The sequence below is a fragment of the Mycoplasma sp. 10961 genome (genome assembly GCF_055523525.1).
This window is the reverse complement of sequence record NZ_JBVFVD010000001.1, coordinates 519,044-576,714: the sequence shown is the minus strand read 5'-3', so window position 1 is coordinate 576,714 and position 57,671 is coordinate 519,044. Positions and strand designations below refer to the sequence as shown.

Genomic DNA, 57,671 nt, shown 5'->3' with positions numbered 1-57,671 from the left:
TACAGGTCCTGTCTTAGGTAAATTATCAATACCTTTAACATTTACATCAATATTATAAAGTTTCAAGGCTTTCTTTGCCAATCTGGCTAATTTATTATATCTATCATAACCAGGTACAAAATCTGGTGTTTTAATATACTTTTTAGCTAACCTTCTAATTGAAAGAAATCTAAAAAATCATGGTATAGCAAATAAAACCATTTTTAACTTTGGAATTATAGTCATAAAACTCCTTTTAATTTTTAATTTTAACAACAAATGCTATTAATCAATCACCCTCATGGCTAATTGAAATGGCAAAATCTTGAAATGTTCAACGATTATTATTTTTTAACAGTTCTATTTTAGAAAATTCAAAATATTGATTATCAGCTTTAAAGATAGCTTCTTTAATAGTCCAGGATCTTGCTAAAAATAAAGCTCGCTGGGATGGGTCTTTTAAGTTTTGAAATTTTTCAAATTCTATCTTTGATAAAATACGTTTTGCAAATTGAATTGATTTATTATTGAACCGTGAGATGCGTGTCAAGTCTACGCCATTTAATAGCAACATAGTATATTAAATTTTAACATATTTAAAGATGTATAAATCAAAATTACTTAATTAATCTCAAAAGGATTTAAATCATTAATAATTCCGAAAAAAATTCTGGTTCAATACATGATTTGGATAAATTCTCCATATGCTTCCTCATTTTGTTTTGCAAACTCAATGTCAATACTAGTGGTGGTGTTATTATATGAAAGTAAATAATTATTAAACACTTGATGACTTATATTTTTTAAATGATTTAATGTATGATCTTGTTCATAATTTAATAAAGCATCATACTGAACATCAGTAGTGCCTTGAAAATCTAAATTATTTTGATTTAGTTTTAAATAGATAATTACCTTTGACAATTTACTAGTTAACATAGCTTGGCCAATTTTTGAAATATCTGATGGGAAAGTTAAATAATCACAGAATACTTTACAAGGTTCTAAAATTGGTTTAAAAAAGTTCATTATTGATTTAGCACTTTGATCAAGATTTTTATCATATGATATGAATAAATTTAGTTTAACAAATTCTTTATGACTTAAATTAAAATTAGTTAAAAACCATGCCAATTTTAAAGCTAAATTAATGGTTAAATCATATTCATAAATAATATGTTGATTCTTAGAGTACCCTGCAACTAATTTTTTAATGTTAATGCCTTGGGTTGCTAGTAAAGTTAAGGTAAGGTCATTAAAAAAGTAAAAAGAATGATTTAAATCAGATGATATTGCACGAATATTTTTATTAGGGATTTTATGATTTTTTAAATAACTTAGTCATTCTTTTTTGCCTAAGAAGTAAATTAATTTATCAATTAGAAAATGACTTGATCTTTCGCTAAATTTGGACATGAGGATATTTACGATATCTTTATTTTTTTGCTCTGATAAATCATAAAAACCATCCGCAAAGCAAATTGCTATATTGTTATTTTCGTCTTGATCAAAATATTTATCTAATTTTTGTTTAATTACATACAGTTGATCTTGACCATTGATAAAATGCAGCATAATTCGTTTTTGGTTTGTGTAGTTATTTTTACCTAAGATAAAACTTATTGTGCTTTTAATTAAGTTTCGCGTCATATGTGAAGCAAAAACTATTAAGTGCTTAACACCATTATTATAAATATTGTTACAAAATTTAATAATGGAGTTGATTCCATTAATTGAATAATTAACAGCTATATCATCAAAATTTAAATATTCTGAACCTTTAAAATTTAGAGACTTAATTTTTTGTATTATTTTTTTGTTTTGTTCAAAATATGCTTGAGTATCTATATCATATCCTTTAATATTTATTTTGCCCATTATTTATGTTCTCTTTTGCTTTTTATATTTATTAATGACTAATTGATTGTAGTTTGACAATGCCTTAAACCCACCGGGAGTTTTTTGCAATTTGGAATTTATTTTAGCTTTTGATTCGTTGGGGTGGTTACGTTTAAAACTACCATAACAAATTTTGTTCTTTTTTTTGTCTATTGTACAGTTTAAGTGCACGAAATTAATAGTATCTCCTACTGAAAAAAATGTAAATAAATTTTTGTTTGGATAATCAGAAACTTCATTATAGTTTATTTTGTAAGTGGTACCTTGTTTGGTTTGCAAGGTTATATTTTTATAAGTTATTTTTTTTATTTTCGCTATAACAATATCTCCATTTTCGTATTTTGTAATCATAATTACATTATACCTGAAAATTATTAGAATATAGTATTAATTGGAAATGTCACATGCAAGTTTTTTGCATGTGACATTGTTTTTGTCTGCCTTGTAATAAAATAGTTGTATTAATAATTTTTCAAAAAATAAAGGAGAACTTAAAATTATATGAAAAATTTAGAAAAATATATTTGTGTTTTTGACAAATATCGAAAAGAAAATAAATATCAACATTTTAAAATCGAAGAGAATCATAATACTATCTTGAAAATGCAAGGAGCTCTTGAGTCGCATCGAAAATTACGATCAGATCAAATTGATCTAGAGCAACTTTATAATATTTTACAAGAACTTTCTGAAGGCTTCTCAATCCAAGAAGTAGCCAAGATTTTTGATAGAGACATTCGAAGTATAAAAAGTAAAATCCGAATTATTACAAATCGCAAACCACTTAGTTTAGATAAACAAAATCGCTATGTTTGTCCTAAGTGTTCAAAAAGAGTAATGTGGGTTAAAACCCTTAATTTTACTAAACTATACGAACATTTATTAGGTTATTCATTTTCGCGACTCTTTTTTGTAAGTGATGCAATTAAAGAGAAATGAAAGACCTACAGAAAATATTGGTATAGTGAACTTAATACATACAATAAAAATAGAAATAAAAAGAATTTGCAGCAAAAAGAAGTTAAGAAATCAGTTACCTATCTTGTGAATTCTTTTAAAAAATTATCCCCTGATGAATTTGCTCCCTCACCTAGTACAATTTATAAAATAATTAAAAAATACCCTTATTTTAGACAGGGAAAAAATATTCGGACAAAATCCGAATATTTTTAATATAAAGAAAAAGAGGTAGTTATGAGACATTTAAAGACTAAAGAATGAATCAAAATTTTTGACTTATACGATAAATATTTGAACCTGGGAATAACCAAGTCAGAATTTGAAAATTTATGTTTTGATATCAGAAAAGTATACTGAAATAAAGAATCAATGAGAAATATGTTAAAGAAAAGAAAACTGTATAATTTAAATATGAACATAGAATCACAAAGCGGTAAATCACCTAAGAAAGATAAAGGTGTTGGGAGAAAGAAAAAGAAAGTTCTCGATTATACATGAATTGATACTCTTAAAGATGATGAAAAAGATGCAGTTATAAAATACTACTATCGAATTTTTAATGAAAATAATATTGATGCAGATATCTCAAAGATAAAGAAAATCAAGAATCTTTCACATACTAAAAAATCTAAAATGATATGTGTTTCAAGATCTACATATTACGAGAAATTGAAAGATAACAACAAGACTAAAGAACTAAAGGTTAAACACAAAGAAATAATTTTTCAAAGTTTTGTCGAAAATAAAGAAAGGTATGGACGAAGGAGACTTGCTAAATATATTTTCCAAGAATATAATATTCAAATAAATCCTAGAACCCTAGGAAATTATATGAAAAAGCTTAATTTGAAAACATTTGTTAGACAAAAACGTAAAACCAAGGAATCTAAAAATACTAGTATTAAAATACCTGATTTAGTAAAAAGAGATTATAATTCAAGCAACAATAATATATATGCAACAGACGTGACCTATATACCAGCACCAAAAGATATTGAACAGAATCATATTTATTTATCTGCAATTATTGATCATAAAACTAAGTTTGTGACCTATGAATTATCACTTAGAAATGATACTGAACTAATTTTGAATAATATCACCAATACAAAATTCAAAAATAATTTTATTTTACATTCTGACCATGGATCTGCTTATTCTTCGCTTGAATATACTAAGAAAATAAAATCACTAAAAGGTAAAATATCAATGTCAAGAATTGGTAATAGTCTTGACAATCGTGAAATTGAGTATTTCTTCTCAATTCTTAAAAGTGAAATTTTCCCAAATTTTGATCAAACCTGTAAAAGACTTACTTTTATTGAATTATCACAAAAAATCAAAGAATTTATAAACTGATATAATTATAAAAGAATAAGATAAAAAAACCTTCCCCAAAGCATTCCGTTTGGCTTAGCCAAATGGTATGGTTGGGGAAGGTAAAACCGTCCGAAAAAAATTTCCCAGTTTATTTCCTTGAATTTGACCACATTGTTAGAAAATCTGAAGGCAAATATGGCATAAGGAAGAAGAAGCAAACCAAACCTAAAACATTAAAATATGCTACAGAAATTTCAAAACGTCCAGCTTATATTAATGATCGCTTGGAACACGGCCATTTTGAATTAGACACCGTTATTGGTAAAATCAATGATACATATTGTATTGTAACCATAATTGAACGGCAAACCAGAATGTCTTATGCTATGCTCTCAAAACGCAACTCCAAAGCTATCAAACAAACTCTTATCAAACTAATCAAGAAACATAACTTAGACATTAAAACTTTAACAGTTGATAATGGTAGTGAAAATGTCTTATTGCACCAGGTAATTCCAACTGAAAGATTATTTAAATGCCAACCATATAGTTCATGACAAAAAGGTTCAATAGAAAATATGCACCGCTTAATTAGGTATTACATTCCCAAAGGAAAAAGCTTAGATAAATACTCTCAGCAAGAAATTGATTATATGATGGAAAAAATAAATAACTATCGGCAAGTTGTACGCCAATATAAGATAACCTAAAATTTTTTTTAATCCCCCGCCTTTGATTGCAATCAAAGGGGCCTTACTTTTGACAAAAGTAAGCAAAACCGACGAGAAAACACTGCCGTGTTTTCTGTTTTCGCATACATTTTTTATCTAAAAATTATGTTAAAATTAAAAGACAATTATTTTGTTAATATCTCGCAAGTGACTTTTCCAAAAAACAATTTTTATTATTCTCTTTTTTATTAAAAAATATTAAAATTAATATGCATCAATTTTTATTTCATCATTGATGCTTCTGTGTAATGTTCGAAGTATCTCTAAATACTCAGCCATAATCTTATTGGCTTCAAGGTTATTTCCTTGTGCATTCACAGAGACACTATTAAACTTTGAGATGTATAATTCAAGAGTTTTAAAAAATGAGTTTGTTTTCTTATGGATAAATGCTAGTTTTCCAACGGCAGGGATAGAATAATCTAAACCTTTCTCAAGAGCTCACATTTCTGTAAAGCTTAGATATTTTCCATTAGGTTCTTTGGCAAAGTATTTTTTTCCATTATATTTAAAATACAAATTATCATCAGAACAATGTACTAACACAACATCAGAATTATAAGGAAATATAATCCTTTTGTCATGCATATCGAAAGCTGCAAGGTTTTTACCTTGGTATCTAACAACACCATTTAAAACTTTTCTATTAATCTCTAAATCAACGGCTCAATTGCCGTTTTTCTTTCCTTCTTTTTGAAAGACATTATGTTTAGAAATTATTTTTTTATTCCTCGTGTTGTAATAATTTTGAAATACTTCGTTATTTTGCTTTAAATCATTAATATCTTTATATCCGTTTTCATGAATTAATAATGGGTATTGATCTAATGATGTTCTAAAAGATCTCTCAACGTGAGGTTTATGTTTGGGATTAGATGAACTGAGTACTTCTATTCCTTTTTTATTTAAATCTTTTTCAAAAATTGTTTGTGTGTTTTCGTTTCCCCAAAAAGTTCTTCTTTTATCAGTATAAATTTTCTTTGGAAATCCATATTTCTTAAATACTATTTCTAACAGTCTTTGATATCCTAATGTTGTTTCTTGTTCTTCAAATCATGCTGCTAATAATGTTCCAGTGGCAACATCAATTGCATGATAAAGATAGAATGGTTTATTATTTTTTAAATATGGTTCAAGCTGAGCATCGATTTCAACAATTTCACCAAATTCTAAATTTTTCTTTAGACCCAAAATTTGTCTTTGTTTTTCATTTTGTTTAATTTGTTTATAATATTTTTTTAATAGCAATGTTGTCTCTTGTGAAGTTTTCTTCTTTGATAATTTTGCTATTTTTCTTCCTCTTTTGGTTGTATGTATATTAAATAATCCTAATTGGTTGAATCTTCTTACTAAAGTTTTGTAAGAAATTTTTTGCCTTATAAAATAACCATATTCTGAATAATAATAACTTTTAAACGAAAGTTGGTTATTTGTTAGAACACTGTTTAAAATAATTTCACATGTTTTTAAATAATCTTTAAACACTAATTCAATTTCTGAATCGGTAACTTTGCAACTTCTTTGTTGATTTTTATTTTTATGACTGATGTCAATTTCTTGATTACTTTTTATTATTTTTTTATATCTTTTTACAGTTGATACACTAAGGTTTGTAATTAAACTAAGTTGAGATAAAGATTTTTCAATATTAGCAGCAATTAATATGAGAGATTGCTGTTTTTTTAGTTCGTAGTTTGTTAAGTTTTTGTACTTATCTATGTTATGTTTGATTCTCATAAATAATTTATACCATATTTTAATTAAATTAGTTCATTTTCCAAGGGATTTATATATGGACCTAAATAGTTGTCATTGGACATCTTATAGACAGGGAAAAAATATTCGGACAAAATCCGAATATTTTTAATATAAAGAAAGAGAGGTAGTTATGAGGCATTTAAAGACTAAAGAATGAATCAAAATTTTTGACTTATACGATAAATATTTGAACCTGGGAATAACGAAGGCAGAATTTGATAATTTCTGTTTTGATATCAGAAAAGTATACTGAAATAAAGAATCAATGAGAAATATGTTAAAGAAAAGAAAACTGTATAATTTAAATATGAACATAGAATCACAAAGCGGTAAATCACCTAAGAAAGATAAAGGTGTTGGGAGAAAGAAAAAGAAAGTTCTCGATTATACATGAATTGATACTCTTAAAGATGATGAAAAAGATGCAGTTATAAAATACTACTATCGAATTTTTAATGAAAATAATATTGATGCAGATATCTCAAAGATAAAGAAAATCAAGAATCTTTCACATACTAAAAAATCTAAAATGATATGTGTTTCAAGATCTACATATTACGAGAAATTGAAAGATAACAACAAGACTAAAGAACTAAAGGTTAAACACAAAGAAATAATTTTTCAAAGTTTTGTCGAAAATAAAGAAAGGTATGGACGAAGGAGACTTGCTAAATATATTTTCCAAGAATATAATATTCAAATAAATCCTAGAACCCTAGGAAATTATATGAAAAAGCTTAATTTGAAAACATTTGTTAGACAAAAACGTAAAACCAAGGAATCTAAAAATACTAGTATTAAAATACCTGATTTAGTAAAAAGAGATTATAATTCACGTAACAATAATATATATGCAACAGACGTGACCTATATACCAGCACCAAAAGATATTGAACAGAATCATATTTATTTATCTGCAATTATTGATCATAAAACTAAGTTTGTGACCTATGAATTATCACTTAGAAATGATACTGAACTAATTTTGAATAATATCACCAATACAAAATTCAAAAATAATTTTATTTTACATTCTGACCATGGATCTGCTTATTCTTCGCTTGAATATACTAAGAAAATAAAATCACTAAAAGGTAAAATATCAATGTCAAGAATTGGTAATAGTCTTGACAATCGTGAAATTGAGTATTTCTTTTCAATTCTTAAAAGTGAAATTTTCCCAAATTTTGATCAAACCTGTAAAAGACTTACTTTTATTGAATTATCACAAAAAATCAAAGAATTTATAAACTGATATAATTATAAAAGAATAAGATAAAAAAACCTTCCCAAAGCATTCCGTTTGGCTTAGCCAAATGGTATGGTTGGGGAAGGTAAAACCGTCCGAAAAAAATTTCCCAGTTTACTTATGCTATGCTCTCAAAACGCAACTTCAAAGCTATAAAACAAACTCTTCTAAAACTAATCAAGAAACACAACTTAGAGATTAAAACTTTAACTGTTGATAATGGTAGTGAAAATGTCTTATTGCACCAGGTTATTCCAACCGAAAGATTATTTAAATGCCAACCATATAGTTCATGACAAAAAGGTTCAATAGAAAATATGCACCGCTTAATTAGGTATTACATTCCCAAAGGAAAAAGTCTAGATAAATACTCTCAGCAAGAAATTGATTATATGATGGATAAAATAAATAACTATCGGCAAGTTGTAAGGCAATATAAGATAACCTAAAAACTTTTTTAATCCCCCGCCTTTGATTGCAATCAAAGGAGCCTTACTTTTGACAAAAGTAAGCAAAACCGACGAGAAAACACTGCAGTGTTTTCTGTTTTCGCATACATTTTTTTATCTAAAAATTATGTTAAAATTAAAAGACAATTATTTTGTTAATATCTCGCAAGTGACTTTTCCAAAAAACATATTAGAATATAGTAAGTTTTACATTTCTAAAAAATAGCTTATTTGGTATAATTTTAATATTATTTTATATATTTACATATTTGGAGGTTATCTAGAAGTTATGAACAAAAATTATAATCATTTAGAAGTTGAAAAAGATATTGAAAAAAAATGAAGAGATAAAAAATATTTTATTACTCATAATAAAAAAATAAAACCATTTACAATTTTGTTACCACCACCTAATGTAACCGGTAAATTACATTTAGGTCATGCACTAGATGTATATATTCCAGATACAATTATAAGGTATAAAAAATTAAAAGGTTACGATGTAATGTGGATTCCCGGTATGGATCATGCTGGGATTGCAACACAATCTAAAGTGGAAGATGTGATTTATAAACAAACGGGGCAAACTCGCCACGATTTAGGTCGAGAAAAGTTTTTAGAACAAGTTTGAGCATGGAAAGACGAATATGCCAATTTATTTAGAAAACAATGAGCCAGGGTTGGCCTTGCATTAGATTATGAAAATGAACGTTTTACTTTAGATAAAGATGCTAGTAATGCTGTGCAAAGTGTATTTATTAAACTATATGAAAAAGGTTATATTTACCGGGGAGTTAAAGCTGTGCACTGGGATATTCAGTTACAAACTGCAATATCAAATATTGAAGTAATTAATGAGCCAACCACTCAGATTATGTACTATATTAAGTATAAGGTTTTTGAAACTAATGAGGATTTAATAGTTGCAACAGTGCGTCCTGAAACTTTACTTAGTGATATTGCAATTGTTTATAACCCAATGGATCAAAAATACAAAAAATATAAAAACCTTCATGTTGTTCATCCATTAACGCAGAAAGTTTTACCAATCATAGAAGATGAATATGTTGATCCAGATTTTGGAACAGGGTTAATGAAACTTTCTGCACATGCTGATGCGGATATCGAAATTATTCAAAAATTAGGATTAGAAATTATTGAATCAATTGATAAAAATGGATTTATTAATTATCCAAATACTAAATTTCATGGGTTAGAGAGATTTCAAGCCCGAATAGAAATTGCTAAATATTTAGAAGAGCATAACTTTATTTTTAAAAAAGAAGAAGTAACTTCAAATGTCTCAATTTCTGATCGTAGTAAAAGTGTTACTGAAATTTTAGTTTTACCTCAATGATTTGTTAAAATGGATGATTTAAAAGATTTAATTATTAAAAATATGAAATCAAAGGACCAAGTCAAGTTTTATCCAAAACGCTTAAAACACACAATGCAACAATGAATGGATAAAATCCATGATTGAAACATTTCACGCCAAATTTGATGAGGTCATCGTATTCCTGCCTGGTATAAAGAAAATCAAATTAAAGTTCAAGTTGATAGTCCAGGTGAAGGTTGAAAACAAGATGAAGATGTTTTAGATACTTGGTTTTCTTCAGGCATTGCACCATTTACATTTATGGGTTGGCCAAATAATACCAAAATGCTTGAAAGATATTATCCGACTAGTTTATTAGTGACAGGTTATGACATTATTTTCTTTTGAGTTGCTCGAATGTACTTTATGGGTCTTGAGTTTATGAAACAAAAACCATTTAAGGAATTATTATTCCATGGTTTAATTCGGGATGAAAAAGGGCAAAAAATGTCTAAATCATTAAATAATGGTGTGGATCCTATGGATTTAATTGATCAATATGGATCAGATTCATTGCGTTGGTTTTTATTAACAAATACCTCTCCAGGAATGGATATTAGATTTTCAACTCAAAAAGTTGAAAGTGCTTGGAGACTTAATAATAAACTTTGAAATATTGCTAATTATATTCAAAGTTTACCAGATAATCCATCTAAAGAAAAAACACCATATGATTATTGAATCTTAGATAAATTAGCCAATTTATCTAAGAAAATTACAAAATTAATTAAACAATATGAATTTGCAATCATTGGTTCAGAAATTTACAAATTTGTTTTTAACTACTTAAGCAGCTGATATATTGAGTTTTTAAAATCAACTCAAAATAAACAAGTAGCCCTTAACATCTTGAGTAAAACCTTAATTGTTTTACATCCGTTTTTACCATTTATAACTGACCGTTTATATTCAGAAATATATCAAGCTGAATTATTGGAACAAAAAATGCCAATGCTTCGCTCTTATGATTTTGTTAGTAGCATAGATGAAGTTATTGAACTAGTTACTGCATTAAGAAAATACCGCGATGATATGCAAATTTCTAAAAAAGATCTTTTAGAATATTGATATTCTGGAAAAATTGAGCCTAAGTGAATTGAGATTATTAACCGTATGGCTAATGCAAAATTAACCCAGAACGACGATTATTTAATTTCTATTAATAAAGAAAGTTTATTTATTAAGCAATCAAGTGAATTAAAAAACAAAAATAAACTAGAATTAATTGAAAAAATTAAATATCTTGAATCTGAGGTAAAAAGATCGCAAAACATTTTAGCAAATCAAAGATTTGTACAAGCAGCTCCGCCAGAGAAAGTCGAAGCAGAACGTTTAAAATTAGATAAATACACTAGTGAACTAAATAAATATATGGAGGAATTAAAATGCAAATATTAAGTGGTAAAGAATTAGCAAAGCTAGAAACTGAAAAAATTAAACAAGAACTAGAATCTTTAAATTTCCCCCGCCGCCCAATTTTATCGATAGTTCAAGTTGGTGATAATGAAGCCTCTAATAAATATATTAATGCTAAATTAAAAAAATGTGAAGAAGTCGGAGTTGAAGGAAGATTGCATAAGTTTGATGAAAAAATTACACAAAATTCTCTTTTGAAAAAACTCGATTTAATTAATTTAGAATCAGATGGTGTAATTGTACAATTGCCCTTGCCTAAACATATCCCAACCCAAGTTATTTTGGATTCAATTCCATTTGAAAAAGATGTTGATGGTTTATCAACTCGTAATGAATTTAAACTATACAACCGTAAAGAAGAGAAATGCTTTGTTCCAGCAACGGCGCGTGCTGTTATGGAAATAATGGATCATTACAACATTAATTACAAAAAAGATGTTAAGGTTTGTGTTGTCGGGCGCTCGCACCTAGTAGGAAAACCAATTGCCCATTTAATTAAGAAATATGGTGTAGATGTGGCTACATTTAATGAAAAAACTGGCATTAAAGGTGTTGAATCTGGCGATGTTGTCATAGTGGCCATTGGTGTTGCTAAGTATATCAAAGCCGAAAATATTAAAGAAGGTGCCGTGGTTATTGACATTGGCATTAATTTAGATAATAAATTAACAAAAGAGTTACATGGTGATGTAGATTTTGAATCGGTTAAAGATAAAGTATCAGCCATAACACCAGTACCTGGTGGGGTTGGTCCTATGACAGTAGTTTGTTTACTTAAAAACTTAATTGATGCAATTAAATAATTAAAAGGAGAAATATGAAAAAAATTGCTATTTTAACTTCTGGTGGTGATGCCCCAGGAATGAATAATGCCGTTAGAGCAATTGCGAAGCATGCTAAAGCAAATAATTTAGATGCATACTTAGTGTATGAAGGGTATAAAGGTTTATATAACAATAATATAGTGCCTGCAGATACAGTAGATCTTGATGCTTATATTAACCAAGGGGGAACTTGCATTTACTCAGCTCGTTTTCCTGAATTTAAAGATCCACAAGTAAGAGAAGTTGCTATTAATAATCTAAAAAGCTTAGGAATTGAGGCCTTAGTTGTTATTGGTGGTGATGGAAGTTACCGAGGTGCTCAATTACTTCACGAAGCGGGAGTAAAAACAATTGGCTTACCTGGAACTATTGATAATGATATTGCGGCTACTGATTATACAATTGGTTATGATACAGCTTTAAATACAATTGTTGATGCAATCGATAAAATTAGGGATACTGCTAAAAGTCACCAAAGAATTATGATTGTTGAAGTAATGGGTAATGGTTGCGGTGATTTAGCTCTTTACTCTGGTTTAGCTACTGGTGCTGAAATTATTGCCTCAAACCAATATAAATTAACTCCAGAGCAAATTGCAGCAAGTGCTCTTGAATTAACAAAGCAACCTAACAGACGTAGTATCATAATTGTTGTTTCAGAAAAATGTTATGATATTAAAGCATTAGAAAAATTAGTGCAAGAAACAACTGGATGAGATACTCGCAGCAATCCTCTAAACCATATTCAAAGAGGTGGAACTCCTAGTGCTCAAGAAAGAATCTTAGCTTCATTGCTTGGTCAAAAAGCAGTTGATTTTCTTTTAGAAGGTCGTTCAGGTATTTCGGTTGGTATTATTAATAATGATATTGTTGGTATTCCAATTCTAGAAGCTTTATCTATGGAAAATGCTTCTAAAAATAAATTTGTACAAAAAGCAATAAAATTTAATAAATTAAACCAATCTAAATAGTGAATAAAACACTTATGCGCTGCATAAGTGTTTTTTAGTAAACATAAAAATAAACTATACAAATGATTTAGGATTAAATTTAGAAATTAGAAAGGTATTATTATAATGAGAAAATTTATAAAAGGTTATTGATTAATAAATAAAGGAAAAATAAAAATGAATTTGAGTAAAGTAATATAAAGTTATAAGAAGTAATTATTTTTATTGATATATATATATATATATATATATATATCAATAAAAAAGGAAATATTATTATTTGTCTTTCTAAATATCTAAAATTTAATTATATTTTTAAAATAAATGGCGGAACAGAGAGGATTTGAACCTCCGCGGGAGTTGCCTCCCCTACAGTCTTAGCAGGACCGCCTCTTCAGCCTCTTGAGTACTGTTCCAAATATGCATATATTATACACTATTTTTTAAATATGTAAACATTTCTTTAAAAAATATTGATATTATTGTCCAATGACAACTATTTAGGTCCATATATAAATCCCTTGGAAAATGAACTAATTTAATTAAAATATGGTATAAATTATTTATGAGAATCAAACATAACATAGATAAGTACAAAAACTTAACAAACTACGAACTAAAAAAACAGCAATCTCTCATATTAATTGCTGCTAATATTGAAAAATCTTTATCTCAACTTAGTTTAATTACAAACCTTAGTGTATCAACTGTAAAAAGATATAAAAAAATAATAAAAAGTAATCAAGAAATTGACATCAGTCATAAAAATAAAAATCAACAAAGAAGTTGCAAAGTTACCGATTCAGAAATTGAATTAGTGTTTAAAGATTATTTAAAAACATGTGAAATTATTTTAAACAGTGTTCTAACAAATAACCAACTTTCGTTTAAAAGTTATTATTATTCAGAATATGGTTATTTTATAAGGCAAAAAATTTCTTACAAAACTTTAGTAAGAAGATTCAACCAATTAGGATTATTTAATATACATACAACCAAAAGAGGAAGAAAAATAGCAAAATTATCAAAGAAGAAAACTTCACAAGAGACAACATTGCTATTAAAAAAATATTATAAACAAATTAAACAAAATGAAAAACAAAGACAAATTTTGGGTCTAAAGAAAAATTTAGAATTTGGTGAAATTGTTGAAATCGATGCTCAGCTTGAACCATATTTAAAAAATAATAAACCATTCTATCTTTATCATGCAATTGATGTTGCCACTGGAACATTATTAGCAGCATGATTTGAAGAACAAGAAACAACATTAGGATATCAAAGACTGTTAGAAATAGTATTTAAGAAATATGGATTTCCAAAGAAAATTTATACTGATAAAAGAAGAACTTTTTGGGGAAACGAAAACACACAAACAATTTTTGAAAAAGATTTAAATAAAAAAGGAATAGAAGTACTCAGTTCATCTAATCCCAAACATAAACCTCACGTTGAGAGATCTTTTAGAACATCATTAGATCAATACCCATTATTAATTCATGAAAACGGATATAAAGATATTAATGATTTAAAGCAAAATAACGAAGTATTTCAAAATTATTACAACACGAGGAATAAAAAAATAATTTCTAAACATAATGTCTTTCAAAAAGAAGGAAAGAAAAACGGCAATTGAGCCGTTGATTTAGAGATTAATAGAAAAGTTTTAAATGGTGTTGTTAGATACCAAGGTAAAAACCTTGCAGCTTTCGATATGCATGACAAAAGGATTATATTTCCTTATAATTCTGATGTTGTGTTAGTACATTGTTCTGATGATAATTTGTATTTTAAATATAATGGAAAAAAATACTTTGCCAAAGAACCTAATGGAAAATATCTAAGCTTTACAGAAATGTGAGCTCTTGAGAAAGGTTTAGATTATTCTATCCCTGCCGTTGGAAAACTAGCATTTATCCATAAGAAAACAAACTCATTTTTTAAAACTCTTGAATTATACATCTCAAAGTTTAATAGTGTCTCTGTGAATGCACAAGGAAATAACCTTGAAGCCAATAAGATTATGGCTGAGTATTTAGAGATACTTCGAACATTACACAGAAGCATCAATGATGAAATAAAAATTGATGCATATTAATTTTAATATTTTTTAATAAAAAAGAGAATAATAAAAATAGAAAACACGGGCACGTGTTTTCTGGAAGTTTTGCTTACTTTTTCAAAAGTAAGGCTCCCTTGATTGCAATCAAGGGCGGGGGGTTTAAAAATCTTTTTGTTTCATTTTGAAATTTTATAGTTAATTTAATAATATACATAATTATATCTTAATTTTTTAGACAGTAAAAACATCAAAAAATATATAAATTTTCCAATTTAGTTGCCAAAGAAGAAAAAAATTTTTTTCTTTGTTTTTTCGTTATCTTTTTTTGCAACAAAGGAATCCATAATATAAATCAAAAAATAAAAAAATGATTAACCCCAACAGAATGGGCAAAAAATTAAAAAAAGTAGTGCAAAAAAGTAGTTATTCTACAAAATATGTAAACATTTCTTTAAAAAATATTGATATTATGGTTTTTAGAAGTATAAGAAAATTTTAGGCATTTTATATTTGGAATTAATAGGCTTTAAATTAGTAATTTATAATATAAGTATGTTATTCAAAAAGTTAGTATCAAGTTGCTTAGTCAAATTTTTTAGTACTTTAATATTCACTCTTTAATTTAATTAAAATTATACAAATCTTCAAGGGTTGTGGAAAAAATACAAAAAAACAGAAATAATAATAATAATAATAATAATATATAATATGTACAGATTTAAAACTTAATTATTATTTTTGTTTTAATAATATTTGTTTTTAAATCAATTTATTACTAAAACAAAAGGAAAAGGAATAATATGCAAAAATTTGATTGAGACAATGTCTCAAAAGAAGTTACCGAAGCATTAGGCGGTAAAGAGAATATTAAAGAATATTTCAACTGTGCCACAAGGCTTAGAGTGTATGTGCATGACGATTCTAAAATCGACATGAAAACACTTTCAAAAGTCGCACTTGCAAAAGGAGCTTCTCGTGACGGTGATCAATTGCAAGTTATTTATGGTCCTGGAACTGTAAATAAAGTAATTGATAACTTAAGAAACTATTTATCAGATACAAAAACCCAAACAACAACGCAAGCTAGAAAACAAGTTCTTTGAAACAAAGAATTATCATTTAAAAGCAATGCCTTTTTATTAATCAGGTGACTTGTTAGATCGTTTTCTGAAATCTTCGTACCTTTAATTCCTGTCTTTATTGCAGGCGGTATTTCATTAGCATTATCTTCATTTATTTCAACAGTTGCTTCTGGTACTTCTGCAACATCGGCTAAAAACTTTTTTGATTTAATTGGGGGTGCTATTCTTGGTGGTTTACCTGCTTTTGTAGGATATACTGCAATGAAAAAATTTGGAGGAAATCCATTCTTAGGGTTAGCAATTGGTCTAACAATGATTTCACCAGCCCTTGTTAATGGATGAAGTTCATCAAATAAAGAAGCTGTTGAGGGGGCTTTTGCCTTGTTCCCTAAGTTACCTGAATTTTTCCAATGAAAATTCATAGGTTACCAAGCCCAAATTTTCCCAGTGTTATTAATCATTGCTTTAGCATTCTACATTGAAAAATTACTCAAACAATACACACCAGAAGCTTTAGCAATCGTAGTAGTTCCGTTATTTACCGTAGGCATTAGCGTTTTCTTTGGATTCTGATTTGTTGGACCAATTGGAAGATATATTGGAATTGGTATTGGATATGCAGCAAATGCAATCTTTACATATACTAACTTCCCAGGCTTTGGTTTAGGTGGGTTATTAATTGGAATGGCTTACCCATTCATTGTTGTAACTGGATTGCACCAAGGATTTACTGCTATCGAAGCTCAATTAATTGCTTCACAAGGATTTACTTGAATTACTTCAATTGCAACAGTATCTAATATTGCACAAGGAGTTGCAGCTCTTACAATGTTTGGTCTTTTATACAAAAAATCACAAAAATTAGCTTCTTCATCACTTTCATCTGGTATTGCAGCTAATTTAGGTATTACTGAACCTGCTATGTTTGGAACAAACATTCCATTATTCTTCCCAATGATTGCAGCTTCTATTGGAGCAGGTATTGGTGGATATTGAGTAGGTATATCACAAGCTGTAGCTAGTTCACTTGGTTCAGCTTCATGATTAGGATTTATCCAATTCTCACCTGTAAAAAGTGATAAATTATTAGCTTACTATACAGAATATGAAAAAGTGGTTCCATGAGGAAATAAAATGTTCTTCCATAGAGCATTATCACCGTTAGGTAATATTGCAATTGCTTCTGTAATTTCTTCAATTGTATCTAGTTCATTAACATTTGTATTTGCAAAAACATTTGGTAAAGAAGCACTCGAAAACTTTATTAAAGAACATGAAAAAGCTTAAACCTGTTAATTACAAAGATAAGCAAAGAAAATTAGATCAAATCAAGCAACAAAATACAGGTAAAACCTATGTATATACCGATGCATTGTTGCCGGAATTAACTAATAAATTAAAACAAGCCAAAGGCGATGTTTATTTTAATAAACTTCACCTTTCTTCATTTTCAGGCTTGATTAATGATCCAAATAATTTTGTTTATCATAATGAGAAATATTATATTTTTTACCAATGAAATCCGTTTACTCCAATCCACGCTAATAAGCACCAAGGATATTTTACGACAAAAAATTTTTTAGAATATAAAAGTCATGGTTTAGGAATTAGACCATCAAATGAATATGATGCAAATGGGGTTTACTCAGGTTCAGCATTATCAGAAGATAATAACCTTTATTTATATTACACTGGTAACGTAAAAAAAGGAAATATTTATAATGCTCCTGAAGATACATCTCATACATTAGTTGCTAAATATAGCAATGATTGAAAAGAAACTGAAGCAAGCAAAAAATTATTATTTAGTGTTGATAAAACTAAATATACAAGGCATTTTAGAGATCCGTATATTGTCCAAGTTGAAGACACTTATTATTTATTACATGGAGCACAAACTTTAGATAAAAAAGGTAAAATTGTTGTTTATAGTTCTGATAAACCTAATGCTGATTTTACTTGAAAGGGTGAAATCGAATTTATTAATGGGCCAAAGCAACTTAATGAAGCATTTATGTTTGAGTGTCCTAGTTTCACTAAGATACATAATAAAGATGTATTATTTATTTCAACTCAGGGGGCTTATTTTTATGATCAAGATAACCAAAATAGGGATGTTTCAATTTACCTCCTAGGTAAAATGAATTGAAAAACATTAACATTTACAGTTACACATTGGGATTTACTTGATTTAGGTTTTGACTACTATGCGCCTCAAATTATGAATGGTCCCGATTATTATTATAATCTTTCAATTGCATGAGCAGGAACACCAGATACAGATGCTGTTGCAACTTTTGAACAAGGATACGCTCATTCATTAACCTTACCAAGAACTATGTGAATCGAAAAAGGAAAACTATACCAAAAATATTCAGATAATTTTAATTTTATTTACCAACCGTATTATCGAATTACAGATAGTATTGTAGATTTATGAAATCGCCAGAATTTTCTCCACTTAAAACCTAGCGGTAAAAAATGGGTTTTTGAGTTTAAAAATGAGGAAGGTCATTACATTATGTTTTCCTACTTTAATGGTGTTTTAACAATTGATCGAACTAATATGTCACATAGTTTTGCACCAAATTACCCTAACAAAATAACTAGAAATATTAAGAATATTAAAGATATTGAAATTATCCAAGATTCATCATTATTAGAACTTTATATAAATCAAGGAGAGTACGTGATTACTACAAAATACTTTTTAGATGGTGAATTATTATTTCAATATGATGGTAATATTACTGCAACTATTGGTGAACTTGATGAAGTTGATATTGATTGGGGTGATCGTCCACAACTTTTAGTGCCAGGTGAAGCTCTTTATGATGAATATCATTTAGGTAATGGAAAAATTAAAGTCAATGTTGGAGGAGCTTCTTTAAATGTAGCAGCGGCAATTCAAAAAACCAAACGTACTGCTATTTTTGTTGGTGCTGTTGGTTTTGCTGATAGTACTAATTTACTTCTTTCTGTATCTATGGATAAGTTAGATCCAGATAATTTTATAAAAATAAAAGATAAAAATACTACAAAAGCAATAGTTTCCTTAGATGAAAATGGTGAAAGAAGTTTTGAATTTGTTAGAGGCGCTGATGCTGATTTAAAATATGAATATGTTGAAAATATTTATTTTGATGCCTTAGTTTTAACTTCTGCAACAGCTTTTTTAGGTGGTGAATTATTTGAAACTTACAAGAACTTAGCTCTAAAAGCTAAAATGGAAAACAAGAAAATATTCTTTGATCCTAATTATCGAAAGGCCCTTTATCAAAATAATCTTGATGATTTTATTGCAAAAGCAAAAGAATTTATTAATTTAGCTGATTTTATTAAATTTTCTGAAGATGAACTATATTTAATAACAAATACCAATACATTAAAAGATGGTATAAAAGCTCTTGAAAATTTTAAAAATAAATTATTTTTAATTACTTTAGGTGAGAAAGGCACATTAGTTTATAAAGATTCAAAACATTTTTTAGTTGAATCTAAAAAAGTAAAGCAAATTGATTCTACCGGAGCTGGTGATGCTTTCTTTGGTACGTTTATCGGTAAATGGTTTGATACTAAACAAGCAAATTCAAAAGAAGTTGTTATCGATGAAGATTTAATTAATATTGTTTTTCATGCAAATTTAGTTGCTGGTTATGTTGTAACCAAAGTAGGGGCAAGTTTTTCACTTTTAGAAATAGAAAATCATGATTTTAAAGCTAAAAGATTACGTAAGAATTTACTAAAAAGATTTAAAGAAGAATTTTAAATGTTTAAAAAGATAATTAAAATTACTATTCCAATTATCTTTTTACTAGGTGTAATAATTGGAATAATCCTTTGTGTAAAAATTGAAGGTTTAAATAATAATTGATTAAATTTTGTGGTAATTCCTCTTGGAACTGGTGCAATCTTATCTTTTTTAGTACTTGGCTTTTGATTTATATTTCGAAGCCAAAAATAAGATTCATAATTTAAATATTATAAAATAATAAAGATTTATTTTTATACCACTGCCTATATTAGAGAAAATAAAAACGAGTGAAAGTAAATTTTTATTTACAACTAAGATTATTTATTGATAAAAGTACATAACAACTTGCTATATATTATAAATATATTTATCCTGGTTTACTGTTTTGTTTATTTAAAAATATTTAAAATTTCAATATCCTGCTACAAACTATATCAAAATAAACCCAAAATATTATATTTTGGGTTTATTTTATAGTTATTGTTTTTTGTAAAAGTCACATGCGAGATATTAACAAAATAATTGTCTTTTAATTTTAACATAATTTTTAGATAAAAAAATGTATGAGAAAACAGAAAACACGGCAGTGTTTTCTGGTTGGTTTTGCTTACTTTTGTCAAAAGTAAGGCCCCTTTGATTGCAATCAAAGGCGGGGGATTAAAAAAATTTTAGGTTATCTTATATTGCCGGACAACTTGTCGATAGTTATTTATTTTATCCATCATATAATCAATTTCTTGCTGAGAGTATTTATCTAAGCTTTTTCCTTTGGGAATGTAATACCTAATTAAGCGGTGCATATTTTCTATTGAACCTTTTTGTCATGAACTATATGGGTGGCATTTAAATAATCTTTCAGTTGGAATTACCTGGTGCAATAAGACATTTTCACTACCATTATCTACTGTTAAAGTTTTAATGTCTAAGTTATGTTTCTTGATTAGTTTGATAAGAGTTTGTTTGATAGCTTTGGAGTTGCGTTTTGAAAGCATAGCATAAGACATTCTGGTTTGCCGTTCAATTATGGTCACAATACAATATGTATCATTGATTTTACCAACAACGGTGTCTAATTCAAAATGGCCATGTTCAGAGCGATCATTAATATAAGCTGGACGTTTTGAAATTTCTGTTGCATATTTTAATGTTTTAGGTTTGGTTTGCTTATTCTTCCTTATGCCATATTTTCCTTCAGATTTTTTAACAATGTGGTCAAATTCAAGGAAATAAGGGTATTTTTTGATTATTTTATAAATTGTACTAGGTGAAGGAGCAAATTCATCAGGGGAGAATTTTTTAAAAGAATTAACAAGATAGTAGACAGGGAAAAAATATTCGGACAAAATCCGAATATTTTTAATATAAAGAAAGAGAGGTAGTTATGAGGCATTTAAAGACTAAAGAATGAATCAAAATTTTTGACTTATACGATAAATATTTGAACCTGGGAATAACGAAGGCAGAATTTGATAATTTCTGTTTTGATATCAGAAAAGTATACTGAAATAAAGAATCAATGAGAAATATGTTAAAGAAAAGAAAACTGTATAATTTAAATATGAACATAGAATCACAAAGCGGTAAATCACCTAAGAAAGATAAAGGTGTTGGGAGAAAGAAAAAGAAAGTTCTCGATTATACATGAATTGATACTCTTAAAGATGATGAAAAAGATGCAGTTATAAAATACTACTATCGAATTTTTAATGAAAATAATATTGATGCAGATATCTCAAAGATAAAGAAAATCAAGAATCTTTCACATACTAAAAAATCTAAAATGATATGTGTTTCAAGATCTACATATTACGAGAAATTGAAAGATAACAACAAGACTAAAGAACTAAAGGTTAAACACAAAGAAATAATTTTTCAAAGTTTTGTCGAAAATAAAGAAAGGTATGGACGAAGGAGACTTGCTAAATATATTTTCCAAGAATATAATATTCAAATAAATCCTAGAACCCTAGGAAATTATATGAAAAAGCTTAATTTGAAAACATTTGTTAGACAAAAACGTAAAACCAAGGAATCTAAAAATACTAGTATTAAAATACCTGATTTAGTAAAAAGAGATTATAATTCACGTAACAATAATATATATGCAACAGACGTGACCTACATACCAGCACCAAAAGATATTGAACAAAATCATATTTATTTATCTGCAATTATTGATCATAAAACTAAGTTTGTGACCTATGAATTATCACTTAGAAATGATACTGAACTAATTTTGAATAATATCAGTAATACAAAATTCAAAAATAATTTTATTTTACATTCTGACCATGGAACTGCTTATTCGTCGGTCGAATATACTAAAAAAATAAAATCACTAAAAGGTAAAATATCAATGTCAAGAATTGGTAATAGTCTTGACAATCGTGAAATTGAGTATTTCTTTTCAATTCTTAAAAGTGAAATTTTCCCAAATTTTGATCAAACCTGTAAAAAACTTACTTTTATTGAATTATCACAAAAAATCAAAGAATTTATAAACTGATATAATTATAAAAGAATAAGATAAAAAAACCTTCCCAAAGCATTCCGTTTGGCTTAGCCAAATGGTATGGTTGGGGAAGGTTAAACCGTCCGAAAAAAATTTCCCAGTTTATAGGTAACTGATTTCTTAACTTCTTTTTGCTGCAAATTCTTTTTATTTCTATTTTTATTGTATGTATTAAGCTCACTATACCAATATTTTCTGTAGGCCTTTCATTTCTCTTTAATTGCATCACTTACAAAAAAGAGTCGCGAAAATGAATAACCTAATAAATGTTCGTATAGTTTAGTAAAATTAAGGGTTTTAACCCACATTACTCTTTTTGAACACTTAGGACAAACATAGCGATTTTGTTTATCTAAACTAAGTGGTTTGCGATTTGTAATAATTCGGATTTTACTTTTTATACTTCGAATGTCTCTATCAAAAATCTTGGCTACTTCTTGGATTGAGAATCCTTCAGAAAGTTCTTGTAAAATATTATAAAGTTGTTCTAGATCGATTTGATCTGATCGTAATTTTCGATGCGACTCAAGAGCTCCTTGCATTTTCAAGATAGTGTTGTAATTCTCTTCGATTTTAAAATGTTGATATTTATTTTCTTTTCGATATTTGTCAAAAACACAAATATATTTTTCTAAATTTTTCATATAATTTTAAAGTCTCCTTTCATTTTTTTAAAATTTATTAATACAACTATTTTATTACAAGGCAGACAAAAACAATGTCACATGCAAAAAATCTTGCATGTGACATTTCCAATTAATAATTTTATAGTTATATTTAATTAGTTATTTTATTTATAAAATTTAATTAATAGTAAAATCTTTTGTTTGTCCTTGGAGTAAGTCGTAAGTTTCCTCTCCAGCAACAAAAAGACTAGTTATGGTATAAGCTCCTTTATGTCATGGATTTGGTGCATTAATAATAAAATCGACTTCGTTTTCACCTATATTACGCCAATATTGGATATTTGCTGGCGCTGTTGAGTCATTTGTATAAATTCTTGCACTTTTTAAATATACTTCATGAGTAATAGTTTTTGATTTTATTTTTTCATATACTTCTTTAGTAGTTCTTACTGCTATTCTAATATATTTTCGACTAGGATCTCATGAAGGGCCACTTGGTTCTACTATTATTTGTAATATGCTAGCACTTGCTTTCGAATTTTTTAATTCGTCCTTAGGTTCTTCTTCTTTTGCAGAGTTAGAATTATCTTTTGATGTATCTCCATCTGTTGAACTACTTGGATCTTGCCCCGGTGTTTCGGTAGTTTTTTGGTCAGAAGGTTGATTACGGTTAGTGCTTTCTAGATTATCAGTAGGCTGAGATTTAGTATCTTCTTCCGTAGTTATTGTTCCTGTATCTGTTTCTTGATCATCATTGCCTTGAATTGGTTTCTCTACTGGTTGATTAGGAGCAGGATCGTGCCCTGGTTGGGTATTATCTCTTGAATCATCTGCACCGCTTGAACCATTATCAGTGCCATTGTTTGGTTTTTCTTCATCTGGTTGTTTTACACCAGTTTCAGGTTCTTCTGTTGCTGGTTCTTTTGGAGATGGGTCATTGGTCCCTGGGTTAGATGGTGTATTTTCTTCTCTTGGAGTTTCTTGGGTGTTATCACTATTACCTTGCTCTGTAGTTGGATCTTTAGGAACTGGAGTAGGGTTTGGTTCTGTCTTAGGAGGTTGTTGGGCATCATTACCAGTACTTGGCTCCTTTGGTTCTGTCTTAGGAGGTTGTAGGGTGCTATTAGTTGGGTCTTTTGGAGCAGGTTTATTAGTTCCTGGATTCGATGGTTCATTTTCTTCTCTTGGTGGATTAGGATTTACTGGCTCTTCTTGTTCTCTATTTTCAATAGGTGGGTTTTGGGTTGACACATCGTTTAATGTTGTAAATGGACGTTTGACATTAAATAATGTGTCATTGTTTACCTTAATGGTATCTAATAAATATGTAGTTCCTTTTGTTAATCCACTAATAGTAATTTTATATTCATTATCAGCTGGTTTGCTTAAACTTGAAACTATAAAATTATGAACTGTATCATTAACTTTTACATTAAGTTGGTCTGTTCCTTGTAGACCAGTAATTTTAGCGGTGAATTGAGCACTAGTTTGAGTCACTGTAATTGCACTAACATTTTGAATAGTAAATTGTCTTTTTTGGGGCTTGGGCGCTGCACACGAAACAGCAGTAATTGTGGAAATAGTAACTAAGTTAGTTGTTACTAATAAAAATTTACGTAATTTCATAACGTATCTTCCTTTCATATAAATATATTTATATAATAATTAATTTGTCTAAAATCAAATTAATAGATTTGTTAATCTACTTTAATTTTAATATATATATATATATATATGAAGAAAGTTAAAAAACTTGTACGTTTAAAAAGAAAAGAATATAGTAAAAATAATAAACTTGGGAATTTATTCGGACTATTTTACCATCCCTAACTATACCATTTGACTTATCCAAATCTAATGCTTTGACAATGTTATTTCCAATTCTTGATATTATTATTTACTTTTCAATATAGCTCGATGAAAAGAATTTTTATACTTTACAAAAAAAACTATGTGAATATTAATCCCACATAGTTTAAAAAATTTAGAAATAGTTCTAAGTATTCTAAATTTTATTATATTAGACTATCTTAATATCTATAAGTATTTTATATAAGGAACCTGGAAAAGTGTGGAAATTATGATAAAAACTGAAAATATTTGTTTTTAACTTTTTTAATGCTAAAATTTTGTTAGGTATAGATAAAATACCCAATATTTATAAGTTTAGAAATAAGGAACGAGCATTATACATTTCTAAACAATTTCTACTCAAAAAAAATATTAAACACAAATTTTGCTTACAAAACTTAAGGAGACAATTATGAAAAAGAAACTAAAAATTTCTGTTTTAACATTAATTAGCACAAGTGCTTTAGTAACATTTTTTGCTACCCCAGTCGCAAAGCAGTTCACTCCAGATACAATATGATACAAAAATCTTAATAATGATAAGTTTGAGGTCAGGGGACAGGGAGCGACTATCGCATTTAATCAAAATAATGAAACGTTTTCTTTGCCTGTTGATAATAATTTTGAACTTAAATTATTATTAAATCCAGGCTTTGAAAATGAGAATGAAGAATTTTTAAGTAAATTCAATGATGATTTTATAAATAAAGTTACTGAAAGCAATTTAGTTTATAAATCATTTGAAAAACTAACAATGATGCCAATTGTCTGATTTTATTTTGAAAAAGAAGAAGATAGAAAAAAATTTGTTAATAAAATAAAAAACTGAAACGAAATTTATAAGTTCATTATATTTGAAAATACAAATACAATTCCACAAGGATACATAACCCCGAGTTCCACAAATAAGATTAAAAATATGTATACACAAAGTGGACAAGTAAGTAATTATGGTCGTTATGGAATAAATTTTAATTTTCAAAATTATGTGCAACATATGAACAAAAATATAGATCTTGTAAATGTTACAAACTATTTAGATAATCCATATGTAAATAAAATAGGAATATTAGAAACATGGGCTCATCCCTTTGATAAAAACTATCAAAAATATTTTAGAAATGGTATTAAGATAAACGATATAAACGAAAGAATATGACCAGGTTATGAAACTCATTCAACAATGGTATCACTTGTTGCAGGTGGACAATATGGAATAGACCGATCATCTAAAATATATTTATATACAACAAACCAAACAGATAGCCATTGAATGTCTACAATTGAAAAAATGGTAAAAAAAGATGGAATAAAATTAATTAATCATAGTTATGGTCTTATAAGGTATTACGAAAAAAATGGTGAAACTTATGAAAGTAACAACTATAAAAAGGGTTACCATGAAAATTCATATTTCCTTGATCATATATCTCCTAAGTATGGTGTAATAAATGTATTTGCAGCTGGTAATGAGGGAAATAAAGATTATCATTTAATAACACATAAACGACTATCATTCAATTCAATAGTTGTTGGTGCTTTATCAGATTGATCATCTAAAGAATATCAAAAACAAAATATAATTGCAGATTATTCTAATTACAAATTATTACCAGAATTTGAAAATATATCAAAGCCTTTAGTTGTTGCTCCAGCACATTTTTATAATCCTGTTTATAACAGAAACAATTATTCTCGTGGAACAAGTTATGCTGCGCCTGTCGTAACTGGTTTAATCTCAAACTTATTTAAATATAGATCGGATATTAGGGATAGTGAATTTAGAGTTCCTATTGTAAAAGCAATTTTATCTGCATCTGCTGTTAGTCCAAATCACGATAATTTAACCTATAAGTCAAGTGGTTATGAACAAAAATATGGTGCTGGAACAGTAGATTTTAAAACAATGTTAGAAGCAGCTAACAACTATTCAACACTAAAAATTCATCCAACTAATGATAGTGGTTTTGTATTTTTAAGTAAAGAAATAAATTTAAAAAAGAATCAAACGATAAAAATATCTAGTTCTTGAATGTTTAATGCTGGTCTTTTAAATCAATCTGAAGTTAGGCCAGAGTATAAAGAAAATACAAGTTGGTGAAATTCATTTTTAAATTTCTTTTCTCCATCACGTAGAAAAAGCCAAGAATTAGAAAAACAAAAAACAATAGCAGAGGGTAAAATGTGAGACTTAACTCATAAATCTGAGATTCGTTTGACTCAATCTGAGGCAATAAAACGTCAAAACAACAATTGATTTTCTGATTATGACTTATATTTAGAAAAAAAGGAATCAAATGGGAAATGGGTTGTTGTGAAGATGATTCAATCAGCTCTAAGTAATGATGAATTATTAGAATATAAAGCAACTTCATCAGGAACATATAGATATAGAATTAAAAAGTATGAGAAATATGACTTTAGTAATTCTGTTGAAGATTTAATAGCAATTACTCACGTGGTTAAAAATGATGAAAATAATTAAAAAATCGTTAATTGGTCTTATTTCTTTAGTATTGTCTATAACTATATTTTCATGTAATGAAAAACCGCCTGTTGGAAAAGAGCCTATTGCACCGAGAATTATACTTGACAAACCTGACGAATATTATGAAAATGAAGTTAAAAAAATGTATGATGTGATTTATCCAATCTATGAAAATATTACTAAAACAGCTATTTTTGCTCCAAAAGAATGAGTGTCAGAAGAAGAAAAAAGAGTAAAAGACGAGTATAGGCAAAAAGGATCAGATACATTTAATACAGGTTTTTTCCGTAATTATCCTAATCATAATTATCATGAATATATTGAGGGTAGTATAATAAAAGTTAAAACAAAAGATGAATTTGACACTCATATTATAAATAAGTTTAAAGAATTAAATAATAATAGTGAATATAATGAAAATTCAAAAATCAAAAAACTATTTGAAGAATTATATTTAAATAACCAAGATGTTTATACTCTTTTAGAAGATCATGATATTTTTATAAAATATAGAAGTTCAAAACAATCACCAAATGGTGGCTTTATAATTCCGATTTATGAAAATAATGAAGTAACCATAAATTGAATTGGTTCTTATGAAAGCATTGATCCTCGTCTTTTACAACCGCCTGCTGCATATATTCCATCACCAGATTATGTTTGAGAAGTCTTTTTAGTTAAAAAAGGGTTTACACCAAAATATAATGGTATAAATAGAGATATAGATGAATCAGCTCAAAATTATAGAGATCGATTTGTTAAGTGATATAATAATGTCTTTGCAAAATACTATTTATAAATTCTCTAAAATATATGCTGATTAATTTCTTATTGAAATAAAATTTAACTATTAATAATAAATAAATACCACTGTATCTAACATTACAGTGGTATCTTTTTACATTCTAATATTTCCAGTTGTTCTTGGGTATGGTATTACATCTCTAATATTTTCAATTCCTGTGACATACATTACTAATCTTTCAAAACCTACCCCAAAACCTGATGACATGATATGACCATATCTACGAAGATCTAAATATCATTGTAAATCTTCTTGATCAATATTTAATTCATTTACTCGTTGCACAATTTTATCATAATCGCATTCTCTCTGGCTTCCTCCTATTAATTCTCCAATACCTGGCACTAATAAGTCAAAAGAAGCCACTGATTTATTATCATCATTTTGCTTCATGTAAAATGCCTTAAAATCTTTTGGGAAATTTATAACAGCAATCGGTCTGTTATAAATTTTTTCAGTTAAATATCTTTCGTGTTCAGTAGCTAAATCCAGTCCATATTTAATATCTTTATTTTCAAAAATATCTTTAACTTCAGCAAGTTTACTTATAGCATCTTGATAATCTACGATTTGAATTGGTGTTTCAATAAATTGATTTAAACGATCCAATAATCCTTCGTGTAATGAATCTAGGAAACTAAATTCTTTTTTATGTTTGCTTAAAGTATTTCTAATAATTACTTTAAGCATATCATCAGCTAAAGCAATGTTATCATTTAAATCATAAAAAGCCATTTCAGGTTCTATCATTCAAAATTCAGCTAAATGTTTTTTAGTGTTAGATCTTTCGGCTCTAAAGGTAGGTCCAAAAGTATAAATTTTTTGCATTCCTAAAGCATAACTTTCCCCGTGTAATTGACCTGTCACTCCTAAAGTTGCTTTTTTATTTTTTCCAAAAAACGGCTCAAGACTAGATGTATCAGAAACATTAAATGTTTCGCCAGCTCCTTCGCCATCATTGCTTGTAATAATAGGACTTGTTAAATAATGAAATTCTTTGTTTATAAAATATTTATGGACTTCGTGAGCTAAAGTAGAGCGAATGAGCATAACACATCTCAAAAGTGATGTACGGTGTCTTAAGTGTGGCAGATCCCTTAAGGTTTCAAGTTTAATTTCTTGGTTTTGAATTGGATAATCTTCATCAACATTTTTATATGCCACCAATTCACTGGCGAGTAATTCAATTGGTTGTGGAGAATTTGGCGTTGCATTTAAAGTTCCTTCAATTATAACAGCAGCTCCAGGTCGTAATGAATCAAGTATGTTGAAATCAAAATTTTGACTTTTAAAAACTACTTGTAAATTTTCAATAGTTGAACCATCATTAACTTCTAGGAAACGTATTTTTTTGTTTCCTCGGTTTGATGAAATTCATCCTTTTACTTCAACATTAGTTCAACCATCATAAAAAACTGGTTTTAATAAAAATGATTTAATTGAATCAATCATGAATACTCCTTAATAATTTATTTATATTTCTAAGTGTTTTTATATTATAACACTTTTATATTAATTTTTATTGTGAATAAATGATAATTAAAAGTGTGTTTTTGGATGGTAAAATTTAATTATGGTTAATGATTTTGGTTTTGGCATATTAAATCTTGACAAATATAGCAATGAAAGTAAATAGAAAATAAATTTTAAATAATTTATAAATTGTTAGAGTTGATTAATGATGCACTATGTTCTTTTTAACCAAAAAATAGATTTTTAGCTGGAATATGTTATAATACTAAGACAAGAAAACTTAAATTTTATAAATATCTGCCCCCCCCTATTAATAAAAAGATTTTTATTAATAGGGGGGGGCAGACTCTTAAAACTAAAAATATAAATATTTAAAAGGAGGATATAAAGATGCTTACTAAATTAAAAATATCATTAAAAAATATTAATTACAAATTATTTCTTGCTTTATTGGTTACTGGTTTAGCACCGATAATTTATACTACTTTAAGAGTATTTTGACTAGGTAACTTACCTGGCGAATGATCATATAGTATTGCAGGGCAATTATCTTGAGTTAATTTAATTTATGAAGTTATAAATGAAGCGATTATTTTGCCGTTATTTTATTTTGTAGGTAATGTTTTATCTAACAAAAAGGATTTTACAAATCGCATGAAAACTGGACTGCTACTAACTTTTGGAATCTATAGTATTTTATCATTAATTGTAATAGGTGGTGCTAATCCCTTACTTAAAGTTATGGCGACAAATGAATCAATTATTGATGCTAGCGCACAATATATAAGAATTGAAGCAGTAGCGAATATTTTTGGTGTGTTATTCCAATTTGTTTTGGTTGGTTTAGTCATTTTAGGTAAAAGCAAATTAGTTTATCTTTTAACTGCAGTAAAATTAGTTTTATCTGTAATACTAGATTTATTCTTAGTTTCTAGTTTATCTCTTTCGGCCAATATGGGAGTTAACGGAATAGGGGTTACAAATATTATTGTCAATGCAATATTATTAGTAACAGGATTATTCTTACTTGCCAAAAATGGTGTTAATATTTTCAACAAAGATAAAATGGACTTTAAATGAGCAAAAGAATTTGCAAAAATTGGTGGGATTTCAGGATTTGAATCATTTGTTAGAAATTTAGCATATATGATTATGATTGCTAGAATGGTAAATGTTGTCAATGAACAAGGAACTTATTGGGTTGCTAATAACTTTATTTGAGGATGAATGCTACTACCAATTTTGCAACTAGGTGAATTAATTAAACAAGAAACTTCAACAAACAAAAATGCTGTTAAAAATAATACCTTAGGATATTTTGCAATTACTGGTATTACAATGCTTATTTGAATTATTTTGATACCTGCTTATAAACCATTCATGAAATATGTTTTAAACTTTAGCGAAGTAGATAAACTATTTGAACTAGTAATGGTTTTATTTGTTTTCTATTTATTGTTTGCAATCCAAAATGTTGTTGATGCCACATTTTACGGTTTAGGAAAAACTCATTATATGTTATTTGAATCAGTTGTAACTAACTCTATTTATTATGGTATTGCTTTTATCTTGTATGTAACAGGTGTGTGAGAACCTTCATTAATCGGCATTGCTATTTTATTTGGTGTTGGTAATGCCTTTGATACAGTTGTTTCACTAGGGGCTTATTGATTTTTATTGAAAAAATCTAAAACAAATATTTTAGATGTTCAAAATAATAATTCAAATTAAATACTTATAAAATAAGCACATGGAAATAATTAAGACAAAAATATAGTTAATATTACAGGGTTAAATTATTAAACTTTGCAAAAGAAAATAGCAATAACTAACATGTAGTTATTGCTATTTATTGTTTTTGTTCTATCTTGAATATTTTACATTTGCTTATTGAAAGATTTTTGTAAACGAAAAAATCAATGATATAATAATAGGCAAGATAAGTATATCTAGCGACTTATGTACAAATTAATAGATAAATTATTTAAATCATAAAAAACCAAAGGAAATAATTATGAAATGATATAAATTTAAAAAACCATTATTAATATCTTTAACTATTGGACCGATCATTACAATATTTAATACTCCAGTTCTTGCAGATTATGAAAATGGATTGAGTAAAACTATATCACAAAAAATAGAAAATGTCAATATTAAAAATAATTTATTTGAATCTGTTTTTTGGAAAAGTCACTTGCGAGATATTAACAAAATAATTGTCTTTTAATTTTAACATAAATTTTACATAAAAAATGTATGCGAAAACAGAAAACACGGCAGTGTTTTCTCGGCGGTTTTGCTTACTTTTGTCAAAAGTAAGGCTCCTTTGATTGCAATCAAAGGCGGGGGATTAAAAAAGTTTTTAGGTTATCTTATATTGCCTTACAACTTGCCGATAGTTATTTATTTTATCCATCATATAATCAATTTCTTGCTGAGAGTATTTATCTAGACTTTTTCCTTTGGGAATGTAATACCTAATTAAGCGGTGCATATTTTCTATTGAACCTTTTTGTCATGAACTATATGGTTGGCATTTAAATAATCTTTCGGTTGGAATAACCTGGTGCAATAAGACATTTTCACTACCATTATCAACAGTTAAAGTTTTAATCTCTAAGTTGTGTTTCTTGATTAGTTTGATAAGAGTTTGTTTTGTAGCTTTGGAGTTGCGTTTTGAGAGCATAGCATAAGACATTCTGGTTTGCCGTTCAATTATGGTCACAATACAATATGTATCATTGATTTTACCAATAACGGTGTCTAATTCAAAATGGCCGTGTTCAGAGCGATCATTAATATAAGCTGGAGGTTTTGAAATTTCTGTTGCATATTTTAATGTTTTAGGTTTGGTTTGCTTATTCTTCCTTATGCCATATTTTCCTTCAGATTTTTTAACAATATGGTCAAATTCAAGGAAATAAGGGTATTTTTTGATTATTTTATAAATTGTACTAGGTGAGGGAGCAAATTCATCAGGGGATATTTTTTTAAAAGAATTCACAAGATAGGTAACTGATTTCTTAACTTCTTTTTGCTGCAAATTCTTTTTATTTCTATTTTTATTGTATGTATTAAGCTCACTATACCAATATTTTCTGTAGGCCTTTCATTTCTCTTTAATTGCATCACTTACAAAAAAGAGTCGCGAAAATGAATAACCTAATAAATGTTCGTATAGCTTTGAAAAATTAAGGGTTTTAACACGCATTACTCTTTTTGAGCACTTAGGACAAACATAGCGATTTTGTTTATCTAAACTAAGTGGTCTGCGATTTGTAATAATTCGGATTTTACTTTTTATACTTCGAATGTCTCTATCAAAAATCTTGGCTACTTCTTGGATTGAGAAGCCTTCAGAAAATTCTTGTAAAATATTATAAAGTTGTTCTAGATCGATTTGATCTGATCGTAATTTTCGATGCGACTCAAGAGCTCCTTGCATTTTCAAGATAGTGTTGTAATTCTCTTCAATTTTAAAATGTTGATATTTATTTTCTTTTCGATATTTGTCAAAAACATAAATATATTTTTCTAAATTTTTCATATAATTTTAAAGTCTCCTTCCATTTTTTAAAATTTATTAATACAACTATTTTATTACAAGGCAGACAAAAACAATGTCACATGCAAAAAACTTGCATGTGACATTTCCAATTAATAAATTATTTGAATCGGCTAGTTTATCCTCTGATTCAAATAACGTAAATTTTGGTGTTAATCGTTTGGACATTTTTGCCAATTTTAATTTTAAAGATCTAGATTTACTAAAACAAAAACTTAAAAACAGTTTTAATCATGAATTTCCGTTTAAATATGACCAATATACAGGTGTGTTATCTATAGCTCACCACAAACAAATTGATGATGAGCAATTGTTAAAGTTCACAGTTGAATTTTTAGATAAGAACAGTATTGAATTCAGAAAAATATACAACTTTAATACAAATATTTATTATGAAGATTATTTAAAAACTGGATTTTTACAAAACAACAATTTATCACTTGAAGATACAAGTATTTATGATAACAGATATTATCATTCAAATTGAGCAAAAGAAAATATAAATGAAAATCTATTTTCTTCAGTTGGACTGGACAAAGAAACAAGAACAAGACATTTTAATAGTTTTATAAATAATAAGTTAAGTATTGGTGTCCTAGAAACAGGTGTTGTTGAAAGTCACTTCCCAACTTTTGAATGAAACCGTAAGTATGGAAATGGAATTTGATGACGTAATGAATGATTCTTCGAGGAAAAACATACACGCCATTCAACACAAGTTTCCGAACTAATAGCAGGAAAAAATGGTATTATGCCTACGCTAGGTATTGTTTCTGTTCAAGTTGCTGTTAATTGAAATGGTATTTCTGGAGAAATGAATTTCTTATTAAGACATACAAATATTGTTAATAATAGTTGAGCACACGGTTACATAAGGAAAACTAAGCAAGCTGACCCACAAATGGTGAAGTACAACTGGTTGTCTAAATATTTAGATGATCTAATCTTTAATAATAAAGAATTAATAAATGTTGTTGCAGCTGGTAATTTAAATGGGGAAGGAGTTGATACATTATTTAGCAATGGCCTATCACGTAATAGTATTGTAGTAGGCGCAACTGATATTGATAATTTAGAAAGAAAAACATATTATAGCCAAATTGGTAATAATCTTAATTATGTTTCTGTTGTTGCTCCAGGCGGAAAATATTGATTTAGTGATCTAACACAAATTGTAATTGATGGTAAAAAAATTGACCTTGGATATGATAATGAGGGGACTAGTTTTTCAGCACCAGTTATAAGTACTATTGCAGGAATGTTAAAACAAAAATATAAATCATATTTTGATCAAGGATCGGATTCAATTATCTTTAAATCAGCACTAATAACTGGTTCACGCAAGCCCCAGGGAATAAATTCAATTTATACTAATGAGACAGGATATGGTATTCCAAACTATCAAAAAATTGAACAGGCTATACAATCTTTAATAATTCTTCCTAAAACTGATAAAAGCAATAATTCATGAAATAATTCAAGACAAGTATATTTATCTAAAGGTGATAAAATTCGTGCCTCTTTAGCATTCTTATATAATGGATCAAACGATAAAACTAACATCGATTTTAGAATCAAAGATATAAATGGTAATATTATTGCATCTTCAAATTCTTGAAATAAAAATATTGAAGTTGTAGAATTTACTGTTCCAAGCACAGGATTTTATTGATTTGAAGCGTACAGATCTTCAAGTAACACAAACCCAGTTGAGGTGGCAATTACATACACAAAGGCTCAAAATTAAACTATGGCTTTAAAAATGAGAAAAATTATAAAATATCCACTTCTCTTTCTAGGGTCTGTAGTTTTAATAGTCCCTGTGTCATTATATACATGGTATAGAGTTGAACATAATCAATGGTCAAAAGACAATGAAATTAGTGGTAGTTCTTATTGAAATAAAACAAAAACACTTTGAACTAATGAAGGATCATACCCTCCCTTATTCGTAAAAGATCCAGCGCGGCTATTAAATATGCAAAGTAAATATGATTATTATGAGCCACATAAATACAGCAATAAGCATATTAAACTAGATATAAATAATGAATCTAGCCCTTTAATATACTCATCAGATAATTTAAAAAATAGCACATATATTTTTAAACAAAGCAAGATTTTATAAACTTGTTTTTAAGTGTTAGCAGCGAAATTCACCCTTACCCAAACCAAGAAGTTACTATTAAAAAATTTAAAGAATTATTAGATAAGGTTAATTTTGAAACTCAAGATCTAATTTTATTAAATAATTATAATAGTCCATTCATGCCTGCTCGTGGAGATCGCCGAAAAATAGGTTGAGATATTAAAGAGTATTCATACAATGAAACAACAAAAACGCTTGAAATAGATTGAATAGAAAAATATAATATGAAAAAATATTTCTGAATACCAGAAGAAAATAATTATCTTCTAGATACGGATATTGGGACAAACGATTGATATAGAAGTTTCTTTTTTATTATTAATAAAACAGATATAACTGATTCTAATTCATTAAACATCGAAATGAAATATGATTGAATAAAATAAACATAAATTGATAGACAGGGATTAAATATTTGGAATTTGTCCAAATATTTAATCCCTGTCTCCTTTTTTTAAATGTTTGTTTTAATTCACTTTATCAAAACTCAATAACCTATCTCTATAATATTCATATTGTTTTTGTCTTAAAGATATTTCAGCTGGTAAGCCTTTAGTTAAATCATTTGTTAAGACCGAAAAATTATCTAATATTTCAACAATTTTGTTTTGAATTTGAAGTGGAGGGATAGGAATAATAATATCCTCTAAATCCTTTTTATTTAGTGCTGGCATACATCCTTCACTTACTAATGTTTCTCTAATTTTTTGTTGAATATTTTTTAGGTAATAATATAGAAATTTAGTTAATATTTCATTATCATCTTTGCTTCTAAAAGGATAGCATAATCCACCAGCCCAAAAGTCTTGATCCATGTATTGTATAAATCCAGCATTACCTCTTGAAGCAACTGTTATTGCATCACCATTGTTATTAAATTTATCATAATATCCATAAATAGATGTACCAGAGTTTATAACAGGGTATTTTCCGTTTGGTATTAAATCAGTAGTCTTTAATGTATCTTTAGACAAATTATTAATTAATTCTCCAAGCTTCTTATATTTAACCCCATACCCAAAACTAACTAGTTCAAAACCAAAGACATATTCAAAAAGTTTGGTTAATCCTGGATTATTCTCTCTCTCTCTCTCTCAATATCATTAATATTAAATGATAATAAGAGATCCCTATAATATTCATATTGTTTTTGTCTTAAAGATATTTCAGAAGGCAATCCAATTTTGAGATCATGACAAATTTTTTCAAAGTTGTCTAAGACTTCTGCAATGCGGTTTTGAACAGGAAGAGGTGGAAGTGGAATTGAAAAACCTTGCAAAATTGGCAAAGTTATATTAGGTATTACTGAATTAATTGTAAATTTATAAACATAATCTCTTAAATATGTTTTTAAGTAATGCATTAAGAATAAAGGATTAATATCTTTAAATCCTTGTAAAACATATGTTCGTTGATTAGCATTAAACTTACCTTTATAGTAATGCACATGAGCAAGCTGGCTGCCACTACCAGCAATTATTATTGCTGCGTCATCAAAGGCAAATTTGTCTATTTTATATGGAGTAATATTACATGTATAAAATGGATATAATCCATCTTCAACTTTTTCTTTTGTGTCTAATTTACCTGTTGTTATTGAACATAATTCTTTTAGTGTTTTATACTCAACCTTAACTTTTGAATCATCAAAAGTTAATAATTTATCGCGATAATACTCATATTGTTGCTTACGGTATTTAAGTTCTGTGGTAAGTTCTGTGGTAAGTTCTGTAAAATTATCAAGAATTTTCACAATTTCATCCTGGATCGCGCGGGGCGGCAAAGGGACCTGAATAGAATGGGCTATTGTTGAGCTTTTAACTGTTGGATAACTTTTATCATTGACTAATGTTGCCATGTCAAAACTTTCGAGAGAATAATAAAGAAACCTACTATTAATAAGTTTATCATTTGGAATAACAACTGCTAAATGAGAAACTACATAAGAATCAACGGCCAACCTTACTCTGTTATTAAGTAAAGTTGATGCTCCGCTTTTAGGAATTAAAATTGATCCAGCTGGAAAAAGTTTCAATCCTTTTATGCCCTTTTCATTCAAATAATCGCTAATATTTGAAAAATCAACTGATTTCTTTGCTTTTCCAACATCAGAAGTACGGCAAAAAGGATATTTTCCATTAATAAAGAATTTTCCATCTTGTGGTGCTGAATTTCCGGCTGTTACAATTGCAACATCGCTAAGTTTTTTATATTCAACTCCATTAGGACATAATTCTTTAATTAAGTTTTCTATTCTATTCATAATCTTTCCTTATATATAATAATTTAATTTTAACATAATTTATAAATCTTTATTATGGTAAAATTAAAACACTATGGAATTAAAGATGTATAGTTCATTGCAACAAATTAAAGAAAAATATGATCAACTTAAATCTGAGTTAGTTAACCCGGATGTAATTAATGATATTAAAAAATATAATAAAATAAATAAAGAACTTAACTCAATTAGTGATATTGTAGAAACTTTTAATAATTATTTAAATGCTGAATCAAATTTAAAAACTGCTAAAGAATTATTAACTTTAGAAAAAGATCCAGATTTAATTGAGTTAGCAAAATTAGAAATTCAAGAAAATGAGGCTAGTTTAAAACAATTATCAAGTGAACTAAAAATTCTTATCTTACCTAAAGATGAGAATGATGAAAAAGATGTGATTGTTGAAATAAGAGGAGCAGCTGGAGGCGATGAAGCAAATATTTTTGCTGGTGATCTTTATAAAATGTATTCAAAATGAGCTGCACAAAATAATATGAAAATAGGTATCTTAGAATCATCAAGTGCTGAATCCGGAGGTTTTACATTAATTACTTTTTCAATTAAAGGAGAAAAACCTTATTCAAAATTAAAGTTTGAATCTGGGGTGCATAGGGTGCAAAGGGTTCCAGTGACAGAAACTAAAGGTAGAATTCATACTTCTACTGCAACAGTGACTGTTATGCCTGAAATTGATGAAGATATTGATATTCAAGTTAAAACTGAAGATATTAGGATTGATGTGTTTCGCTCAAGTGGAAATGGTGGGCAGTCTGTTAACACAACTGATTCAGCTGTAAGAATTACTCACTATCCAAGCGGAATAGTTGTTTCATGTCAAGAAGGTAAAAGCCAAATTCAAAATAAAGAAATTGCATTGCGGATTTTGAAATCTAAATTATATGATTTAGAATTACAAAAAAAACAAGCAGAAGAATCTGGTTACCGTAAGTTAGCTGGCTCTGGAGCTCGTAGTGAAAAAATTAGAACATATAATTACCCACAAGATCGTGTCACTGATCACCGTATCAGCTACTCAAGTTCATTAACGTCAATTATGAATGGCAAACTTAATGCTATAATTGAAGCATTATTGACCGAAGAACAAAATTTAAAATTACAGGATTCAAATTTTTAATGCCTACTAAAACAGATTTATTATTAGAAAAAAGAAGATACAATCTAAAACAAACTATATCTTCTTTTGAAGAAGAATTACTAAATAAAGGAATGCCAGTTCAAAAAATTATTGGTTATATTGAAATGGCAAATGTTAAAATTGATCTTTCTCATAATGTCTTAATCCCTCGTTATGAAACCGAAGAACTTATTTTACAAGTTTTAAATGATCATACTAGTTCTTCAGATATAAAAGTACTTGATTTATGTACAGGATCAGGTTTTATTGGCCTTGCTTTAAAAAAAGCTAGGCCAATATGGGATATTACATTAAGTGATATTTCAGTTGAAGCAATTAAACAAACTAAAATTAATGCTCAAATAAATGATTTACATGTTAATATTTATCAAAGTGATTTATTTAAAAATTTAAGTAATAACCTTTTTGATTTAATTGTTTGTAATCCACCATATTTATCACATGATGAAAAACTTGATAAATCTGTTTTAAATTTTGAGCCTCATAATGCATTATTTGCTAATGATGATGGCCTTGAATTTTATAAAAAGATTATTAACCAAGCTCCTAATTATTTAACTAAGAACGGATTAATTTATTTTGAAATTAATCCGTTACATTATGATTGGTGGGTAAGGTTAACTAATAAATACCATATTGAAATAATCAATGATATTGCAAATTTACCTAGAATAGTTAAATTGAAATTTTAAAATTTATTAATTGGAAATGTCACATGCAAGTTTTTTTGCATGTGACATTGTTTTTGTCTGCCTTGTAATAAAATAGTTGTATTAATAAATTTTAAAAAAATAAAGGAGACCTTAAAATTATATGAAAAATTTAGAAAAATATATTTGTGTTTTTGACAAATATCGAAAAGAAAATAAATATCAACATTTTAAAATTGAAGAGAATTACAACACTATCTTGAAAATGCAAGGAGCTCTTGGGACACAACGAAAATTACGATCAGATCAAATCGATCTAGAACAACTTTATAATATTTTACAAGAACTTTCTGAAGGCTTCTCAATCCAAGAAGTAGCCAAGATTTTTGATAGAGACATTCGAAGTATAAAAAGCAAAATCCAAATTATTACAAATCGCAGAGCACTTAGTTTAGATAAACAAAATCGCTATGTTTGTCCTAAGTGTTCAAAAAGAGTAATGCGGGTTAAAACCCTTAATTTTAGCAAGCTATACGAACATTTATTAGGTTATTCATTTTCGCGACTCTTTTTTGTAAGTGATTCAATTAAAGAGAAATGAAAGGCCTACAGAAAATATTGGTATAGTGAGCTTAATACATACAATAAAAATAGAAACAAAAAGAATTTGCAGCAAAAAGAAGTTAAGAAATCAGTTACCTATCTTGTGAATTCTTTTAAAAAATTCTCCCCTGATGAATTTGCTCCCTCACCTAGTACAATTTATAAAATAATTAAAAAATACCCTTATTTCCTTGATTTTGACCATATTGTTAAAAAATCTGAAGGCAAATATGGCATAAGGAAGAAGAAGCAAACCAAACCTAAAACATTAAAATATGCTACAGAAATTTCAAAACGTCCAGCTTATATTAATGATCGCTCTGAACACGGCCATTTTGAATTAGACACCGTTATTGGTAAAATCAATGATACATATTGTATTGTGACCATAATTGAACGGCAAACCAGAATGTCTTATGCTATGCTCTCAAAACGCAACTCCAAAGCTATCAAACAAACACTTGTCAAACTAATCAAGAAACACAACTTAGACATTAAAACTTTAACAGTAGATAACGGTAGTGAAAATGTCTTATTGCACCAGGTTATTCCAACTGAAAGATTATTTAAATGCCAACCATATAGTTCATGACAAAAAGGTTCAATAGAAAATATGCACCGCTTAATTAGGTATTACATCCCCAAAGGAAAAAGCTTAGATAAATACTCTCAGCAAGAAATTGATTATATGATGGAAAAAATAAATAACTATCGGCAAGTTGTCCGGAAATATAAGATAACCTAAAATTTTTTTAATCCCCCGCCTTTGATTGCAATCAAAGGGGCCTTACTTTTGGCAAAAGTAAGCAAAACCGACGAGAAAACACTTTCGTGTTTTCTGTTTTCTCATACATTTTTTATGTAAAATTTATGTTAAAATTAAAACGCAATTATTTTGTTAATATCTCGCAAGTGACTTTTCCAAAAAACAAAATTTTAAAATTAATATAATATATATATATATATATTATTCTGGTATAATATAATGAGAAGTAAATAAAAGAAAATAATGTATAAATATTTATATAAGTAAAGGAAGTATATGAAGTTTAGAAGAAAACATAAAATAGGTTTATTAGTTGTATCTGGAGCTCTTGGAGCAACTACTATTTTTACAACTATTCAATCATTACAAATTGATGCTCAAAATAGATACAAGTATAACATCCAACAAGGAGTTAATACTTTTTTAGATAACGATAAAGCTGATCCAAAGAATTCACTCCCAAATGCTTTTGATGATAATTTAGATCGCAAACCAGAAGAAATTAAACCAAGTCCACCTTTAGAAATTGACAAACCAGTTATAATTGTTCAAGATCCTCCAAAGATTATTGAAGATCCTAAAGAAGAAATTAAAGAAGAGACAAAACCTGAAGATCCTCCAAAAATTGAGGATGATGTTGTGCCAGTGCCTGCCCCAGTTCCTCCAGTTGAAGAACCAGTTCCGGCTCCTCCTGAGGCTCCTGTGCCAACTCAACCAATTAAAGTTGAACCAGAACCTAAACCTGAGCCTGAATATCAAAGAGTACAACGTAGAGAAAAAAGAGAAATTAACCAAGGTGGAATTAAATATCTTGCCGAAATTGATGTTTTAAATCCGCCTAAGGATGAAAAATATGATATAAATAATGGAATTGCCAACCGTATTCCATACCAAAATGAATTTGAAGAGATTGTATCAATTACTGGTGCTTTAACTGAAGAAAACATTCGCCTTAGTGGTGTTATTGCTGCAAGAGGAGCTAAGAAAAATGATTATATTTTTCAGAATAAGGGTGTTGGTTATTATGATTTATTCCATGATGAAAATCAAGACATTGAAAATTTAAATGCATACTTAGCTGGAGATGGTGGAGCACCTGAGCAATTAGGTAACTTATGAGCACGTTATGAAAGATTATTGCAAAATAAAGAATTATTAAGAACTTTTGTTGATCAAACTGGTTTTGCTAACTTTGACAGATGGTGAGATGATCCAAAAATAGTTGAATGAAAACCATATAGATCAAATGATAAAATTCGTGTTCCTTATGGTAGATTACTTTTATTAATGCATATTGACCAAAGCAAAATCACTAAAGTTAGTGCAGAAGTGCAGCGTCAATTACAAAATGGTTTTGTTATTCCAGAGGAATACACCCAAACTTGAGTAAATGAAAAAGGCGAATGAGAATCATATACTTTTAGCCCACCAATTAATAATGTGCAACGTCGTTATACTGAAGATAATAAATTTAAGAAAGTATTAGGTAATAATTCGCAATGGCCAACCAGAAATTCCGATGATATTAAACGTGGTAAATATTACAATTGAGATGATCGTATTTTAAATCAAGAATTTATTAACAAAGGATATGGTGATTTAATAGGTGGTTTTCACGGTATCACAATTACTAAATATACAAGACGTGAGGAAATTCAAGGTGTTAACCGTACAGAAGCGACCGTTGTTGAAATTGATGTTGAACAACCAAAAGCTTACCAAAATGCACTTGCTTTAATTGAGAGACTAAAAAAAGATGGTTATGAAATTACTGGATATCGTTTCAAAAATATTGGTTTAGTAGGTGCAGATCAAAATATGGATAAAATTTTTGCTGCTTTACCGACAAAATTACCTTTATTAGAATTATTCTTTGCATCTAAGAATACTTCTGCAATTAGGTTTATTAAAGATAAAGAAATTGATGAGCTCGCAATGTATACGGACCAAAAATTAAATGGTAATGCTAACGATTGAGCAATCAACCCTTGAGCTTTAAATAAAGTTGCTTGAGTAAATATGAATGATTACAATGTTAATTGAGCATACTTAAATAGTCAAGAAAGAATTTATACTCGTATTACCTTTGATAATTTATCATTTGATGAAGAAGATGTTAAAAATGAAAAAGGTGATTATGACCTTAAAAAAGTTAACTTAGGCTTAAGAATGGCATATTGAACCAGAAACAATGAACGAATTTTCCAAGGTGGTTGAGGTAGTGGAACAAAGCCTGATTCTGGAAGAGATGGAAACTCATGGCCTCTTGGTGTAGATTTTAGCTATGCACCAAGCGTTAAAACCTTAGCAGGAATGCAGTTTCACGATATTTTAGGGAATAATTCCTCAAAACGTAGATTAAAACGCATTAAACTATACAATAATTCTGATACTTGAGAAGTATCAGCTGCCGAAATGAACGTGGCTCAATTTAGTGAGATTTTAATTACTGAAGGCCCACAAACTCCTGACGATCGCTCAAAAATCTTCTTTAGTAATGGTAAAAGTACTAAGAAAATTAAATTCTTCTCACTTGATAAAACTAATGGTGATACATTAACTGGAGCTGGTATCGCTAACTTACGTACATTAATCAATTGAAGCGATGGAACATTTAACTCAAACACAGAAATTATTGTTGAAACAGGACAAAATAAAATTCTTCAAGCACTTAAAGGTGCTGGCTTTAATGCCCGCTTCGAAACTGAAGATGATCAATATGAAGTAATTTAGTAAACAAAGATCTAAAATATCTGGAAATATTTCCAGATATTTTTTATTATATATAAGATTTAATTTAAATATTCAAAAAATGATATAATAAAAATGTCTTATATATTACGCAAGGCAAATTAAGTTATTTCATTTATTATGTAAAGAATATTTAAAAGGAGTATGTTCATGAACATAAAAAAATTTCATAAAAATTCTATTAAATTTATAAAATGGAACATGTTGCAATCACATAAGTGAAACAAAACTAAGAAAAAAAAGTTTATAAAGTATTTTTTGGTAACTTTTGTCCTAGCTATTTTACCTGCATCTTTGCTTGGAGCTTACTTTTATGAAGTTAAAACAATTGAAAAATCTCGTTTAATTTCTGAGCACACCTATTGAAACAATGATAAAAATGCTTGGACCAAAGAAGGAGTAAGTCCAAGACTATTTGTTATAGATGAAGATAAAATCCTAGATAAGGATAAGGATAGTTATTCTAGATGAAAAGAAAATAGTCAAGAAAACGAATTTAATTATCTTTCTAGTGACATTGCATATAAATATTTTAACAATATTAATTATGATAGTGTAAATAAACTAAAATGACAAACTGATAAGTTAAAACGAACAAGCTATTTAATAAAAAATCAAGATCAATTTATTCAGTTACTACAAAAACATAATCCAAGAAAATACCAAAATAAAGAAAAAATAATTCAAGAACATATTGACTTATTAGATAAAGTTAATTTTGATACACAAGACATTGTAATTTTAAATAATTATTTATATAAAAAAATTTCAGAATCAGATAACAGAGAAAAAGGTTTAAATATCAAAAGTTTTACTTTTGATAAGGCGGTACACCAACTTAATATTAAATTCAATTTTAATAATAGTTATCGATTCTTCTTATTTCATTCAGATAAAAAATTAGGTTCAAATGCATTAGTTGGTGCTGACGATTGGTTTAAAACTTATTTTTTAATTATTGATAAAACAAACATTCAACATGTTGATGATTTAAATATTAATTTTGAATATGAATAATATCTTAGTAATAAGAAAATTGAACGATTGGAGCAAATAGACATAACAATATTCAGAAGTATCTGATTATTGTTTTTCTTTTACTTTCTTATAGTAGATATTATTTATTTTCAAAATATTCTTTTATTTTTAATGCTAACTTATTTCCAACAACATTGGCTATTTCTAATATTGGTGCATTTTTTATTTTTTTGATATTAGAAAATGCTTGCAGTAATTTATTTTCTATATTTTTACCAATTCCAGGTATTTGCAAGAGTAGTGAATTGCTAATTTTGTTGTTACGTGTTTTATTTAAATATTCTTTTGCTTTTTTATCTACTAAGAACTGAATATTGCTTAAAAAATTGAAAGTACTAATTGATAAATCTAAAGTTATATTTTGATCATTAATAACTTTACTTGTTTGATGCTTTTGGTTTTTAACTAAACCAATTACCTTATTGTTAAAATTATAATTTTTTAAAGCTTCTTTAATTTCGTTAATTTGACTAATCGCTCCATCAGCAACAAAAAGATCATTTTGATTAATTTTATCTTGATTTACTTTTAAAAATTGAAGTGTATTTAAATACATATATTTTAAATCATCTTCAGTACTAAATTTTTGAATATCTTTTTCTAAAGATCATTTAAAAACTTTGGGTTTTGAGCTAGATTTTAAGTTAAAACATAATACAACACCCACTCCATCTTTTGATTTTTCAAATGAATTATCAAAGATATAAATATTTTGAATTAAATCTTGATAACCTAACTTAAGGCTTAATTCTTGTAAAATATTTTCATTTATATTTAAACCTAACGATTGATATTTTTCTTCAATATTATCTCTTAAATTATCTAAAATTTTTTGATTTATGCCAACTTTTGGATAACTAATTATTTTTTGTATTTCATTATTTATAATTAAGTCTAAAGATTCTAATTCATTATTTAAGTAAAGTTTTTTAGGGATAATTTTATCTTTATAATAATTATTTAAAAAGTATTCTAAAAATTCTTGTAACAATCCATTAAATTCATAATATTTAATACTTATATTTGTGACTATCCCATAATTATATGTTTTGAGAGCTACAAATATTAATTGATTAATTTGTTTAACATAAATATAATCAATTAAACTAATTTTATGAATTTCTGTAACCTGAGGCATTTTTGTTTTAATTAAAAAATCTTGCGCTTTTTTATACATTAATGCATTTTGAAAATCTAATTTAGATGCAATCTCATTTTCTAATTCTTGTAATTTTTGATTAAAATTATTATTTTTAAATTCAAAAATACTTTTTATTTCGTTGAATATATTTTTGGCTTCTTCTAAACTTTGGCTAGTAATCAAAAATCCGTTTTTATAGGTATAAATGCTCTTAAGTGCGTTAATAAAGTTTTTATGATCATCATTATAAAATAAAGGTCCAAAATAATAATTTGTATCAGGATCATTATTTTTAAATACTTTTGAACTAAAACTAAAATTAATTAAATTCTTTTTATTAATACTTATTTTAATATAAGGATTTTTTTGCGAATTTACAAGCTTAATGTTATATTTTGGTTTATACTCTTTAATCATTTTCTCTTCAAGATGTAATGCATCACGCTCATTAAGAGTATAAACGATTTCAAAGTCTGCTAATTCTTGAAACATTTTGGTAGTTTTATATGAATTCTCCGATCCTTGTAAATATTGTTTTAATCTTTTTTTAATGTTTTTTGCTTTTCCAATATAAATAATATTACCAGTTATATCTTTTCATAAATAAATTCCTGGTTTATTTGCTGCATTATTCACTTTCTCATGTAATTCTAAAGAAAAATCATTCATAATAAAATTATACAAAAAACAAAGCATAGCTTTGTTTTTTATGATTCATTTTCTCATTCAAATTCAAACCCGTAAATTGATACAGTATCACCCGGGGTTATATCTCTTTTAATTAATTCATCTCAAACACCCATTTTTTTAAGAATATTATTAAAACGAACTAAATTATCATAAGTATTAATTGGAATTTTATTATATAACTCTTCAACTTTTTTACCGCTTATTATAAAATGTCCCTTATAAGGGCTTGCGATTTTAAAATCTGGTTCATATTCAATAACTTTAATTTTTTCTTCTTTTTTTTCGATAGTTGCGAGAGAATAATGCTTAACTAAATTTGCTAATTTAGCTTTAACCATTTCAAGGTTTTGCCTAAAAATAGCTGAAATTTCAATGATTTCTATATCTGGGTATGTTTGTTTAAATTTGGCAATATTATCTTGAAAAACCTCCATATCAGATTTATTTGCAATTATAATTTGAGGTTTTTCTTCCAGTTTGAAATTATAAGAACTAAGTTCATTATTAATTGTTTGATAATCAATGACAGGATCTTTATCAACTGATCCAAAATCAATAATATGAGCAATAATTCGACATCTTTCGATATGTTTTAAAAATTGTATTCCTAAACCTTTTCCTAGTGAAGCACCTTTAATAAGCCCTGGTAAATCAGCAATTGTAAATGAATCATCGTGATATTTAACCATTCCAAGTTGAGGAACTAAGGTAGTAAATTCATATTCAGCTACTTTTGCATTTGCATTAGAAATTGCATTTAAAAAAGTTGATTTACCAGCAGAAGGTTTACCAACTAACCCAACATCAGATAAAATTTTTAAAACTATTTTAGCCTCATATTTTTCCCCGGGCATGCCATTTTCAGCTATTTTAGGTGCGGTGTTTTTGGCTGTTTTGAATTTATTATTACCCCGTCCCCCTTTTCCGCCATTTGCTACTAAATATGGTGTATTTGCCTCAATTACGTCGGCAATTAATTTTTCACCATTATATACTAAAGTTCCAATTGGAACTTTAATGTAGGTATCTTTAGCATTAGCTCCATACAAGTTTTTAGGGCCTCCATTAACACCATCTTCTGCTTTAATATGTTTATTTTTATAAAAACTTAGTAAAGTATTTTTTCCATGGTCTCCTACAAAATAAATATGACCACCACGGCCTCCATCACCCCCATCAGGACCACCTTTATCTACGTGGGCTTCGCGGCGGAAAGAAATCATTCCATTTCCGCCTTTACCGCCTTGTAATGAAATTGTTATTTCATCAATAAATCTTGCCATTTGCTTCTCCTTACATAATATGATATCAACTTTGTTAATTTATTTAATTATAAATATAATATCATATTATATATTATTTAAGTTATATATTATATATATAGTATTTTTAGGTTATAATTAGTTAACTATGTATAAACACAAAGAAGTTGAACAAAAATGGCAAGAAATTTGAGAAAAAACTCAAGCTTTCAAAACAACAAATAATCATGATAAGAAATTTTATGCTTTAGATATGTTTCCATATCCTTCAGCAGCAGGCCTGCATGTTGGTCACCCTGAAGGTTATACAGCTACTGATATTGTAGCTCGTTATAAACGTTTAAATGGTTTTGATGTGCTTCATCCAATTGGGTGAGATGCCTTTGGTTTACCCGCTGAGCAATATGCCTTAAAAACTGGTAACCATCCAGCAAGTTTTACACAAGATAATATTAAAACTTTTAAAAAGCAACTTAGAAGTCTTGGAATGTCATTTGACTGAGATAAAGAAATTGATACGACTGATCCAAAATATTACCAATGAACACAATGAATTTTTAAAAAGTTATACGAACAAGGCCTTGCCGAAATTAAAGAAATTGATGTTAACTGGTGCGAAGAACTTGGGACTGTTTTAGCTAATGAAGAAGTTATAACTGATGAAAATGGTCAACGAGTTAGTGAGAGAGGTAATTTCCCAGTTATTCGCAAACCAATGAGACAATGAGTCTTAAAAATCACTGCATATGCTGAAAAACTTTTAGAAGGATTAAAAGATGTTGATTTTTCAGAATCACTAAAAACATTACAAGAAAACTGAATTGGAAAATCTGTCGGACATATTGTTAAATTCAAATTAGAAAATGCAGATGATTTTATTGAAGTTTTTACCACAAGAATTGATACAATTTTTGGAGTAGGTTTTTTAATTGTTGCGCCCGAACATGATATTATTAAGAGAGCTAAAAACCAAAAAGAAGTAAATGAATTCTTAGAATATTCTAAAACAATTAGTGATCGAGACAGGATTTCAAATAATAAAGAAAAAGTAGGTGTATACACTGGTTTAAATGTCATTCATCCAATTACTCAGGAAGTTTTACCAATTTGAACATCTAATTATGTTTTAAATACTTATGGAACTGGGGCAATTATGGGTGTTCCAGCCGAAGATGAACGCGATCAAGAATTTGCTACTAAATATAACTTAGCTGTATCTTTGATTCTTCCAACTAAAAACTTTGGCATAACTGATTTAGTTAATTTTGAAAAGCAATCTAAACAAGAACGGACAATTTTAGTTTTTAATTTATTAAAAGAACAAAACTTAGCACAAAGTCAAATATCATATAAACTAAGGGATTGAATTTTCTCTCGTCAAAGATATTGAGGAGAACCTTTTCCAGTTTACTTTGATGAAGATAACAATATTTACTTAGAAGAAAATATTGTTGAATTGCCATATATGGAAAATATTAAACCATCACTAACTGGTGAATCACCACTTGCTAATAATAGAGAATGGTTATATTTTGAACGTAATGGTAAAAAATATCGCAGAGAAACAAATACCATGCCGCAATGGGCAGGTAGTTCATGATATTTCTTAGCCTATATTTTAAAAAATTCAGATGGAACATATTTAGATATCCAAAGTAAAGAAGCATATCAAAGATTTCAAAAATGGCTTCCCGTTGATTTATATATCGGCGGACAAGAACATGCTGTTGGGCACTTAATCTATTCTAGATTTTGACATAAATTTTTATATGATATAAATATTTTGCCAGTATCTGAGCCTTTTATGAAGGTAGTTAATCAAGGAATGATTTTGGGACCTGATGGGCAAAAAATGTCTAAAAGTAGGGGTAATGTCATTAACCCGGATGATATTGTTAATGAATATGGTGCTGACACTTTACGGGTTTATGAAATGTTTATGGGCCCATTAACTGATACGAAAGAATGAAGTGTGAGTTCAATTAAAGGTATTCGTAAGTGGTTAGACCGTGTTTTTGTGATTATTGAAAAATTTGCTTTAAATCATACTTTAATTGATGATTCATATGAAGATAAAGAATTTAATTCAGTATGACAAGCAACAATTAAAGAAGTAACCGAAGCAATCGATCAATTAAAATTTAATATTGCAATTAGTAAACTTATGGTCTTTATTAATGCTTTATATAAAGTAACAAAATTAAATAACCTTCAACCTTTAGTTGATTTCTTGATTATGCTTTCGACACTAGCTCCACATATTTCTGAAGAATTATTAGAACTTTTAGACAAAAAACAAATAAAAGACCAAATTTGGCCTTTATATAATCAATCACTAATCAAAGAATCAATAGTTAAAGTAGTTGTGCAAGTTAATGGAAAAGTTCGAGCTATTATTGAAAAAACTGCGGATATAGATGATCAGCAAATTATTGCTTTAGCTCAAAACCATCCAAATGTACAAAAATTTATAGAAGGCAAAGAAATTAAACATAAAGAATTTATTAAGGGCAAAATTATCATTTTTAATGTTTAATCAATAATGATTTATTTAGATTTAGGTAATACAGCTTTAAAAATAGGTTTTCAAACACAAGATAATAAAACAATTGTAAAGGTTTTAAATGTTAAATTAATTTCATATAAATTAATTAAAGAAATCTTGGATAATTTTAGTCATAAAATAAAAAAAGCATGATTATGTAGTGTAAATTTAAAATATACAAATAAATTAATAAACATTATAACAAGACTAAAAATTAAGATTCAGTTAATTAACCATCAATTTATATTTAAAAACCTTACTTTAGAATTAAACCCTTTAATTAAATTTAAAGAAGTAGGAATTAATATTTTATTAAATACTTATTTAATTGCCAATAAGTATCAATCTGCTATTTTAGTTTCCCTTGGCAGCGCAACTGTTATTACCCAAATTATTGATAAAACTCTTGAAGGAGTAATCTTACTTCCGGGTATTAAGCAAGGTGTAAAATCATTCTTTGAAAATATTTCATTAATAAATAAGCAAGATTTAAATTATCAAATAGCAAAATCATTAGCTACTAATACTAAAGATGCATTATCAATTGGTATAATTAATGGTAATTATTACGGTATTATCGGTTTGATAAATGATATAAATAGAATAAATTCGCCAGTTTTTTATACTGGTGGTGATTTAAAATATTTTCAAAAATTCAACTTAACCAATATTATTTTACATAGTGTAATTGAAGCAATGATTTTAATTGCTTCAAAATATACTTAAAATATTTTATTATTAAAAAACTTTTTAATATGGAGGATTATGAAACGATTAGTAAGTGGTATTAAGCCAACTGGATCCCTAACATTAGGTAACTATATTGGGGCTATTAAAAACTTTCTAAAATTGCAAAATGAGTACGAATCCTACATCTTTGTTGCTGATTTACATGCTTTAACAACTGGTAAAGTTAACACTAATGAATTAAAGGGCGCTCGAGAAGCCATAGTCGCTTTATATGCAGCTTGTGGCCTAGATTATGAAAAAAATGCAATTTTTTACCAATCACAAATTTTAGAACATGCTCAAATGCAATGGTTATGTAGCTCTGAAACTACTTTAGGTGAATTAAAGCGTATGACACAATTTAAAGATCAAGCCTCAAAATTAAAGCAAGCTAATGGTACTGAAAAAATCCCAACTGGTTTATTAACATACCCAGTTTTAATGGCTGCTGATATCTTACTGTATAATCCTGATGTTGTACCAGTTGGAGAAGATCAAATTCAGCATTTAGAATTGACCCGAAATATTGCACAAAGATTGAACAAGAATTACAAAACGAACCTAAAAATTCCTCAAGCAATTTTACCTAAAATTGGTGCTAAAATTAAATCTTTAACTGACCCAAATGCAAAAATGTCAAAAAGTGAAAGGGGCACTAAATCAACTATTTATTTATTAGAAGATCCCCAAAGTGCTTATAATAAAATTTTAAAATCTGTTACTGATTCAGAAAATAAGATCTATATTTCGGAAGCTAAACCAGGTATTTTAAATTTATTAAATATTTATGCTTCACTTAATGATTTATCTTTAGCAGAAGCTGAAGAGAAATTTAAAGATGCTAATTACAAAGACTTTAAAGAAGCAGTTGCCCAAAGTGTTAAAGATTTATTAAGCCAAATTCAAAGCAAATACCAAATTTATTTACAACAAGTTAACCATATTACTAAATTAGGAGCTTTAAAAGCTCAAAAAATTGCAAAACAAACTATAAATAATTTACAAAACAAAATTGGACTTTACGGAGGTGAAGATGAAAGCAAATAAACAATTAAACCATACTACATCACATTTACTAGCTGCTGCTATTGAAATATTATATCCTGGCGTAAAACTGGGATTTGGACCAGCAACGGAAGAAGGTTTTTACTACGATTTTGAATTTATTGATCCACTTAGTGATACAGAACTAACTAAAATTGAAAAATTAATGAAAAAACTTGCTTCACGTAATTTAGTTATGAGGCAAGTAAGCATTGATGAATATAGTTTTGAAAATAAACCATATAAAAAAGAATTATATGATGAATTAGTAAAGCAAAATAAAACCATTACTTTTTATTCACTAGTAGATCCTCAAAATAATGAAGTTATTTTCACAGATCTGTGTGCTGGGGATCATGTTCAAGATACCAAACATATTAAACATTTTAAATTACTTCATTTAGCTGGAGCATATTGACGTGGTAATTCTGATAATATTCAATTAACTAGAATTTATGGAACTTCTTGAGAATCAAATGCTGAATTAGAAGAATTTTTAGCAATTTTAAAAGATCGCAAGGAACGAGATCACCGTAAAATTGGTAAAGAAATGAAATTATTTACCTTTAATAAGTTAGGTGGACAAGGTTTACCTTTTTGGTTAGAAGATGGAATGTACATTCATAATGAAATTAAAAACCTAGTATTACAAAAAGATCGTGAATATGGTTTTACTGAAGTTTTAACACCTCATTTTGGAGAAGAAGAGCTTTACCAAATTTCAGGTCATTTAGCTCATTATAAAGATGATATGTTTAAACCTATTGTGGTTGAAAATGAAAGGTTAATTCCTCGTCCAATGACATGCCCACACCATATTTTATGTTATAAAAGTGAAAAGCGTTCATACCGTGATTTACCAATTCGTTACTCTGAGCAATCTCAACTATATCGCTATGAAAAATCAGGTGCTTTAACTGGTCTTGAAAGAGTGCGTGGTATGCTGTTGACTGAAGGGCACTTATTTGTACGAAAAGAGCAAATTTCTGAAGAATTTAAATCAATGTATCAACTTATTAAAGAAACTTTAGAATCTTTTAACATCCAAATTAGTTATGTTTCTTTATCATTAAGAGATCCGGAAAATAAAGATAAGTATTATGATGATGAGATGATGTGAAATGAAGCTGAAACACAACTTCGCAATGTATTAGATGAATTAAATGTAAAATATGAAGCAAAATTAGGTGAAGCAGCTTTTTATGGTCCTAAAATGGATATTCAAATTTATACTGCCTTAGGACATGAAATTACAGTTTCAACCTTACAACTAGACTTTTTATTACCTAAAAAATTCGCCATGAGTTTTATAAATAAAAATAATGAAGAAGAAACACCAGTATTAATTCATCGTGGCTTAATTGGAACTTATGAAAGATTTGTTGCTATTTTATTAGAACAAACTAAAGGTGTATTACCATTTTGGCTTGCACCAAAGCAAATTACGATAATTCCAGCTACAAACTTTGATGAAGATGTTCACTATGCTAAGTTAATTAATACTAAACTCTTTAGCCTTGGATTTAGGTCAAAAGTAAATTTATCTGCGGAACGTTTAAATAAAAAAATTAGAGAAGCCCAAATTTCTAAATCAAAAATCCAACTTATTTTAGGTGAAAAGGAACGATTATCTAACACTGTAACCTATCGCGAATATGGTAAAGATAATTCAACTACGCTCCCATTAAATGAATTTATAGGTTATATTACTGATTTAAAGGTAAATAAAAAATAATGTTAAAAAAAACAAAACAACAAAAACTTTTAAATAAAATATTTTTTGTTATCTTTTTTTTAATGACAATTGCTACTTTATTAATAAGTGACAAATTAATTCCTTGACAAATAATTTTTAATTCTAGTTATGAATTAAAAATTCCTTATCGTATTCTGGTTAGTTTTTTGTATACAGCGGGCTTTTTAGTAAGCAGTTTTCTACTCGCTTACTACAATAAATTAAAAGTTATTTATTTACAAATTATTGCTTTTATAATTGGCGTTACAATGACATTATTTTGAATGCCCTTATACAAACCCACTGACAAAGAACCGATACTAATTTGAACTTGATATAAATATGATATTATTACAGTTTTTGCAATTTATATTTTTATCTTTGGCCTTGTAAAATATTTAGCAACCTTTGAAAATATTAATAAATTAAGAGCAAAATATAGTAAAAATAACAATTAAATAATCAACAATCAATAACTTAATTGTTGATTATTTTTTATACAAATATTTATAGGTTTAATAAATATTATGAAATTTTATGAATCTATGATGCCGCTTTATATATTAAGAAAATAATTTACGTAAAACTTACTATTAATATATATTATATTAATTGGAAATGTCACATGCAAGTTTTTTTGCATGTGACATTGTTTTTGTCTGCCTTGTAATAAAATAGTTGTATTAATAAATTTTAAAAAAATAAAGGAGACCTTAAAATTATATGAAAAATTTAGAAAAATATATTTGTGTTTTTGACAAATATCGAAAAGAAAATAAATATCAACATTTTAAAATTGAAGAGAATTACAACACTATCTTGAAAATGCAAGGAGCTCTTGGGACACAACGAAAATTACGATCAGATCAAATCGATCTAGAACAACTTTATAATATTTTACAAGAACTTTCTGAAGGCTTCTCAATCCAAGAAGTAGCCAAGATTTTTGATAGAGACATTCGAAGTATAAAAAGCAAAATCCAAATTATTACAAATCGCAGAGCACTTAGTTTAGATAAACAAAATCGCTATGTTTGTCCTAAGTGTTCAAAAAGAGTAATGCGGGTTAAAACCCTTAATTTTAGCAAGCTATACGAACATTTATTAGGTTATTCATTTTCGCTACTCTTTTTTGTAAGTGATTCAATTAAAGAGAAATGAAAGGCCTACAGAAAATATTGGTATAGTGAACTTAATACATACAATAAAAATAGAAATAAAAAGAATTTACAGCAAAAAGAAGTTAAGAAATCAGTTACTTATCTTGTGAATTCTTTTAAAAAATTATCCCCTGATGAATTTGCTCCTTCACCTAGTACAATTTATAAAATAATTAAAAAATACCCTTATTTCCTTGATTTTGACCACATTGTTAAAAAATCTGAAGGAAAATATGGCATAAGGAACAAGAAACAAACCAAACCTAAAACATTAAAATATGCTACAGAAATTTCAAAACGTCCAGCTTATATTAATGATCGCTCTGAACATGGTCATTTTGAATTAGACACCGTTATTGGTAAAATCAATGATACATATTGTATTGTGACCATAATTGAACGGCAAACCAGAATGTCTTATGCTATGCTCTCAAAACGCAACTCCAAAGCTATCAAACAAACACTTGTCAAACTAATCAAGAAACACAACTTAGACATTAAAACTTTAACAGTAGATAACGGTAGTGAAAATGTCTTATTGCACCAGGTTATTCCAACTGAAAGATTATTTAAATGCCAACCATATAGTTCATGACAAAAAGGTTCAATAGAAAATATGCACCGCTTAATTAGGTATTACATCCCCAAAGGAAAAAGCTTAGATAAATACTCTCAGCAAGAAATTGATTATATGATGGAAAAAATAAATAACTATCGGCAAGTTGTCCGGAAATATAAGATAACCTAAAATTTTTTTAATCCCCCGCCTTTGATTGCAATCAAAGGGGCCTTACTTTTGGCAAAAGTAAGCAAAACCGACGAGAAAACACTTTCGTGTTTTCTGTTTTCTCATACATTTTTTATGTAAAATTTATGTTAAAATTAAAACGCAATTATTTTGTTAATATCTCGCAAGTGACTTTTCCAAAAAACATTAATATATATTATTTTTTACCATTATAGGCTTTTATATAGTAAAATTATAATATAGCAGTTTTGAATAATAGTTAATAACTATTTATACATAAAGAATTAAATTATGTTTATGAGATTTAATAAATTTATGTGCTTGCAAGTAGTGCTTGTACATGTATTAAATAAATATAAAGGTATAAAAATTTAATAAAAAATAGTTACAAGTTTATTTTTGTAACAAATAGGAGTAAGAAATGACTAAAATCAAAAAAATATTAATTTGAGCCAGTGGCATTGCATTTCCTCTTAGTTCTTTATCTTGTTCATCCATTGATTCTGAAGCCCATACTCAAGAAGATCATAACAGGTTTAAAACTGAGTTAGAAAATAAAGTGTATGAAATTCATGGCCAAGTTCGAGCAAAACTAAACACCATAGGTTCTGTTAATAGTTTATATGTACCATCAATATCTTCTTATAAACAAAAAATTGATGAAAAAAATGGATCTGGATATGAATTTAAGTTTTTTAACCATGTAACTAACCCACTTTATGGCACACAAGATACAAGTAAACTTATTAAAATATCTACAAAAGATGAATTTGAGAATCTAATTATAAAAAGATATCAAGATTTACATACTCTAGAAAACTATAAGCCTACACATGCAGAAATTATATCTGAATTTGAAAAATCTTTTTTAAATTATAAAAACATTTATCAACATCTTGAAAATAATGATCTTTATATTTTATATGCTCATCATAGCGGTGCATTTTACTATCTTGCTGCTCCATTTATAACTGAAGATTCAGTAGTATTAACATTACTTATTAATAATCTTTCAGGTTATGTAAATACCATCAGAAAAAGTGCTCAAGCATGAAAAGTTTTTAGTTTACCAAAGAAACAAAATTTTAAGCTAAATACTTATTTTATTGATAATAAATTTACCCATAATACGCCCCTTGAAAAAGCGAATGAATATTACGGAAAACTCAATAAATGATACAGGGAGGAATTTATAAAATATTATAAATAATAGTGATTCTATAAAAAACATTTGCAATTAAAATTGCAAATGTTTTAATATCTATTATTGCTTAATTTGTTTCAAAGTAGTTAATCCATTTTCACTTTGAATTAAGAATTTTTCAAATTTGCTATAAGTAGCATTAGTAGCCCTTTGAGTTGTTACTGCTCTTTGGGTTGGGAGAGTTATTTCTTGATCAATTAATTCATCATTGGTTGCTTTACCATCATTATCCTTATCAATTCATAAATGGATAGTTGAATTATCTTTAACATTAATAAATTCTTTAGTTATATAACTTAAATAATTTGCACTATATCCAACATCATCAGGATAAATACGTTTATTAATTTGAGTTTGGCGGTCTTTTGTAATTTTTAAATTTTGATCATCTGCTATTTCATAAAGAGAAGCACCTTCATCATAATTAGACTTACCAAAAAAGTTAAAAGCATTGCTATAGTCAAATTTAACCTGGTTATAAATCTGATCATTTCTTTTTAAAACTAAACCATCTACTTTTTTACTAGAGTCAATAAAACCACTAAATCTAAGCAATGTAGGGTATCTAGTACTTGTCATTTCTAAGCCTTGTTCGCTATTTGAGGTTTCACTATAAGTATAAATTTGACTTATTGTTTTACCATATCCCATGGTTTCTAAGAATAATTTATAAAATTCATTAGCTCTATTTTTAGTTTTTTCAGCTGGTAATTCAGTGATTTGATTTAAATCATTTAAATACCTAAATTTATTAATATCAAATATAGAATTAGGCATAGCAGTGGCGGCATTAAACTTAGGAGAATTATCGTAAAGATTAACACCTTCACCGCTTTGAAATCAACCTTGCCTGATTGGTGAATCAAAATTGTTTAAATAAGTATG

47 protein-coding genes and 1 tRNA gene (2 of these 48 running past the window's edge) are annotated in these 57,671 nt (G+C 27.7%); 32 read left to right on the top strand and 16 right to left on the bottom strand.

What is annotated here, in order from left to right; all coding sequences use genetic code 4:
- The 4 genes in view from AC0B4T_RS02420 to AC0B4T_RS02405 are tightly spaced (at most 47 nt apart) and all read right to left on the bottom strand, a layout consistent with a single transcriptional unit that may run on beyond the window.
- Positions 1-225 carry the beginning of a lysophospholipid acyltransferase family protein gene (locus AC0B4T_RS02420; protein ID WP_465102984.1) on the bottom strand. Its footprint begins 540 nt before the window's first position, so only the first 225 of its 765 coding nucleotides appear in the window; its start codon is at positions 223-225; the stop codon falls past the left edge of the window.
- Between the two features lie 10 nt (positions 226-235).
- Complete coding sequence (locus AC0B4T_RS02415) at positions 236-553, bottom strand: 4'-phosphopantetheinyl transferase superfamily protein (protein WP_465102983.1); 318 nt, start codon at positions 551-553, stop codon at positions 236-238.
- Between the two features lie 47 nt (positions 554-600).
- A complete protein-coding gene (locus AC0B4T_RS02410; RefSeq protein WP_465102982.1) occupies positions 601-1,857 on the bottom strand; it encodes a hypothetical protein in 1,257 nt (418 codons plus the stop codon).
- Between the two features lie 3 nt (positions 1,858-1,860).
- Positions 1,861-2,229 carry a hypothetical protein gene (locus AC0B4T_RS02405; protein WP_465102981.1) on the bottom strand — a complete coding sequence of 123 codons (369 nt, stop codon included), beginning with the start codon at positions 2,227-2,229 and terminating at the stop codon, positions 1,861-1,863.
- A 150-nt stretch (positions 2,230-2,379) separates the two neighbouring features.
- On the opposite strand from AC0B4T_RS02405, the gene AC0B4T_RS02400 reads away from it, so the two are divergent.
- Genes AC0B4T_RS02400 through AC0B4T_RS02390 form a run of 3 tightly spaced genes read left to right on the top strand, consistent with a single transcriptional unit; the run spans position 2,380 to position 4,868 of the window.
- Positions 2,380-3,051: a hypothetical protein gene (locus AC0B4T_RS02400; RefSeq protein WP_465102980.1), complete on the top strand. Its 672-nt coding sequence runs from the start codon at positions 2,380-2,382 to the stop codon at positions 3,049-3,051.
- A gap of 21 nt (positions 3,052-3,072) precedes the next feature.
- Entirely contained in the window at positions 3,073-4,221 is a 1,149-nt protein-coding gene (locus AC0B4T_RS02395) for an IS3 family transposase (protein ID WP_465102979.1), read from the top strand.
- 38 nt (positions 4,222-4,259) lie between these two features.
- Complete coding sequence (locus tag AC0B4T_RS02390) at positions 4,260-4,868, top strand: IS30 family transposase (RefSeq protein WP_465102978.1); 609 nt, start codon at positions 4,260-4,262, stop codon at positions 4,866-4,868.
- A gap of 225 nt (positions 4,869-5,093) precedes the next feature.
- Here the strand turns inward: AC0B4T_RS02390 and AC0B4T_RS02385 are convergent, their stop codons facing one another.
- On the bottom strand, positions 5,094-6,626 hold the full coding sequence (locus AC0B4T_RS02385) for a transposase family protein (RefSeq protein WP_465102833.1): 1,533 nt from the start codon (positions 6,624-6,626) through the stop codon (positions 5,094-5,096).
- A 151-nt stretch (positions 6,627-6,777) separates the two neighbouring features.
- Between AC0B4T_RS02385 and AC0B4T_RS02380 the strand changes: the two genes are divergently transcribed.
- The 5 genes from AC0B4T_RS02380 to pfkA all read left to right on the top strand — a co-directional run bounded on the left by AC0B4T_RS02380 (position 6,778) and on the right by pfkA (position 12,934).
- A complete protein-coding gene (locus AC0B4T_RS02380) occupies positions 6,778-7,926 on the top strand; it encodes an IS3 family transposase (RefSeq protein WP_465102977.1) in 1,149 nt (382 codons plus the stop codon).
- Between the two features lie 95 nt (positions 7,927-8,021).
- Positions 8,022-8,345, top strand: a complete 324-nt coding sequence (locus tag AC0B4T_RS02375; protein WP_465102976.1) for a transposase — start codon at positions 8,022-8,024, stop codon at positions 8,343-8,345.
- A 289-nt stretch (positions 8,346-8,634) separates the two neighbouring features.
- Complete coding sequence (locus AC0B4T_RS02370; RefSeq protein WP_465102975.1) at positions 8,635-11,121, top strand: valine--tRNA ligase; 2,487 nt, start codon at positions 8,635-8,637, stop codon at positions 11,119-11,121.
- Positions 11,109-11,942 carry a bifunctional 5,10-methylenetetrahydrofolate dehydrogenase/5,10-methenyltetrahydrofolate cyclohydrolase gene (locus AC0B4T_RS02365; protein WP_465101479.1) on the top strand — a complete coding sequence of 278 codons (834 nt, stop codon included), beginning with the start codon at positions 11,109-11,111 and terminating at the stop codon, positions 11,940-11,942. The genes AC0B4T_RS02370 and AC0B4T_RS02365 overlap by 13 nt, the downstream gene beginning before the upstream one ends.
- Positions 11,943-11,956: 14 nt before the next feature.
- A complete protein-coding gene (pfkA, locus tag AC0B4T_RS02360; RefSeq protein ID WP_465102297.1) occupies positions 11,957-12,934 on the top strand; it encodes a 6-phosphofructokinase in 978 nt (325 codons plus the stop codon).
- A gap of 304 nt (positions 12,935-13,238) precedes the next feature.
- Here pfkA and AC0B4T_RS02355 read toward each other — a convergent pair.
- Positions 13,239-13,329 (bottom strand) — tRNA-Ser (locus AC0B4T_RS02355).
- A 149-nt stretch (positions 13,330-13,478) separates the two neighbouring features.
- On the opposite strand from AC0B4T_RS02355, the gene AC0B4T_RS02350 reads away from it, so the two are divergent.
- The 4 genes from AC0B4T_RS02350 (at position 13,479) to AC0B4T_RS02335 (ending at position 20,021) form a co-directional block, all read left to right on the top strand.
- Positions 13,479-15,011: a transposase family protein gene (locus AC0B4T_RS02350; RefSeq protein ID WP_465102833.1), complete on the top strand. Its 1,533-nt coding sequence runs from the start codon at positions 13,479-13,481 to the stop codon at positions 15,009-15,011.
- Positions 15,012-15,775: 764 nt separating this feature from the next.
- Positions 15,776-17,344, top strand: coding sequence for a PTS transporter subunit EIIC (locus tag AC0B4T_RS02345; RefSeq protein WP_465102974.1), 1,569 nt, complete (start codon positions 15,776-15,778; stop codon positions 17,342-17,344).
- Positions 17,331-19,826, top strand: coding sequence for a PfkB family carbohydrate kinase (locus tag AC0B4T_RS02340; RefSeq protein WP_465102973.1), 2,496 nt, complete (start codon positions 17,331-17,333; stop codon positions 19,824-19,826). Before AC0B4T_RS02345 ends, AC0B4T_RS02340 begins: the two co-directional genes overlap by 14 nt.
- The gene (locus AC0B4T_RS02335) at positions 19,827-20,021 is read left to right on the top strand and encodes a hypothetical protein (RefSeq protein WP_465102972.1); all 195 of its coding nucleotides are present in this window, start codon (positions 19,827-19,829) and stop codon (positions 20,019-20,021) included. It abuts the gene before it with no gap.
- A gap of 458 nt (positions 20,022-20,479) precedes the next feature.
- Here AC0B4T_RS02335 and AC0B4T_RS02330 read toward each other — a convergent pair whose 3' ends face one another.
- On the bottom strand, positions 20,480-21,154 hold the full coding sequence (locus AC0B4T_RS02330; RefSeq protein ID WP_465102971.1) for an IS30 family transposase: 675 nt from the start codon (positions 21,152-21,154) through the stop codon (positions 20,480-20,482).
- A 38-nt stretch (positions 21,155-21,192) separates the two neighbouring features.
- Between AC0B4T_RS02330 and AC0B4T_RS02325 the strand changes: the two genes are divergently transcribed.
- The gene (locus tag AC0B4T_RS02325) at positions 21,193-22,341 is read left to right on the top strand and encodes an IS3 family transposase (protein WP_465102614.1); all 1,149 of its coding nucleotides are present in this window, start codon (positions 21,193-21,195) and stop codon (positions 22,339-22,341) included.
- A gap of 56 nt (positions 22,342-22,397) precedes the next feature.
- Here the strand turns inward: AC0B4T_RS02325 and AC0B4T_RS02320 are convergent, their stop codons facing one another.
- Both AC0B4T_RS02320 and AC0B4T_RS02315 read right to left on the bottom strand, forming a co-directional pair.
- Entirely contained in the window at positions 22,398-22,967 is a 570-nt protein-coding gene (locus tag AC0B4T_RS02320) for a hypothetical protein (RefSeq protein WP_465102970.1), read from the bottom strand.
- Positions 22,968-23,126: 159 nt separating this feature from the next.
- Complete coding sequence (locus AC0B4T_RS02315) at positions 23,127-24,575, bottom strand: hypothetical protein (protein WP_465102969.1); 1,449 nt, start codon at positions 24,573-24,575, stop codon at positions 23,127-23,129.
- Between the two features lie 637 nt (positions 24,576-25,212).
- Here AC0B4T_RS02315 and AC0B4T_RS02310 point away from each other — a divergent pair.
- Both AC0B4T_RS02310 and AC0B4T_RS02305 read left to right on the top strand, forming a co-directional pair.
- Positions 25,213-27,285 (top strand): S8 family serine peptidase, encoded by a 2,073-nt coding sequence (locus AC0B4T_RS02310; RefSeq protein ID WP_465102968.1) that lies wholly within the window; start codon positions 25,213-25,215, stop codon positions 27,283-27,285.
- Positions 27,272-28,087: a hypothetical protein gene (locus AC0B4T_RS02305; protein ID WP_465102967.1), complete on the top strand. Its 816-nt coding sequence runs from the start codon at positions 27,272-27,274 to the stop codon at positions 28,085-28,087. The genes AC0B4T_RS02310 and AC0B4T_RS02305 overlap by 14 nt, the downstream gene beginning before the upstream one ends.
- 99 nt (positions 28,088-28,186) lie before the next feature.
- Here AC0B4T_RS02305 and asnS read toward each other — a convergent pair whose 3' ends face one another.
- Positions 28,187-29,545 (bottom strand): asparagine--tRNA ligase, encoded by a 1,359-nt coding sequence (gene asnS, locus AC0B4T_RS02300; RefSeq protein ID WP_465102966.1) that lies wholly within the window; start codon positions 29,543-29,545, stop codon positions 28,187-28,189.
- Between the two features lie 411 nt (positions 29,546-29,956).
- On the opposite strand from asnS, the gene AC0B4T_RS02295 reads away from it, so the two are divergent.
- Both AC0B4T_RS02295 and AC0B4T_RS02290 read left to right on the top strand, forming a co-directional pair.
- Positions 29,957-31,297 carry an MATE family Na+-driven efflux transporter gene (locus AC0B4T_RS02295; protein ID WP_465102965.1) on the top strand — a complete coding sequence of 447 codons (1,341 nt, stop codon included), beginning with the start codon at positions 29,957-29,959 and terminating at the stop codon, positions 31,295-31,297.
- 283 nt (positions 31,298-31,580) lie between these two features.
- Positions 31,581-31,796 carry a hypothetical protein gene (locus AC0B4T_RS02290; RefSeq protein ID WP_465102964.1) on the top strand — a complete coding sequence of 72 codons (216 nt, stop codon included), beginning with the start codon at positions 31,581-31,583 and terminating at the stop codon, positions 31,794-31,796.
- Positions 31,797-31,931: 135 nt separating this feature from the next.
- Here the strand turns inward: AC0B4T_RS02290 and AC0B4T_RS02285 are convergent, their stop codons facing one another.
- Complete coding sequence (locus tag AC0B4T_RS02285; protein WP_465102963.1) at positions 31,932-33,116, bottom strand: IS30 family transposase; 1,185 nt, start codon at positions 33,114-33,116, stop codon at positions 31,932-31,934.
- 73 nt (positions 33,117-33,189) lie between these two features.
- Here AC0B4T_RS02285 and AC0B4T_RS02280 point away from each other — a divergent pair, with 73 nt between their 5' ends.
- The 3 genes from AC0B4T_RS02280 (at position 33,190) to AC0B4T_RS02270 (ending at position 35,669) form a co-directional block, all read left to right on the top strand.
- Positions 33,190-34,881, top strand: a complete 1,692-nt coding sequence (locus AC0B4T_RS02280; RefSeq protein WP_465102962.1) for a S8 family serine peptidase — start codon at positions 33,190-33,192, stop codon at positions 34,879-34,881.
- A gap of 75 nt (positions 34,882-34,956) precedes the next feature.
- On the top strand, positions 34,957-35,262 hold the full coding sequence (locus AC0B4T_RS02275) for a hypothetical protein (RefSeq protein WP_465102961.1): 306 nt from the start codon (positions 34,957-34,959) through the stop codon (positions 35,260-35,262).
- 2 nt (positions 35,263-35,264) lie between these two features.
- Positions 35,265-35,669: a hypothetical protein gene (locus tag AC0B4T_RS02270; protein ID WP_465102960.1), complete on the top strand. Its 405-nt coding sequence runs from the start codon at positions 35,265-35,267 to the stop codon at positions 35,667-35,669.
- Positions 35,670-35,750: 81 nt separating this feature from the next.
- Here the strand turns inward: AC0B4T_RS02270 and AC0B4T_RS02265 are convergent, their stop codons facing one another.
- Both AC0B4T_RS02265 and AC0B4T_RS02260 read right to left on the bottom strand, forming a co-directional pair.
- Entirely contained in the window at positions 35,751-36,350 is a 600-nt protein-coding gene (locus tag AC0B4T_RS02265; protein ID WP_465103277.1) for a restriction endonuclease subunit S, read from the bottom strand.
- Positions 36,347-37,546 carry a restriction endonuclease subunit S gene (locus AC0B4T_RS02260; protein ID WP_465102959.1) on the bottom strand — a complete coding sequence of 400 codons (1,200 nt, stop codon included), beginning with the start codon at positions 37,544-37,546 and terminating at the stop codon, positions 36,347-36,349. The genes AC0B4T_RS02265 and AC0B4T_RS02260 overlap by 4 nt, the downstream gene beginning before the upstream one ends.
- A gap of 73 nt (positions 37,547-37,619) precedes the next feature.
- On the opposite strand from AC0B4T_RS02260, the gene prfA reads away from it, so the two are divergent.
- The 5 genes from prfA (at position 37,620) to AC0B4T_RS02235 (ending at position 44,507) form a co-directional block, all read left to right on the top strand.
- On the top strand, positions 37,620-38,699 hold the full coding sequence (gene prfA, locus AC0B4T_RS02255) for a peptide chain release factor 1 (RefSeq protein WP_465102958.1): 1,080 nt from the start codon (positions 37,620-37,622) through the stop codon (positions 38,697-38,699).
- Positions 38,699-39,412 (top strand): peptide chain release factor N(5)-glutamine methyltransferase, encoded by a 714-nt coding sequence (prmC, locus tag AC0B4T_RS02250; RefSeq protein WP_465102957.1) that lies wholly within the window; start codon positions 38,699-38,701, stop codon positions 39,410-39,412. Before prfA ends, prmC begins: the two co-directional genes overlap by 1 nt.
- A 121-nt stretch (positions 39,413-39,533) precedes the next feature.
- Entirely contained in the window at positions 39,534-40,718 is a 1,185-nt protein-coding gene (locus AC0B4T_RS02245; RefSeq protein ID WP_465102956.1) for an IS30 family transposase, read from the top strand.
- A 297-nt stretch (positions 40,719-41,015) separates the two neighbouring features.
- A complete protein-coding gene (locus tag AC0B4T_RS02240; RefSeq protein ID WP_465102955.1) occupies positions 41,016-43,472 on the top strand; it encodes a putative immunoglobulin-blocking virulence protein in 2,457 nt (818 codons plus the stop codon).
- 168 nt (positions 43,473-43,640) lie between these two features.
- On the top strand, positions 43,641-44,507 hold the full coding sequence (locus AC0B4T_RS02235; RefSeq protein WP_465102954.1) for a hypothetical protein: 867 nt from the start codon (positions 43,641-43,643) through the stop codon (positions 44,505-44,507).
- A gap of 100 nt (positions 44,508-44,607) precedes the next feature.
- On the opposite strand, the gene AC0B4T_RS02230 is transcribed toward AC0B4T_RS02235, so the two are convergent.
- Together AC0B4T_RS02230 and obgE are read right to left on the bottom strand one after the other, a co-directional pair.
- Entirely contained in the window at positions 44,608-46,338 is a 1,731-nt protein-coding gene (locus AC0B4T_RS02230) for a GIY-YIG nuclease family protein (RefSeq protein WP_465102953.1), read from the bottom strand.
- Positions 46,339-46,376: 38 nt separating this feature from the next.
- Positions 46,377-47,642, bottom strand: a complete 1,266-nt coding sequence (gene obgE, locus AC0B4T_RS02225; protein WP_465102952.1) for a GTPase ObgE — start codon at positions 47,640-47,642, stop codon at positions 46,377-46,379.
- Positions 47,643-47,769: 127 nt separating this feature from the next.
- On the opposite strand from obgE, the gene leuS reads away from it, so the two are divergent.
- From leuS to AC0B4T_RS02190, 7 genes are all read left to right on the top strand, one after another.
- Complete coding sequence (gene leuS, locus AC0B4T_RS02220) at positions 47,770-50,157, top strand: leucine--tRNA ligase (protein ID WP_465102951.1); 2,388 nt, start codon at positions 47,770-47,772, stop codon at positions 50,155-50,157.
- Between the two features lie 6 nt (positions 50,158-50,163).
- Positions 50,164-50,892 (top strand): type III pantothenate kinase, encoded by a 729-nt coding sequence (locus AC0B4T_RS02215; protein ID WP_465102950.1) that lies wholly within the window; start codon positions 50,164-50,166, stop codon positions 50,890-50,892.
- Positions 50,893-50,931: 39 nt separating this feature from the next.
- A complete protein-coding gene (gene trpS / locus AC0B4T_RS02210) occupies positions 50,932-51,942 on the top strand; it encodes a tryptophan--tRNA ligase (protein ID WP_465102949.1) in 1,011 nt (336 codons plus the stop codon).
- Positions 51,929-53,674, top strand: coding sequence for a threonine--tRNA ligase (gene thrS, locus AC0B4T_RS02205; RefSeq protein WP_465102948.1), 1,746 nt, complete (start codon positions 51,929-51,931; stop codon positions 53,672-53,674). Before trpS ends, thrS begins: the two co-directional genes overlap by 14 nt.
- Positions 53,674-54,132 (top strand): hypothetical protein, encoded by a 459-nt coding sequence (locus AC0B4T_RS02200; RefSeq protein WP_465102947.1) that lies wholly within the window; start codon positions 53,674-53,676, stop codon positions 54,130-54,132. Before thrS ends, AC0B4T_RS02200 begins: the two co-directional genes overlap by 1 nt.
- Before the next feature lie 265 nt (positions 54,133-54,397).
- Positions 54,398-55,582, top strand: coding sequence for an IS30 family transposase (locus AC0B4T_RS02195; protein WP_465102946.1), 1,185 nt, complete (start codon positions 54,398-54,400; stop codon positions 55,580-55,582).
- Positions 55,583-56,003: 421 nt separating this feature from the next.
- A complete protein-coding gene (locus AC0B4T_RS02190) occupies positions 56,004-56,792 on the top strand; it encodes a hypothetical protein (RefSeq protein WP_465102945.1) in 789 nt (262 codons plus the stop codon).
- A gap of 54 nt (positions 56,793-56,846) precedes the next feature.
- On the opposite strand, the gene AC0B4T_RS02185 is transcribed toward AC0B4T_RS02190, so the two are convergent.
- A protein-coding gene (locus AC0B4T_RS02185; protein ID WP_465102944.1) for an MYPU_1760 family metalloprotease crosses the window boundary here: on the bottom strand, positions 56,847-57,671 show its end. The gene runs 1,977 nt beyond the window's last position; the window shows 825 of its 2,802 coding nt (coding positions 1,978-2,802); its start codon lies beyond the right edge, outside the window; it ends in the stop codon at positions 56,847-56,849.